Source organism: Pseudomonas pisciculturae (genome assembly GCF_015461805.1).
Lineage (GTDB): Bacteria > Pseudomonadota > Gammaproteobacteria > Pseudomonadales > Pseudomonadaceae > Aquipseudomonas > Aquipseudomonas pisciculturae.
In genome coordinates, this window is the sequence record NZ_JACVZE010000011.1 from 56,813 (window position 1) to 114,483 (window position 57,671).

Below are 57,671 nucleotides of genomic sequence, written 5' to 3' on the forward strand. Positions count from 1 at the left end.
CTGCTTGTCGAGAAATAGCGCGTCGAGTTTGCCTTGGGTTTTCTCTCGTTCTTGCAGGGCGATGGCCAGCGCCAGGTTCGATGGGCCGAAACCAATACCGATAAGGTCGTGAACCGCGGGCGAAGCAATTGCCTGTGTCATTCCAGTGTCCTCTGGATAAGCCCCGTGGCGTTGGGGCGGGAAAACCTTCGAGACCTGAAGGCTGAACAACAGGTCGTGTGTTGATAGGAAACGAGGACAGTGAAATAAAATTTAACTGATCTGCGATCAGTGCGCGTCCCACTCGCGCATCCGCAGCCGGCAATGCTTCATCGCATTGACGATGTGTTTTTCCACCAGGGCGCGGGAAATATTCAGGCGTTCGGCAATTTGCAGGTGGGTCAGCCCCTCCAGCTTGCGCAGCAGGAAGCTGTCGCGGCAAGCCCCTGGCAGCTCGGCCAGTGCGCGTTCGAGCAACTCCAGGCGCTGGCCCTGGTCGTGGCTGGCGTGGGGTGAACTGGGGGAAAAGCGTTCTTCGGCATCGAGTATTTCCAGCGGCTCGGACTGACGCAGAGCGTTGCGTCGGTGGCCGTCGATCACCAGGTTCAGCGCGGTGCGGTACAAAAATGCGCGCGGCTGGTCGATGGGCGTGTCGCTGGAGCGCTCCAGTATCCGGACGTAAGCGTCATGCACCACATCTTCGGCCACCTGACGGTTGCCCAGCTTGGCGTTAAGGAAACACACCAGCTCGCGATAGTAGTTTTCCAACATGACTCCCGACCGCCGGAAAGGGGCGGTATCAATTCCCTGAGTGCTTAAAGATGACAGCCCACACGATGATGGCAGTTTGGGCTAGTGCAATTTATAGTAATTCTCATCTACTTTTAAAGAAGTCTTGCGCCAACGGTCGATTTTTTTACGTAAGCGACCTGTTACACGGTGTGTAACAGCCTAAATCCCCAGTCAATTCTCTCGTTTACCTGTCAGCTCTGCGCAACTGCGCTCCGAACTTTCCTGGCTGGAACCTAAGCATGAAACGCCCTCGACCTGCCCGACGCGCCCTGCTAGTTATTGCGTGCCTGATACCTGTACTCGCCGTCGCCGCCTGGCAGGTGCTGCCACCGGGCCGCGACAGCCTGACCACCGTCACCGTGACTCGCGGCAATATCGAAAGCAGCGTTACCGCGCTGGGCACCCTGCAACCGCGTCGTTATGTGGATGTGGGTGCCCAGGCGTCCGGGCAGATTCAGAAGATCCACGTCGAGGCCGGCGATCAAGTCAAGGCCGGCCAGTTATTGGTGGAAATCGACCCCTCTACGCAAAAAGCCAAGCTGGACGCCAGCCGCTACGCCATCGAAAACCTCAAGGCCCAGTTGCAAGAGCAGAAAGCCCTGCATGCACTGGCACGCCAGAAGTACCAGCGCCAGCAGCGCCTGGCGGCCGGCAATGCAACCCGCGAAGAAGATGTGCAAACCGCCAAGGCCGAGCTGAGCGCTACCCAGGCACGGGTCGACATGTTCCAGGCGCAGATACTTCAAGCCCAGGCCAGCCTGCGCAGCGATGAAGCCGAGCTGGGCTACACGCGTATTTATGCACCGATGGACGGCACCGTGGTGGCGGTGGACGCGCGCGTCGGCCAGACCCTCAACGCCCAACAACAGACACCGTTGATCCTGCGGATCGCCAAACTCTCGCCCATGACCGTGTGGGCCGAAGTCTCGGAGGCCGATATCGGCCACGTCAAACCCGGCATGACGGCCTACTTCACCACGCTGAGCGGCGGCAATCGTCGTTGGGCCAGTACGGTGCGGCAGATTCTGCCAATCCCGCCCAAGCCGTTGAACGAAACACAGGGCAGCGGCAGCCCTTCCAGTTCGAGCAAAAGCGGTACGGGCCGCGTGGTGCTGTACACCGTGCTGCTGGATGTAGAGAACACCGATAACGCGTTGATGGCCGAAATGACCACCCAGGTGTTTTTCGTCGCCAGTCACGTCAAGGATACCCTCACCGCCCCGGTTGCCGCGTTGCTGGGCACCGCAAGCGCCGACCGGCAGACCGCCCGCGTGGTGACCAGCAATGGCCGTATCGAGGAACGCCAGGTGCAGCTGGGTATCAGCGACCGCCTGCGAGTGCAGGTACTCGACGGCCTCAGCGAAGGTGACCACCTGTTGATCGGCCCGGCCGACGGTAACGGGGGTTAAGTTGACCACGCCTCTGATCGAACTCAAGAACATCCGCAAATCCTACGGCGGCGGTGACAGCCCTCAGGTCGATGTGCTGCGTGGTATCGACCTGGCGATCCATGCCGGGGAGTTTGTCGCCATTGTCGGGGCTTCCGGCTCCGGCAAGTCCACCTTGATGAATATCCTCGGCTGCCTCGACCGGCCCAGTGTGGGCGAGTACCTGTTCGCCGGTGAAAACGTTGCCCACCTGGGCAGTGATGAGCTGGCCTGGCTGCGCCGCGAGGCATTTGGTTTCGTGTTCCAGGGCTACCACCTGATCCCCTCGGGCTCGGCCCAGGAAAACGTCGAGATGCCGGCGATCTATGCCGGCATCAGCGCCGCCGAGCGCCATGCCCGCGCCAACGCCCTGCTCACGCGCCTGGGCCTGGCCGAACGCACCGGCAACCGTCCGCACCAGCTTTCCGGTGGCCAGCAGCAAAGGGTGTCGATTGCGCGCGCCTTGATGAACGGCGGCCATATCATCCTTGCCGACGAGCCCACCGGCGCCCTGGACAGTCACAGCGGCAAGGAAGTGATGGCCCTGCTGGACGAGCTTGCCAGCCAGGGCCACGTGGTGATCCTGATCACCCACGACCGCGAAGTGGCCGCGCGGGCCAACCGCATTATTGAAATTCGCGATGGCCTGATCATCAGCGACTCGGCCAATGACAGTGACGTTGCACCCGCGGCCACGACCGGCGCCCTGCAAGCCGTGGACCTGCGTCAACGCCTGATCGACGGCAGCGAGCACAATGGCGCGTGGAAAGCCGAGTTGCTGGACGCGGTACAAGCGGCCTGGCGCGTGATGTGGATCAACCGCTTTCGCACCGCGCTGACCTTGTTGGGGATCATCATCGGCGTAGCGTCGGTGGTGGTGATGCTGGCAGTGGGCGAAGGCAGCAAGCGCCAGGTCATGGCCCAGATGGGCGCGTTCGGCTCCAACATTTTGTACCTGAGCGGCTCGTCGCCCAACCCGCGTACGCCCCGGGGGGTGATCACCCTCAATGACGTCGAGGCGCTGGGGGCGCTGCCCCAGGTTCAGCGCATCATGCCGGTTAACGGCAGCGAGGCCGGGGTGCGGTTTGGCAACGTCGACTACATGGCCTATGTGGGCGGTAACGACACTAACTTCCCGCAGATTTTCAATTGGCCGGTGGTCGAGGGCAGTTATTTCACCCCTGCGGACGAGCGCAGCGGCGCCACGGTCGCGGTGATCGGCCATCGCATCCGCGAGAAGCTGTTCAAGGGCCAGATCAACCCAATCGGCCAGTACATCCTGATCGAAAATGTGCCGTTCCAGGTGATCGGCGTACTGGCGGAAAAAGGCGCTGCGTCCGGTGACAAAGACAGCGACGACCGTATTGCCATCCCCTACACCGCCGCCAGCGTTCGCCTGTTCGGCAGCTACGACCCCGAGTACGTGGTGATTGCCGCTGCGGATGCACGCAAGGTGCACGATGCCGAAGTGGCCATCGACCAGTTGATGCAAAGACTGCACAACGGCAAGCGCGACTACGAGCTGACCAACAACGCCGCGATGATCCAGGCTGAGGCCCGCACGCAGAACACGCTGTCGCTGATGCTTGGCTCGATTGCCGCGATTTCGCTGTTGGTGGGCGGTATCGGGGTGATGAACATCATGTTGATGACGGTGCGCGAACGTACCCGCGAAATCGGGATTCGCATGGCCACCGGCGCACGCCAACGCGACATCCTGCGCCAGTTCCTGACCGAAGCGGTGATGCTTTCGGTGGTCGGCGGGCTATGTGGCATCGCCCTGGCCCTGCTGGTTGGCGGGGTGTTGGTGCTCGCCAAGGTGGCGGTGCAATTTTCCCTGGTGGCGGTGCTGGGTGCATTTGGTTGTGCACTGGTCACCGGCGTCGTATTCGGCTTTATGCCGGCCCGTAAAGCTGCCCGGCTCGATCCGGTTAAGGCGTTAACCAGTGAATAAACGATGCATCCCCCCGCACCTCTGCGCCCTTAGCCTGTGCGCGCTACTGAGCGCCTGCACCGGCACTGCGCCCGTCGTCGACAGCGGTATCGCACCACCGGCGACCTGGCAATTTGCCGAGCGCGAGGCGGCCCAGGCCACTAACCAGCAATGGTGGACGCAGTTTGGCAGCCCGCAACTCAACCGCCTGGTAGAGCAGGCTCGCCGCGACAGTTTCGATGTGGCGGGCGCCATGGCTCGGGTGCGCCAGGCTCAAGCCAGCGCCGTGATTGCTGGCGCGCCGTTGTTGCCCGAAGTGAATTTCAACCTTACGGCCAGCCGCCAGAAATTGTTGCGCGGCAACGGCGGCCCCGACCTTGATGCCACCCAAAGCGATGACGTGGCCGACAGTTTTGGGGCCAATTTCAGCGCCCGCTATGAAGTGGATTTCTGGGGCGGCCGCGCCGCAGCCCGCGACAGTGCGCTACACAGCTTGCGCGCCAGTGAATTCGACCAGGCCACCGTGGAACTGACCCTGCTGAGCAACGTGGCCGACCGCTACGCGCAAACCCTCGCGGCGCGCCAGCGTCAACAGATCGCCGAGTTGAACCTGGCCAACGCGCGCAACGTGCTCGGGTTGGTGCAAACCCGCTATGACGCGGGTTCCGCCACGGCGCTGGAATTGGCCCAACAGAAAAGCCTGGTGGCCAGCCAGCAGCGGCAACTGCCGCTGATCCAGCAAGTCGCGGAAGAAGCCCAGATCACCCTGGCGGCCCTCCTCGGTGAGCCGGTACAGGCGCTGGACCTGGGGACGGAAACGTTCCAGGCCCTGCACTGGCCCACCATTGGCGCCGCAATGCCCAGCCAATTGCTGAGCCGTCGCCCGGATATTGCCAAGGCAGAAGCGCAGTTGGCTGCAGCGCAGGCGGATGTCACCGTGGCCCGCGCCGCGATGCTACCTGCCGTGACCCTGGGCGCCACCCTGGGTTCCGATGCCTACAAAGCCGTGGAAATCCTGCGCAGCCCCTACTACACCCTGACGGCCGGCCTGGTGGGCCCGATATTCAACAACGGTCGTTTAAGCGCCGAGCGCGATAAGGCTCGCGCACGCCAGGATGAGCTGCTGCAAACCTATCGCGGCGCGATCATCAACGGCTTCGCGGAGGTGGAAAAAACCCTCAGCAGCATCACCCGCCTCGATCAGCAGCGCCAGTGGCAAAGTGAGGAGCTGCAACAGGCGCAAACCGCGTTCCAGATCGCCGAAAGCCGTTACCAGGCAGGGGCCGAAGACCTGCTTACCGTGCTGGAAACCCAACGCACGCTCTACACCGCCCAGGACCTGAACGTGCAACTGCGACTGTCGCGCCTGCAAGCCAGTATCGCGCTGTACAAGGCGCTGGGAGGCGGCTGGAAAACGGAGATCTGATAAACAAAAGTCACGTTTCGTACACACCCTGTTTTGTCCTCCTACATTTTTCCCCCCGTAGTCCTTGGTAAAAAAGTCGCTCCGAATAAGAAGCCACAACAGTGGCTTCTTTTTCCCACACGACTGATCAGGACTGCAGATGAAATCCCGCTCAACTGCACGTGCCAGGGCCTTGCGATGCCTGGTGCTGCTGGCTACCCTGACCCCCGCCCTCGGCCATACCGCCACACCGTCGTCGCCGTTCGGCATCGAATGGTTTCTCGACTGCCAGCAACCGACGCTGGCGCGACTGGACCCGGAGGTTGTCGAGCGCACCCAATGCGGCATCGTCACTGCGCCTCTGGACCACGCCAAACCTGAACGCGGCAGCATCAGCTTCGACATCACGCGCGTGGGCGCCAGAAAACCGCTTTCTCGCCAGGGCGCACTGTTCGCCAACCCCGGCGGCCCCGGCCTGGATGCCGGGGGTGCGTTTGCCGTGCACTTGGCCTCCGTATGGAAGCATTACGCCCGGCAACCCCAATGGGGCGACACCTATCGCCTGCTGGCCGACACCTATGACGTGGTCGAAGTTACCCCGCGTGGGCTGGGCAGCGCACCGGGGTCGCGCCTGGAGTGCCGCTCCGACGGCCTAATCGTGCCGCAAGCGGATGCCAGCGAAGACCGCAGCGAAGCCAACCTGGCCGCCGTGCGCGACAATGCCAGACTGATTGCCCAAGCCTGCGCCACCCACCCATTGACGCCCTACATCACCACCGAGCAAACCGCCCGCGACCTGGAATTTGTGCGCAAGCAACTGGGCGAGTTGCAGTTCAATTATCTCGGCAATGCCTATGGCACCTGGCTCGGCGCCTGGTACGGCGGCCTGTTCCCTGCACATGTGGGGCGCATGGTGCTGGACTCCAATATCAACTGGACGTCTACCTTTGAACACGCAAGCTTTATCGTGGCTGGCGAGAAGGAGAAGATTTTTGATCGCTTCGTCGCCCACCCCGCCGCCCTTGACCCTGGCGTGTACCAACTGGGTGACAGCCCCTTCGCCGTGCGCCGTGTCTTCATGGACCTGCTGCCCAGCGTGCGCACGTCGCTGCGCTCCAACAACCGCTACTACAGCGATCCTGCTGGCCTGATGGGAGCCCATCTGCTCAGCCGCTGGCTGCGCGAAACGCCTGACGGCGATGACCTCACGCTTGAAGCGCGTGCCCGGGCTTATCAGTTCAGCCCCGACCCGGCGGTTGAAGAACGGGCCAAACAGATGTTCAGCCTGCTGCTGCAGCGCGTTCGCGAACCTTTGCAGGCCAGCGCCCCCAAACCCGGGCCACTGCGGATGTCGGCGGCTGACTCGGTAAAAACCGCGATTTTGTGCAACGACTCGGTGTACTCCAGCGAAGCGATATGGCAACAGAAAGAGGAAGAGTCCCTTGCCCGCCACCCTGTGGCCGGTAGCGCCCAGGAAGCGCGCCAGTGCACCACGTGGCCACGCAAACATGCCAACCCGTTGCCGCACAAAGCGCTGGCCCAGCTCGACAGTTTGTTGATGGTGCAAGCCGAATTCGATGACCAGGCCCCGTCCTCCGGTGCCGCCTGGGCATTCGAACGCACCTTCCCGGCCAGCCGCGTACAACTTAAGGACACCTATGCCCACGGTGTGTCATTCAGCGGGGTGAGTGCCTGTGTCAACCAGTGGGTCGGCGATTACCTGGTACACGGCACCAAACCACCTCGATCAACAGTATGCAGCGATGCCCAGGCCGTACAGTAACCAGGCACTGCGCCAGGACTGACTCGGTGCTATCCTCGCGACCTCACTGATTCCAGAGCGGTTGCGCAATGCCGAGCAAGCACACGTCGATAGGTCTTTTCCTGGCGCTGGCCAAGCGCGCTGACGCGAAGTAGCAAGCATGGATATCGAACTGGCCCGCACCTTTCTCGAAATCACCCGCTGCGGCAGCCTGGCGGCGGCGGCCGAGAAGCTGCACGTCACCCAGACCGCCATCACCGCCCGGGTCAAAAGCCTCGAAAGCCAATTGGGCAGCACGCTGTTTGTGCGCAACCGCGCCGGTGCACGCCTGACTGCCGATGGCGAGGCGTTCGTGGTGTACGCCAACCAGCTGCTGCAAACCTGGGAAGCGGCAAAACGCGACCTGCCGTTGCCCGACGGCTATCGCAACGTGTTGCATATCGGTGGCGAGGTCAGCTTGTGCAACCCGTTGATGCTTGGCTGGGCCCAGGCCCTGCGCGACCACATCCCCGGCCATGCGCTGCGCACCGAAGTGCGCGAAGGCGACTACCTGCTACGGCAGTTGGAACTGGGGGTATTGGATGCTGCGCTGGTGTTTCAGCCGCAGTACTGGCCGGGCTTGCAGGTGGAGCAGGTGCTGGAAGAAAAGCTGATTCTGGTGCAGCTGGTGAGCAAGCCTGCACCCTACGTGTATATCGACTGGGGCCCAGGCTTTCGCCAGCAACATGACACTGCCCTGCCCGACAAGGCCCGTGCCGCGCTGAGTTTCAACCTCGGGCCACTGGCGTTGCAGTACATCCTTGAGAACGGTGGCTCGGGTTACTTCCGTACCCGCGTGGTACAGAGCTATCTGGACAGTGGCGTGATGCAACGTGTGCCCAAGGCCCCGGAGTTCAACTTCCCCACGTACCTGGTGTATTCCCGGGCACGGGACTCAGCGGTGTTGCAGCAGGCGTTGGAGTTGTTGCGGGGCGTGGTCAAGGCCGAGAGTGATTGGTCGCAACGCTGGGACCCACTGATTTAGCCCTGCCCCGGTCAAAAATGTGGGGCACCCGATGGCGCGTGAGAGTCGAGCCACAAAGGCAGCCAGACTTCGCCATGAGGCCCCACCCGAAAAGATTGCTCAAGTATTGTTCGTGATACTGCTGGCGGTGCGACCCAGCCTCAAGCGTTTTTAGATGGCCAAGGGCTTGGAGACAATGATATCGGTTGGCTTGAGCGCCTTATCACTGTCAATCAACAACAGGAAGTTCGGCTTACCGTTCCCATTCGTATCAATCTCTAACCGGGCTTGCTTGGCATGCTGATCGTAACTGAGCACGGCTTCATTACGTTTTGCACTGAACTGCGACGCCAGTTCCACCGGCCGTTGGAGCTTCTTGCCTTTCGGCTTGCGCCCGGCGGTTTGCGAACCTTGAACTGCTGCTTGTGTACCTGAAGCCTTTTCACTTTTCAGATGCATCTGCGAGACATCGATCTTATCTTTCCCCGATACAAAATCAGTGATTCGGTCAGCCTGGCCTGGCCTCGACTGTTTGGCATTCAAGAACCTGTAAGTATTGTTTCCGCCATTACCGGTCATCGCATTCTGCGCACGGTTGCTGATGAACACATCGTCTCCCGTACCACCGACGGCATTCTCGATCGTGGCGCCCTTGGCGATAAACACATTGCCCTTCATGCCACCGACACTGGAAGCCTTGCCCGGGCTCATATTGATGAGTTGGCTATGATGAAAGCCTGAGAAGTCCATGGTATCAACCCCGGCACTGTCCCATATGGTAAACACCGGAGCATCGCTGGAATGCTTCAAACGGAAGTCTTCACGATCTGCATTGGAGTTGAAACCGTAGGTTGTATCGCCTTTACGGGCATTGGTATTAGCACCATAGATCTTTTGGGCGGCCGCTATGTCATCCACCATGGGGCCCCTGGCGTAGTGTTTACTGCCGTTCTTGGTGAAGTCTTGACCCGTGTAGAGCTCATCCCGGTAACTCATCACGCTATAGCCTAAGGAATCCTCGGCATAAGTCGTCGTGCCATCGTCGTCATGTGGATGGGACAGCCCCAACGCGTGCCCCACCTCATGGACATAGCTTTTAAGACGGCCATTTGTTAGGGATGGGGCAGTGTTGGCCTCGTCATGACCGTCAAAATAAACATCCGATGTGAGCACCGTTCGTGGAATCCGCGGGTTTTGGGCTAGAAAACGCTGCGTTGACTCAGTCGGCAGCCCGGTTGCCTCGGCAATTACAAGCTCACCGTCCTCCTTGGGCGAGAAATTGCCGAAACCAACATTGCCCTCCGCACTGCCTACAGTACTGCCCTGCGTAAAACGTAGGTTTGCGACATCCGCCCAGGAAGCCATCGCGTCCCGAGCCGCAGTCTTTTGCGCGTCGCCAAACTCGCTGAACCCGCCAAACTTGTACAGGGAAAAAAGCGGCCCGGGAGCCGTTTGGAATTGATAGGTGATATCCGTGCGACCATCATTGTTGATGTCATGCCAACGCTTACCGCTGCGTGTTAGCACGCCCGCTGCCTGGTCAGTGGTGTAGGAAGGTTTCCCGTCGAAGATACGTTTACCTCCGCGCCCCTGATGGTCAATCGGAAGCGTTGGGAAGCTGGGGGAGGCCATGGTATTTATACTGGACATATTTTTGCGATTCCTGATCGATGCAAAGATGAAATTGCGCATTCTCTAAAAGGTTTGCGCTCAACCTGCGTATATATGGAACCAGCGCAGGACGATCAGGTTCATCAGACTAATCTACAACACCTGTCACAAGAGCCCAGAAGTAGAGCTGGAAAAACAACCAGCACTTTGTCTGAGTTTTCGTATACACAGGTGTAAGCGGTGAGCACACAGGCCCACTCGCATAAGTCGACTTGGGCGCGCGCCGAAGCTGTTGCGAACCGTGGCCAAGGCTTGATGGGACGGGCCACAGTGTTGTGGCCTACCGCCCGTAAAACTCGCACATTCCCGATCAGCAACTAAGCTCACCAACCAACAAAAAAGCCGAGCACCCGTGGTACGTGGGAACCGGGCCAAAATGATCATCAGGAATCGTCATGAGCACCCGTCCAAAAAAACTCCGTCATATGCTGTTCGTATTGCTGCTGGCAGTGGTCACCTTTTTGCTGTTAATGCCCACCAAGGTGCAACCGGTGAACTGGGCACCGCCCAAGGCGCCGTCGATGAAGGAAGGCCCCTTCGCCGAAAACCTGCGGCTCAAGGGCGTGCAAAAAATCGGCGCCCAGGACATCGCCGGCCCCGAAGCCTTGGTGCTGGATGCCCAGGGCTTTCTGATCAGCGGCCTGCACGACGGGCGCATCATCCGCACCTCGCCCGACAGCCACACCCTGGAGGTGCTGGCCAACACCGGCGGCCGCCCACTGGGCCTGGCGCTGCACCCGGATGGGCGCCTGATCATTGCCGATGGCATCAAGGGCCTGCTGGCGCTTGATGCTAATCGCCAACTCACCACTTTGAGCACCGGCGCCGATGGCGTGCCGTTCGGCTTCACCGACGACGTGACCGTGGACGTGAGCGGGCGCTATGCGTATTTCAGCGATGCGTCGAGCCGCTGGGGGTATGGCCAGGACGGCGAGGCGGTGATCGAACATGGCGGCGATGGCCGGCTGCTGCGCTATGACTTCAGCAACGGCACCACCGAGGTGCTGTTGGGCCAGTTGCAATTCGCCAACGGCGTAGCCCTGGGCCCGGATGAAAACTATGTATTGGTGAATGAGACCGGCGCCTATCGCATCAGCCGCTACTGGCTCAAGGGCGAACGCACTGGCAGCCATGACCTGTTTATCGACAACCTCCCCGGCCTGCCGGACAACCTCAGTTTCAATGGCCAGGACCGTTTCTGGGTAGCCCTGTACTCACCGCGCAACCCACTGCTCGATAGCTTTGCCGGCTACCCACTGCTACGCAAGGTAATGGTGCGGGCCCTGATGGTGGTGCCCAAGCCCATCGAGCGCAAAGCGTTTGTGCTGGGGCTGGATACCGACGGCAACGTCATTGCCAATTTGCAGGATGGCAGCGCGGGCAATTACTCGCCCATTACCACTGCGCGCGAATATGGCGACTGGTTGTACCTGGGCTCGTTGAAGAGCACGAGCATGGCGCGCTTGCCGTTGTCGCTGGCGTTGGCGCGCTGACTCAAAACAGGCCCGTTAATAACCCGTCATTTCCAGATACCCCACACCACCTTCAAACTGCACAGGCCCTTCCCAGTATGGAATGCTCAGGTTCATCCAAGCCTTCGGGTTGATGGCCTGGGGCGTGATATCCAGCTGCTTGCCGGGAATTTTCAGTGACCAACGCGTGGGTAGCTTGCGGCCATCGAGGGTTGTGGTGTTCAGCGGCGTCAGTTGGATATCGGCGTTGTGCAAGGTCTGCGCCTGGCCTTGCGCGTCGATCCAGGTGCCGGTCAGGTAGCCGGTGCCGTCGGTTTGCCGTACGCGAAACAGCATCAATTGTTCGCCCCGGTCCAGGTGCAGGGAGAACCAGTCCCAGCCGGTCTGGCTGGCGGCCAAGGGTTGACTGCTCCACTCGCGGTCAAGCCAGGCCGGGCCGCTGACCTGGTAGGTACGGCCGTCGATACTCACGCTGCCCTTGGCGGTAAAAAACGGCTGGCTGTAGTAGTAGGACGCCTGGCCCTGATCGGATTTTCGGCTGTAGCCGTTGTCGCCTTGCAGCACCAGCGGGCGGCTGGAGGTCAGGTGCAAGTCGTAGGCGAACTGCTTATCGCTGGCCTTGAGTTGCATGTCCGCCAAGGGGCTCTCAGCACCGGGTTGGCTGGCGAAATTCCAATCGTCGATCCAGGCACTGAACGGCATCGCCTGGGCACCGGCCTGGCCAACGCCGCCACGGGCCAAGCGTTCGGCAGCATAGTGGTGGGTCGCCGAGGTAACAGCGGCGTGGCCGAGCCACACAGTGGAGTCGTGCCAGCCGGCTTGGGTGGGCCCGGCCTTCAGGGCATTGCGAAACAGCGTCCATTGCACGCCAAACACATTGCCCTGGGCATCCTTAAGGTTGGCCGTGACGTACCACCACTCAATGCGAAAGCCTGGGTGAGGCCCGTGGTCCTCGGGAAAGCTGAACACCTTGCCGGGCACCACTTGGGCAAAGTCCGCCGCGTCACTGCCCAAACCGGCGAAACTTTGCGGCGGCGCAGGGGCCTGGTCGCAGGCGCTCAACATCAGAAACACCAACCACCACCACGGCTTAATCCTCATGGGCAAACGTCCTCAATAAGTCCGCAGGACGGCTGCGGTACAACTGCCACAGCGGCCAGGCGCAAGCCAACAGCGTGGCCAGCATCGCCAGCCCCAGCAACTGGGCAAGCTGCCACGGAAATACCTGCAACGGCAGGCGCCAGCCAAAAGCCTGCACGTTGATCACCGCGTCCAGGCACCAGGCCAGCAGCAACCCCAATGGCAAGGCCAGGATCAGCGTAAGTACCGCCAACAGCCAGGTTTGCCCCAAGTTGAGCAGCATCAATTGGCGACGCGTCACGCCCAATGCCCACAACGGTGCGAGCTGGCCGAGGCGGCTCTGGCTTTGGGTGAGCAGGCTGATGAACAGCGCGACGCCAGCCACGCCCAGGGTCAGGCTGTTGAGGGCGGCAGTGGCGGCGAAGGTGCGTTCGAACACCTGGCTCGACCAACCCTTGAGTTGCTGTTGATCGACGATGCGGCTGTCGTCCAGGGTAAACGCGTGCTGAAGTTCACGCACCAATGGCGCCACATTCGGCGGCGCGACCCGCAGGTTGAAACGCGCCGGGGACAAGCTCGGCCAATGCGTCAGCAGATGCCTGGAATTAACCAGCAGGTGACCCTTGGGGTTGCCGTAGTCGGCGTAGATTCCTATCACCTTGGGAGCCCACACACCCTGTGGCGTGGGGATGCTGACCGTGCCCCCCAACTTCACCGCGAGCCTGCGGGCCAGTTGTTCGCTAAGCATTACAGTGTCGCCTTGCTGCAATTGGTCCCAGGGTTCGCTCGCCGCGTCCAGCAAGGGCCAGTGCTGGCGATAGGTCGGGTCGTCGACCACGCCAAACAGCTCCGCCGGCCAGCCCTGCAATTGCACAGCAACCTGCCAGGTGGGCAGCACGGTGTGTACCAAGGGTTGCTGCGCCAGCCAAGTGCCGAGCTGCTCGGCCTGGGCTGGGGTTTGTGGGTTGAGGTACAGCTCGGCCGTCAGGCGTTGTTCCAGCCAGTTATTGAAAGTGTGACGAAAACCCGATGTCATCGAGCCCGCGCCGATATTCGCGGCCAAGGCCAGCAGCAATGCCATCAGCGCCAGGCTCAAGGCCGGCAGTTGTTGCCGACAGTCGGCCAGAAACCACTGGCCGAGCACCGAACGGCTGCGGCCCATTACCGTCTTCAACAGCGCATTGAGCAGCACCGGCAACCCCAGTGCGGCACCCAGTAGCAAAGCGGCCATCAACACAAAACCCGCAGCCAGGCTGTCGCCGAGCCAGAGTGCCAACACAGCGATCAGCAGCGCCGCACTCGCGACCCAGCCTTGGCGCCGTAACCAGCGGCCATGGGCCTCGTGCCAGGCCTGAGCATTGGCCAGCGCCAGCAGCGGCAGGCGCGACGCACGCCACAGACTGCTCGCGCCGGCAAGCAACGCGCCAAGCAGGCTGAGGCCCAAGCCCGCGCCCCACCACCATGGGCTCAGATTCAGTTGCCCAGGCACCTCAGCGCCATACAGGCCACGCAGGCTGGCAGCCACATCCGGCAGCAACAGGCTCGCCAACAAATAACCGCTGGCTACGCCGAGCACACCACCCAGCAGTGAAAGCACGCCCAACTCCACACTCAGGCTGAGGATCAACAGGCGCACGCTGACCCCGCAGGCGCGCAACGTGCGCAGCAGCCCACGCCGTTGCTCCAGGGCCAGCCCGATGGCGGCATGCACGATAAACAGCCCCACCACAAAAGATAAAAACCCCAATGCGTCGAGGTTCAGGTGAAAGCTTTCGGTGAGGCGCGAGAGGTTGTTGTCTTCGCCCTGCTTGAGTTGCAGCCCGGCGGGTGGCGTGGGATTACTGGCGGCGTAGGCCTTGTCCAGCAACAGGCGTGACAGACGCTCGGGCATGTCCAACAGCGGTTGGGCGAAGCCGATATCGGTGAGCAACAGGCCAGGCGCCATGTCCCCTTGGGGTTGCAGCGGTGGCAGTGCGTGGCCACTCAAGGTTGTCGGCTGCTGGCCCTCGCGCAACCCCAAGGCCTGCAAGGTTTGGGGTGCTATCCAGGTGCGACCCGGCGGCTCAAAAAACGCCAGCATCTGCGCCTGGTTCAAACGCTGCCCCGCCACCGCACCGCTGCCGGGAAGTGACAAGGGGTCGATGCCCATCAATTGCAGGCGCACGTGCTCATGGCCCTCAAGCTGCACCCGCCCCTGCACCACGGGCGACACTGGCCAGCCAGCGCGGCGCAACTGGGCGAACAACGCTTGCGGGACGCTGGCACCGTCCGGCGCACTGAGGCTGGCCTGGGGTTCGCCGCCGATCAACTGGCTGGCACGCGCATAGCTGTCCCGCGCCTGGCTGTTCAGCGCTTGCACACCGGTCAACAGCGCAGTGGCCAGCCACAACCCGGTCAGCACACTGAAAAACTGCACAGGATGGCGTCGCCAATGGCTCAGCAGCGCGCGCAACGTCCAATAAAACACGTTCACGTTGGCATGACCTGCCCGCGCTGCAACACCACTTGCTGGTCCAGCCGCGCGGCGATGCGCGGGCTGTGGGTGACCATCAACAGGCTGGTGGGGCTGTCGCGCAGCAAATCCAGCAGCAGGTTCAGCACGTCGTCGCTGGTGGCTTCATCCAGGTTGCCGGTGGGTTCATCCGCCAGCAGCAAGCCTGGCCGCGACGCCAATGCACGGCCCACCGCCACCCGTTGCTGCTGGCCGCCAGAGAGCTGCTCGGGATAACGCTTGAGCACGTCGCCCAGGCCAAGGCGCTCCACCAGTTGCGCTTGCCATTGCGGGTCGAAGCGCCCTGCCAGGCGCGCTTGGAACGCCAGGTTGTCATCGACGCGCAAACTGCCGATCAAGTTGAACTGCTGGAACACCAGGCCGATCTCCGTGCGGCGCCAGTGGGCCAGCTGGGATTCGTTGAGTTGGTCGAGACGTTGCTCGCCCACCTGAATGCTGCCGCTGTCCACCCGGTCGAGCCCAGCCACCAGGTGCAATAACGTGCTCTTGCCGCTGCCCGACTCGCCCATCAACGCCAGGCTGGTGCGCGCCGCCAACTGCAAGTCGACACCCGCCAATACTGCCAGCGGGCCCTGGGGCGTGGCATAGCTCTTGAAAACACCTTGCACCTGCAACATGGCAACACTCGTTTGAGAGGGGGCAATCGAGAATAACGGCTGTGTATCAACACCACGCAAATTTTTCACATGGTTTTCACCGGCCGGCTACCCGGCGCACTTTAAATTACCGGCCATCTGTCACGCGCCGGTAACTTTTAAGTGGCCACGTCTGACAACTTTTAACCGCATCAGTGTTCAGCGAAAAGACAGCAGCCCTATGACAGCCTCCAGCTTCAGTACGGGTATCCGCCAACGCGTTGCGACTCATTACTACAACAATGCCGACTGAGCCCAAGGTGAATAAAGTGGTTGATCTTGCCCTGACCAAAGCGCGCTCGCCGCGGGCCTTACTCAAGCGCCTGACCCGGCTTTGGCTGGGGCTTAGCGTCATCGCGTTGTTACTCGCCGGCAGCACCTTGTGGCCCCGGTCGCCACAGAACCTGGGTATCGGCAATCGCCTGCTCACGTCTCAAGTCGTACCGCTGTGGCGCGACGGCGACGTGATCGTGCTGGTGCGCCATGAAGAGCGCTGCGACCGCTCGACAAACCCCTGCCTGGGCCCTGTCGAAGGCCTGACCATCAACGGTAGCCAACAGGCCGAAAACCTCGGCAAGTCCTTTAAATTACTGGGCATGGAAGGCAGCGACGTACTCGCCAGCCCCGCCATCCGCACCGCCCAGACCTTGCGTTTCATGTTCGGCAAAAACGAGCTGACCTCAGGCCAGCAAGCCGTCTGCGGCGCGGCCATGGGCGAAGAATTGCTCAGTCACAAAACCCCAGGACGCAACCTGGTTTTTGTCACTCACAGCGGCTGCATCGCAGACTTCGAAAAGACCCTGGGCTTCCCCCACGCCGCCTTCCCCGAGTACGGCAGTGCCTTGTTCGTGCAGGTTTTACCCCATGGCAAGTTCAAGACCCTGGGCCTCTTGAACAATCAAGATTGGCCGCTCGCACTCAAACAACTCTAGAACTTACTCACCGCCCGACAGGGCCCCTATTCAGCAAAACGACAGCCCTGTTCTGGCATGTTTAGTTGTGCCTGTTAGTTAAGGACGTCATGACTACTCTCACCGACTTAGTGAAAACCTTGTTGTTCTACGCTATGACTTCACTGCACCCACGCCGTGCCACGAAACGTCAAGGAGCGACGTTGTGATGACCCGTTTAAAACCCCTGCCACTCTTATTACTGGCCTTCGCCGCGTTTTATTTATTGCCGCTTGGCCTGCACGGTTTGTGGATCCCGGATGAAACCCGCTACGCCCAGGTCAGCCAGGAGATGCTGCTGAGCGGCAACTGGGTGGCACCGCACTTCATGGGCATCCGCTATTTCGAAAAACCCGCCGCCGGCTATTGGCTGATCGCCTTGGGCCAGGGGGTGTTTGGCCAGAACCTGTTTGGTGTGCGCATCGCTTCGGCCCTCACCAGCGGCCTGAGCGTACTGCTCGCCTACCTGATCGCCCGCCGCCTGTGGAATGACCCGCGCAAAAGCTTCGCCTGCGCCCTGCTCTATTTGAGTTTTGGATTGGTCGCCGGGCAAGCGGGGTATTCCAACCTCGATCCGCAATTCACCTTGTGGGTCAATTTGAGCCTGGTTGCCCTATGGTTCGCGCTCGACAGTCGCACCACCGCTGGCCGCCTTGGCGCCTGGGCACTGTTGGGCCTGGCGTGCGCCATGGGGTTCATGACCAAGGGCTTTCTCGCCTGGGTGCTGCCGGTGCTGATCGCCGTGCCCTATATGCTCTGGCAACGCCGCAGCGGTGAATTACTGCGTTACGGCCCGCTGGCGGTGGGCGTGGCAGTGTTGGTGTGCATGCCATGGGTACTGGCGATTCACCTTAAGGAACCGGACTTCTGGCGGTTCTTCTTCTGGAACGAACATATCCGCCGCTTCAGCGCCGACAACGCGCAACACGTGCGCCCTTGGTGGTTCTTTTTGCCGATCATCGCCGTGTCCTGCCTGCCCTGGATGGGCCTGCTGCCCAAAACCTTACACCAGGCCTGGCAGCAAAAACGCCAACCGGCCATTACCTTCCTGGCCCTATGGCTGCTGCTGCCGCTGGGTTTGTTCAGCTTGAGCAACGGCAAACTGCCCACCTACATCATGCCGTGCCTGCTGCCCTTGGCGTTGCTGATGGGGCATACCCTGGTCGAGCTTATCAACTCGGGCCGCACCCGAATTATCCGCATCAATGGTCTGCTCAACATCGTGATCGGCGTGGCGGCGATGATCGGCCTGATTTACCTGCAAGTCGCACAACCCCTGTACGGCAACACCCCTACCGAGCGATTTGCCCTGTGCCTGGCGCTGATCGTATTGCTGGTGTGGACGCTTGCCAACCTGCTGCAAACCTGGCGCCCGCTGACGCTGTGGGCGATGCCGGCCTTGGGCATTGGTTTGCTGGTAGCCCTACTGCCGGTGGGCATGCCGGCGCAGGTGAGCGATAACGAAATGCCCGATCAATTTGTGCTGGAGCATCTGCAAGAATTGCAGCAAACCCACGCCCTGTTGAGCAACGAACTGGGCAGCGCCAGCGCCCTGGCCTGGCGCCTGCAACGGCCAGACATAGCCTTGTATGACACCGAGGGTGAACTGCGTTACGGCTTGCAGTACGCCGATTCAATGCAGCGCAAGGTTGAATTGGATCAGGTACAGGCCTGGCTCCATGAGGCGCGCCAACACGGCTCGGTGGGGGTGTTGATGCGGGTCAACAGCGCGAGTGAGCGGCGGGAGGCCGAGCGACTGCCGTTGGGGGGAACGCGTTATAGCAAGGGGTATCTGGAGTTGATCGTTTATCCGCAGTTACCGTGAAGGGGCAGGTTGGTGGGTATTATTTATCTAAAAACTCAAAAACATCATTTGCATAAAACCCATTCTCGACAAGAATTTTATCCACTTGCGACTTGGTCATAGCTTCAGACATCTGCAGCTGCCTTAACGCTTTTAACAACGACTGTGAGTTCAATTTCGAGCCACCGTTTCTGGGGCCTACTAAACTCTCATTTTGGAAATTCAGGATTTCGTAGTTAGGGACCGTTATGTTCATTCGCCAACCCCCTACAGAGGTTTCCGATAACTGACTTCACGCACATCGAGCGACACTGAAAAACTATACCCTCGCGAAAAAAACCTACAACTTACACGCCCATCACCTGTAGGAAATTAACTACCAGCAACTAGGAATTTTCTTGCAGGGAGATCAGATATTCAGTTATTGCTCTAAATACGGATCTGAAATCCGATTATGAATAAGCAGAATACGGCCCGTAAAAATAATGGCTTACGTTGCGACGCCCTATATAAACAAGCGCCGCTAAATAAAATACAAGTCTGAATACCTAAATTTTTTATTGAAAAAAACAGCAAGCACCCGACAAGCGGTATGTATTCACATCACTTAAATAATAGAACTAGCGATCAGGTGTGATCTTATTTTTACCCCGTTCATGTGGAATGTCGGCTTCGAACCTTAACCCCACCACCTGTTCCCGCACCGCCTTCCCCTCCGCCCGATTGCGAATAAACCCGGCCCTGGTAAACCGCTCCAGAAACGGTACAGCCTGGGTTTTATCCGGCGTCGCCAATGGTTGCTCGGCCACATCGCCAAACAGCGTATAGGCCGCCGTCGTCAGGTGGCGTGTGTTGAGGTCGCCAGTGAGCCGACCGTTCTGGAGCACGATGGCGCGATTGGTCACTCGTTGCAGATCAGACAAGCGTTGGGAGATATAGAGAATAGCTACGCCCCGTGCGCGCTGACTGTCGATGAGGCCGAGCAGCCGCTCGGCGTCGGGCTCCGACAGGGCGGCGGTGGGTTCGTCGAGGATCAGCAACTTGGGTTGCAGCGCGAAGGCTCGGGCCAGTACCAGCAGTTGGCGGTCTGCTTGGCCGAGGCGCTCGACCGGTTGCAGCAGTGGCAGGTCCAGGCCCAGCGCGGCGGCGATGGCTTCGGCGCGTTGCAGCAGGCTTTTGCGGTTGAGTAGAAAGTCTGCGTCGGGCTGGCCCAGTTCATCGAGCAGCAGGTTCTCGGCCACGCTCAGGCCGGGGGCGATGGCGTCATCCGGGTTTTGATGCACCGCCACAATGCCCACACGCCGCGCCGATAGTTGCGAGACAAATCGCTGGCGCTGGCCATTGACCCACAGCTCACCGCTATCCGGCGCCAAAGTGCCGCTGAGGATCTTCACCAGGGTCGACTTGCCCGCGCCTACGGCCCCCAGCATCGCCACCCCTTCACCGGGATAAATATCCAGGCTGATTTGATCCAGCGCCCGCTGGGCACCGAAGGTTTTGCATAGATCACGCAGGCGGATCAGGGGCTCGGGGTTGCTCATGGCGAGTCTCTAGGACCGAACGATGACTCACTACAACGCTAAATCGCGTTGATTTATTCCAGACAACAATGAGTTAGGTGCCGAATTAAAGGCATTACCTGATGAACAATCCAATAGCTGAATGGCATAGCGGGACACTTTTTAGCTATAAGCCCACGATGGTAGTTTGTTGAATGCTTTCAGCAGCTTATCGGGAATCTGCTGCATCCGTTGGTGACCGGGCGAATTTCCGAAGGCTGGTCGCACACGATGGGCAGGTCTTAAAATTGGGTACTCGTTAACACCCCATTCCTCATTGTAGAAAGTAGGTCAGTGTGGGAGCTGGCTTGCCTGCGATGGCATCAACTGGCTGTGCCTGATGTGCCGAGTTGCCTGCATCGCAGGCAAGCCAGCTCCCACACTAGAGCGGTATACATCCAACAAAACTCAACCGCATGACAACCCCGCTCCCACACGGCTCTACCCCACCGTGATTTATTGATAGGGAATCAAGCGATCCCGATCCAGATCACGCATCAGTTCACTCAACATTTCACTTTCACTGCGCGGTTCGGTCATGGGTATGTACCAGGTGGTAGCCGTCCAACCGCCGCGCTTATAGGCGTAGGCCTTGACCAATTGCCCATCCTTGTACAACGAGCCATGCAATTGGCGCTCGTAGGTGTACGGAATGGGCACCGTCAGCAACGTCAACGCGCCGAGTACAGCAGGAAGCACGCCGGCGCCTTTGCCGCCGCTCTGGTCCACCAACAGGCTGTAGCCGGTCTTGCTGAAACCCCCATCCAGAAAACTGAACGCCCCGGTTTCACGCAGACGCTCAATGACTTCGCGTTGCTTCTGCTGGTCGAAACGCGTTGCCGGCGGCGGCAGGGTCACGCTCATCGGCACGTAGGCGCGTTCGGCCTTGTAATCCAGGGGCTTGAGCGCCGTGCTGCAACCGCTGAGCAGCAGTACAGCGGCCAGTAATGTCGTCCGGATCATTGCGCTTGCTCCTTGGGCAGCAGGCCATCGCGTTGCACATCCTGGGCGAAGGCGCGGGTGATACGGCCGACGTTCTCTTGCTGCATGCCGCCGCTGCCATCGAGCAACCAGGTGTATTTTTGCGTGACGTTGCGGTAGCTGTACTGCTTCAACGGCTTGCCGTCGTGTTGCAGGGAAAACTCGGTGGTGGTGTCGATGCTCTGGGACAACGGCAACAGAAACAGGGTGGCCGTGCTCAGCAAAATCACCGGGAACGGCGGCAGGTCGCGCTGGCTGTTGTAGCGGATCAACACCGTATAGTCCCCCGGCTTGCCCATACCGGTCTCGACGCTGCGAAACACCCCGGTTTCGCGCAGGTGGTTGCGGATTTGCGCAGCGGTGAGCGGGTCATCGACCATCACGTGGATCGGCTGGAGGTAGTCCTGGCCGTCGGGCAATGTGCGTTCGGGCAAGGTGTTGGTGGTCGCGCAGCCCGTCAGCAGGGCCACGGCGCCCAGGGCGATAAAGCGGTTCATGGGCGTTTCTCCTGGGGGCTCTGACCCGCACCACCGGGCAGCGGCACGACGATGTAGGGGGCGGCACTGCGGTAATCCAGCGGCATCAGCTCCAGCGACGGCAAGCCAGGCACAGATTGGCGCGCGATGGCCTCATCGCGCGCCTGCTGGTCACGCCAACGGAACGCGCACGAGCCACCCAGGCACAACGAGCGAAACTCGCCCAGGTAATACGCCTTGCCCGCTTGCAGCCGCAGTGGCAGGTTGAATTTCTCCCGCGCCTGCACCGAGGTATAGGTGGTGCCCAACGTGGGTGAATAGTTGCTGGAGAAGAACTGGAAATCATAAAACTCATAATCCCCAGGCTTGAGTGGCAGCACGAACACACTGGCGGCGCCGTCCATTTCCTTCACGTCCTGGGGCGTTTCACGGCCCATGCCGATCCATATGCCGGCCGCACCGTACTCGGAGCCGCGTTTGCGAAACAACAGGCGTTGGTTGGGCGCGGGAGATGCCAACAGGCTTTGCGGGCCGATAGACCCCACCAGGTAGGCCACCGGTTCATTAGGGCCGGGTAGCAGCGGCGCGCTGACCATCGACGCGGGTTGAGTGCCACAGCCGGTCAAGGCGGCGGCCATTAAAAACAAGGCCAAGGGCCTGGAAAAGCAAGACATGTTCGATCCTGAGCACGGGCATAAGGGAAGCAGCAGACGGCCCAGGACAAGCATGCATTGGCCCTCCTGGCGCTGCGCCTCGCGTCGCTGCGAGGGGCCCGCATGGTACGGGAGCGACGGGGGCGTTGACCAGCGATGCAGAGGCTCGACGCACTGCTATCATCTAGACACTATTCATGACACGGAGGTCTCTATGCGCCTGACAATGGCTCCAGCCCTACTGCTGACCGCCCTCGCCCTCACCGGCTGCAGCATCAAACAAACCGTCACCCCTGTAACGTTCACCAGCGCCCCGGCCCCGCAGATCTGCATGATCCCCGCCGAAGGCCTGCGTGCCGGGTTCAACACGACCTACACCGCACAGCTGCGAAGCAAGGGCTTCCAGACCCGGGAGTTGCCGCCAGGTACTCCGCCGGCCAGTTGTGCACTGGCGACCACTTACATCGGCCAATGGAGTTGGGACATGGCCCTGTACATGAGCTATGCCGACATCCAAGTGTTTGAGAATGGCCGACGCATCGGCCAAGCGTTGTATGACTCAACTTCGGGTGGCGCGCGGATGGGCAAGTTTATCGATGCCCAAAGCAAGATCATCGAAATGACCGATCAGTTATTCCCGAATGCCTCCTACGGCACACCGCAGGTTAGCCAATTCCCATAGCCAGGCTGAAGGGCGAAAACTCCATAAACCGCCACTTCAACGCCAGCGCCGCCGGGCGTCGCACCACCTGTTCCACGCTCACCGTCCACAACCGCTGCGCCCCTTCGAACTCGGCCACTCGCGGCCCACTGAGGATCAAGGCGGTGCGCCCGGTAACCTGCAATACGTCTCCCGATTCGAAGTCGATAAACAACAGCCCCGCCACCGGGTTGGCGTGCAGGTTACCGAGGGTGTTGAAGAACTGGTTGCCGGCAAAGTCGGGGATGGTCAACAGGTTGCCGTCAACACGCACAAACCCGCTATTGCCACCGCGATGGGAGACGTCTACCGAGCGTTCGCCCTCTGCGTCGATGTAGCTGGCAACAAAGAAGGTGTCGGCGTTGCGGATCATCGCTTGCGCGGTGTCATCCAACACCGTGGCGCGCTCGGCGAGGTTACCGGGTTTGCGGGCGACGGCCTCTACCGGCCGCAGTTGGATGTACTTGGGGCAGTTGCCGTAGGTGTGCACCACGTCAACCGAGAAACCCTCGTAGTCCAGGGCACCGATGCGGCCGTTCATGCGGTTGCGTCGGCGGGTATTGAGGTCGATGCCCAGCAGGCCCACTGCGCCACCCTGGCGCAAGGCCGAGCGTGCCGGGTCGCTCATCGATGGAAGGCTATCGACCTGCAAGGTGTGCGGGTGCGGTGAATGGGCAAAGCCTGGGGCGCCTTCCACCATCGTCGCCCAGGGGATGCCTTGGTCGTCAACGACAGCAAGCAACAGGTACGGCAGCAAGGGGTAGAAGTCCCGGTGTTGTTCGGGCAGGTGATCGCGGATCACCTTGGGCCCGATCATCGCCATGCGTTCGGCCACGCCAACCGCTTCTTGCAGGTGCCGTTCGCCAGCATGCCAGGGGGACTGTTCAATCGGATTCATGGTCATCACCTTCCTCGGGCACAGCCAGGAGCCTCTTAGGATAGTCGGCCAGCCGCACATTGCCTTACCGCGCAAGGCGCTACGCCCATCACCGCTCTTGCAGCCGCTCGCGTAAAAAACGATGCCCCACCGAAAACAATCGTCGATACGTCAACAACACCGCGCCCACGGTGCCCAACGCTGACGACGCCGCAATCAAGAACATGATCACGATCTGGTACCGCACCGCGTCCACCGGGCTTTCCCCCGCCAGTACCTGGCCGGTCATCATGCCGGGCAGGCTGACGATGCCGACCACGGTCATCTGGTTGAGCGTGGGGATCATCCCCGCCCGCACGGCCTGGCGGATCGGCTCCTGGGCGGCTTCCCAGCGTGAGCCGCCGAGGGCCAGGATCATCTCGATGGTGTTGCGCCCCGAGGTCAGCTCCTGGGTCATGCGCTCGATGCCCAAGGACACACCGGTAAGCGTGTTGCCCAGGATCATGCCCAAAATCGGGATCGCATACTGCGGCTCGTACCAAGGGTGGATGCGGATCACCGCAAACAACCCCACCGCCGTCACCAGCCACGAACTGCCCCACACCGACAAAATGCTGTCGACCCGCTGCCCCTTGTACGTTCGGCGCCCGCGCCCGGCCGCCGAGAGGCCGGCAATCAGGGTCATGGCGCACATCAGCGGCAGCACCACATACCAATAGGCAAACTCGAACACCCACCCCAGCAGGTAACCGATGGCCAGCAGTTGCACCACGGTGCGCACGGCCGCCCACAGCAATTGGCGGCCCAGGCCCAGGCGCAGCAACAATGACAGCGCGCCGTTGATGAGAATCAGCGAGGCGGCGATGCTCATGTCCAGGGCGGTGAGGTTTTGATAGTTCATGGTTGGGCCGCCCCGCTCAACACGCCGGCACTCATGTGCAGGTGCAGCGTGCTCATGCGCCGCGCCTGTTCCAGGTCATGGGACACCCAGATACATGCGCGGGTGTTATCGCCGGCAAACCAGGCGTCGATCAACGCTTCCACTTCGCGGGATGAGGTGGGGTCGAGGGCAGCGGTAGGTTCGTCCAGCAACAGCACCTCCGGGTTCAGTTGCAGCGTGCGGATCAGCGAGACCACCTGAGACTCGCCACCCGACAAATCGGCCGCGTTTTTTGCCAGGAAGTCGGGCGCCTTGCCAGCATGCCCCAATAACGTGGTGACCGTGGCCAGGTCGAAGCTGCGCTTGTGTGAAGTCTTGAGGCTGAACGGAAAGCGCAGGTTGTCTTCCACCGTGCCTTCGATCAGCGCCGGGCGCTGGGACAGGTAGCTGATATGGCAGCGGTAATGGGGAATCTGTGCGTTGCTGATCGCTTGGCCATTCCACAGGATCTGCCCTGAAGTCGGCGCATCCAGCAGGGCCAAGGCGCGCAGGAACACACTTTTGCCGGAGCCGGAAGAACCGGTGATGGACACACGATCGGCGGCATTCAAAGTGAAATCAGTGGGTTGAAGCAAGGCCACATGGCGGCGCTCGTCAAAGCGCGTAAGGGCGCGGGTTTCAATCAATGGGGTGTCAGTCATGAACTCACTACTCGGGGAACAACTTGCAATAAAATACCTCACTGCCTATATTCCCCGCCTGGCGTTTTCTACGCCACCTTCCGCGGAAAGGGCTGCGCCCAAGACACTGCAACACCCTCATTTTTTACGACTCCCAACCTTAAAGCGGACAAGGTTCATACAAGGAGCTCGTATGTCTCAACACTTCAACACCGACGGCCGTCTCAACCTTGAGCAGCAGCGCAAGCGCGCCAAGGAACTGTTGCCGCGCCTCAAGGCCCAGGACCCCAGCGCCACACTGTCCCAAGCCCAATGGGAGATCGCCAAGCAACTGGGGTTCCGCAGTTGGCCCAAGCTCAAGGCCCATGTCGATGCCATCGACTTTGCCGCACGCCATCCCGATTTTGCCGCCAGCGATGAGGCCCGTACCACCCACTGGCGCTGCGGTAATGACATCGCCCACAGCCTGCAACTGGCCGGGTTCAAGGGCCAGTTTCAGATGCTCAGCGACCCGTTGTGCATGGGGCCGGTGCGTGATTTGCCCACCGCGGACTATCAAGCGCTGCGCAGCACCTTCATCAGCCAGGCATTTGCCATGGATAAGGACGACGCGGCACGCAGGCTGGCCGACGAATACATCCAACTCGAAGCCCTGGCCAATGCCGAACACAGCGTGCTGTGGTGCGAAGCCGATGCCTATGACCAACTGTTCCTGATCCGCGCATTAGCGGGCTTGGAGCGGGCACCGTGCAAGCTGGAGCTGATCGAGGTCGACCGCATCCCTGGCGTGCAACGCTTTATCGGCATCGGCCAACTGGCCCCGGACCTGCTCGCCTGGCTATGGCCGCAGCGGCGTTTGATCGAGGATGACGCGGTGCACTTGGCCAAACAGGCGTGGGCAGCCTATTGCGACAGCACGCCGCTCAAGTGGGCCGAATTGGCCCATGGCAACCACCCCGCCCTGCCCTTTATGGCGCCCGCCTTGTTGCGCCAATTGCAGGAACTGCCCGGTGCGCGTGACGGATTATCGCTGACCGAACGCCTGACCCTGGCCTACCTCGCCGAAGCAGGCCCCAAACCGGCTGGCCGGGTGTTCGCCGAATTGATGGCCAAGCGCGAACCACTGCCGTTTCTGGGGGACATGATGTTCTTTGCGTTGTTGCGGCCGTTGATCGATGGTGCGGCGCCGCTGTTGACGGAGACAGAGGCAGGTTTGGTGCTGACGCAATTGGGTCAGGCCGTGCTCGATGGGCAGGCGTATTGGTTGGAGCACGCCAGTCATGAGCGATGGGTGGGTGGTGTTTGTCTGCGGCCTGGAGGAGCGCATTGGATGCTTGATGAGCAGCTCCAGCCCGTGCTGAATAGTCACTAGCACCACGGGCTCCCTGTGGGAGGGGGCTTGCTCCCGATGGCGGTGTGTCAGTCAGCACATCTGTTACTGTTACACCGCTATCGGGAGCAAGCCCTCTCCCACATTTATAACTGTGTTAAGGCTGGCTGAGGTGTTCCAGGGTGTAGCGCAGCGACGCCGGCAACATCGGGCCGTGGCTCAGGCCAGGAAAGGCCTGGTACTGCACCGTCAACCCCTGCACCCGCTGCAAATCCCCCAACAGTTTCTTCGCCGCCCCATCCCCTTTCGGCCCATGTTGCATCGACGGGCTCGCCGGTTCCTCATCCCCGCGCATCATCAGCAAGGTCGGGTGTTTGCCCCTGAACCGCTGCGTCAACCCCTCGGTATGAATCACCCCACCGTTCCACCACAACGACGGGCTCGCCGCCGCGTATTCATCGAACGCATCCGGCCGGGTCATCAGCGTGTACAGCACCAACAACCCACCGTAGGAATGCCCCCACAGCAACTGCCGCTTGGGCTTTTCTTCCAGTCGCTGGTTGATCAATGGGCGGATCTGCTGGGTCAGCAGATCCAGGAACGGCTCCGCCCCGCCACTCGGCACATCGGTCAATGGGTCCCGTTGCACGCCCTCGCCCACCTGCGGCGTGTAGTCGAAGGTGCGCGCCGTGCGTTCGATACGCAGCGGCGTGGCGTACCCCACTGCCACCAGCACCGGCGGCGTGGGGCTGTGGGACAGGCGGTTGAGCAACGCCGTATCCAACGCCGCCATCGCCGCGTTGCCGTCCAGCAGGTAGGCCACCGGGTTGGCCGCGCTGACCTTGAGCGGGCGGCCCAGCCAGATGCGGTAGTGGCGGGCGCCGTCGGCGGAGTCCAGTTCCAGGGTGCTGAAGCTGTAGTCGCTGGCCTCGCGCAATACCTTGGCGTCCATCAACTGGTCCGGTGCGGGTTTGGCAAGCGCACATTGGGCAACGAGCAGCGCCAGGAAGATCCCACAGCGCATCAGAACGACGCCGTCAGGCTAGTGAACAGCGTTCGGCCAGACTGGTTGTAAGTGGCCGCACCCGCGCCGTCGATGTTGTTCACGCCTTGGGCATTGCCCTCGCGCCACAAGCGTTTGTCGAACACGTTGTCCACACCGGCGGTGAGGCTCAGGTTTTTGGTGATCGCATAGGTGCCGCTCACCCCGGCGATGGCATACGGCGACAGCTGGTTGTTCGACGTGCCCGTCACGCGGTAGCCGTGGTAGTCGTATTTTTTTGGGGTTTGCTTGCCGTACCAGGCCACGTTCGCTTGCACAGACAGGTCCTGGGTCACTTGCCAGTCGAGCATGGAGTTAAGGGTGAATTTTGGCGTTACCGACAGCACATCGCCGGTCTGTTTGTTTTTCGATTGCAGCATGTAGGTGAAGTTGTTGGACCAGGTCAGCGATTCGGCCAACGGCAAGGTGAGGTTGCCTTCGAGCCCTTCGACCAGTGCCTTGGGCACGTTTTCCCACTGGAACACGTTGGCACCGGCGGTGGTACCGGTACCACCCGTGGCGGTACCGACCGGGGTCAGGCCGGATTCGATCTTGTTCTTGTAGTCGTTGCGAAAGTACGTCAACCCAGCGACCACGCCGTCGTTGCGGTACTCGATACCCAGCTCTTTGTTGACGCTGGTTTCTGCCTCAAGGTCGGCGTTACCTTGCAGGTAGCAACTCTTGGTGGAGCCGTAGCAACCCTGGCCGTTGCTGTACAGCAAGTAGTTGGGGTTGAGCTGATACAGGTTCGGCGCCTTGTAGGAACGCGCGATGCCGGCCTTCAAGGTCAGGGTGTCGGTGAGCACCTGGGACAGGTTCAACGACGGGCTCCAGTTGTCGCCGACGATATCGTGGTGGTCCAGGCGCAGGCCGGGGGTCAGCCGCGTGCCGGGGCGCAGTTCGATGTTATCTTCGGCAAACACCGAGAAGATCCGCGACGACGACGTGCTGCTGCGGTTGGTGCTGGTCAGCCCGGCCACGCTGCCGCCTGCGGTGGTGGTCTGGGTGTTGGCGCTCGGGTCGTCGAGCTTGGACTCGACCCACTCGGTGCCCAGGGTCAGCACCTGTTCGAAACCCAAGTGCAGCGGCAGGCTGACTTCGCCGTGGGCGGTCAGGTCACGCAGTGTGGTGGTGTAGAAATCGGTGTTGGCGAAGATGCCTTCGGTGCCGCCCGCGAGGCCTTCGTTGATACGGCTGTTGCGGGTCTTTTCGTATTGCAGGTAGGCCAGGCTGCTGCCCAAATCCCATTCGCCACGGTGGGTCAGCGCGTAGTGTTCGCGGTAGAGGATGTTGGTCTCATGGCCGAGCATGCTTTTCACGCTGGCATTGCTGTTGGTGTTCTGGGTATCGCCGGTATAGATGTTGCCCTGGCGGCTGAAGCCGGCCTCCAGGTCGAGTGTTTGCTCAGGGGTCATTTTCCAGCTGAGCAGGCCGTTGACGTCCTTGTTGCGCACGCCTTCGCGCCCCGCCGGCAGCGTGCCGATCTGGGTGCCGTAGCGGGTGGATTCGTGGCCGCTGTTGATGTCGGCATCGTCGGCGTTGGTCTTGGCGATATTGCCGTACACGCGGTAGCTGAGGTTATCGGTGATCGGGCCGTTGAGGCCAAAGTTCATGCGCTCGGTCTCGCCTTCTTCTTTGTGCTGGGCGAAGTTGTGATAAATCGTGGCCGAGCCGTGGGTCTCGGTGCCCGGTTGCTTGGTGATGATATTCACCACGCCACCCGCTGCGCCGTTGCCGTAACGGGCGGCGGCTGGGCCACGGATGACTTCGATGCGTTCTACTTGGTCGGCCGGCACCCAGTTGGTGTCGCCACGGCTGTCACGCTCGCCACGCCAGCCGTAGCGCACAGAGTTGCGGCTGCTGACCGGTTTGCCGTCCACCAGAATCAAGGTGTTTTCCGGGCCCATGCCACGGATGTCGATCTGGCGGTTGTTGCCGCGCTGGCCGCTGCTGGAGTTACCGGTGAGGTTCACCCCCGGCATGGTGCGGATGATCTCCGACAGGTCGTTGGCTGGAGGGCGCTTCTTGATGTCTTCAGCGGTGATGATCGACACGCCAGGCATCTGCTTGATCTCTTCCTGAGCGGTGCCCAATACGGTCTGGGTCGGCAGCTCCATCTGCGCGGGGGCTTCGGCCTCGGCGGCAAAGCCGGCAACGGGCAAGAAGCTGCAAATACTCACGGCAAGCAGGGACAAGCGGAACATGGGGCGATCTCCAAACGTCTACCCGACCGATAGCGGCGGGCCATCAAAGATCGCAGATGATAATCAGATGCAATAACGAGTAAAGAAACTTAACTTTCTAAACATTTGCCGCTGGCAAGCGCAGGTTCATGCGCAAACCCTGGGCGCCACGGGTGGCCCACAACTCGCCGCCCTGCAGTTCGATGGCACGTCGGGCAATGCTCAAACCCAGGCCAAAACCGGTGCCCACAGTGCCGTCCAGGCGCAGGTAGGCTTCGAAGATGCGTTCAAGGTCATCCTTGGCAACCCCAGGCCCCTGGTCTTCGATCACCAACCACCAACAGTCGCCTTCACGCCAGCCGCTCAGGCGGATCACCCCCTGTTCGGGCGAATGGCGGATGGCATTGCGCAGGATATTTTCCAGGGCCTGGGCAAAGCTGTTGAGGTGCACATGCAATTGGCAGCGGCTGTCCAACTCACAGACCAAACGGTCCAGCGGCCAGCCGGTTTCGAAGTGTGCGTCCTGCGCCAAAGCTTCCCAGACCGAGGCCACCACGACATCTTCGGCTTCGAGGCGCGGTTGTTCGGTGTCGAGCCAGGCCAGGTTGAGGGAGTCGTCCACCAGCCGGCGCATCTCTTCCACCTCCCGCGACAAGCGTTGCTGCAACTGCTCGCGGGGCAGGCCACTTTCACTGGCGATGGTCAAGCGGGCCAAAGGCGTGCGGATTTCATGGGACAAGGTGCGCAGCAATTGCCGCTGTTGATGCAGGTTCTGGCGTAGGCGCTCGGCCATGTGTTCGTAGGCACGGGCCAACTCACCCAGCTCATCCGAACGCCACGTCACGGTGCTGCTGGCCAGCGGCGCCAAGTCGCCGGCACTCAGCGCATTGGCGCGCTCGCGCAGTTCATTCAACGGTTGCACCAAATGCCGATACAGCAGCAACCCCAACCCCAGCGCCAACAACACCGGCACCACGCCGTGGGTCAATACGTGGGTCCACGGCGTCAGCCCTGGCGGCAACAGGCGCTCGGGCAATTGCATCACCAAGCGGCCGCGCTCCGGGTGATGGGGGAAGGCGATGCTCACATACGGCAGCTCATCCTCCAGCCGCTTGCTCATCGGCCAACTGAGTTTGCGCATGAAGGTCAGGTGGCCGACCTGCTCGGCACTCAGCGGCGTGGTGCCCAGGCTTTGCAGGTAGTCATCGAGCACCGCGACCCAGGTGTGCTCGCGCTGCTCCAGCGCCAGGCGCCAGCGCTCCACTGCCTGCGCATCGCCACTGGCCGCGACCTGTTCGGCCTCAGCGGCATAGGCGGCCAGGGCGATGCGGTCCGGTTGCTCCAGAAAGTAGGTGTTGCGCTCAACCTGCAAGCCCCAGCTCCACACCAGCCACACCAGCAGTAGGCAAAAGCCCACTTGCAGCATCGCCATCTTCCACAGCAGTGGGTGCCGACGCTGCATCAAGCGCCTTCGCACATCAGTACGTAGCCTTGGTGGCGCACCGCGTCGATGCGCATGCCCTGAACGTCGATGGCCGCCAGCTTGCGCCGCAGGTTGCACACGTGTACATCCAGGCCACGGTCCAGGCGGGTGTAGGGCCGATGCAGCACATGCTGGTAAAGGAAGGGCTTGGTCAGCGCTTCACCGGCGTGTTCGTGGAGCGTGCACAACAGGCGAAATTCCGAGGTGGTGAGCCCGGCGGCAATGCCGTTCAAGCGCACGTCCCGCGCATAGGTGTCGAACTGCAACGCCGAAGGTCGAGCAAACGACTGCGGCGCTTGGGTACCGCAATCAATCGCCACGCGGCGCAGCAAGGCGTCGATGCGCACATCCAGTTCGGCCAGGCTGAAGGGCTTGGGCAGGTAATCGTCGGCGCCCTGGCTGAAGCCAGTGATGCGGTCCTGCTCGGCGCCAAGGGCCGACATCAAGATCACCGGCGTGCCCCGCTCATGGCGCAGGCGCGAGAGAATCGTCAGCCCGCTTTCATGGGGCAGCATGATGTCCAGCAGGATCAGTTCCACCGGCGAGTGCAGGGCCATGGCCAGGCCCTGGTCACCGCGATGGCTGCTACTGAGGCTGAAACCACGAGCGCTCAGGTGATTGCACAAGTGCGTGCACAGCTCGACGTCATCCTCGATGACAAGAATGCGCGGGGTGGGCATTGGGGGTGACGCCAGATGATAAGTATTCACAGTTACGTCAGTTTCGCATTCGACGAAACATTTCGCAACGTGGTCAATTTTCCTGGGATTGGCTAAGGTGCCGCCCACGCACCCTTTAACTGCGAGACTTTTGCATGCGTAACTTGATCATCGCCAGCCTCTGCCTGCTCGCAGGTTGCCAACAAACCCCACCGGCCAACGACCAACTTGACGCCGTGCTCTGGACCCAAACCTCCATCGAGCACGAGTTGATCTACCGCCAGCTCTTCGCCAACGCCACCCGCCAACTCGACGTGGCCCTGGCCGACCCAACCTGGGACGCCCTGCCCTTCGCCCCACGCAACCTGAACGGCCTGCCGCCGGCGGTGGTGGTGGATATCGACGAGACCGTGCTGGACAACGTGCCGCTCAACGCCCGCGATGTGCTCAACAATCAAATCTATTCCTATGACCGCTGGAACACCTGGGTCGACCAGGCCAAGGCCCAGGCCTTGCCCGGCGCGGTGGCCTTTTTGCAAGCGGCCGAACACAAAGGCATCAAGGTTTACTACGTGACCAATCGCGAGCACAGCCAGGTTGCGGCGACGTTGCGGAACTTGCGCCTGCGGGGCTTTCCGATCCAGAGCGAAGCGCAGATCCTGGCCGCCAGCACCCCCACCGGCCACTGCGAAAGCGCCGGCTACGGCAAGACCTGCCGCCGCCAATGGATCGCCAGCCATGCACGGGTGCTGTTGATGGCCGGGGATTCGCTTGGGGACTTTGTGCAGGCCGAGCACAACACCCTCGCCGATCAGCGCAAGGCGGTGGAGCCTTATGTGAACTGGCTGGGGCAGCGCTGGTTCCTGCTGCCCAACCCGACTTATGGCAACTGGTACAGCGCGCCGTATGGCGATGACGATAAATTGCCGTTCGAGCGCAAGCGCCAGCTTAAGCAGCAGGCGTTGCAGTTGGAGCAGTAGGCTGCGGTACTGGGCGGGCTCACCACAATAATCCCACTCCCCCCACAACAGGCCCACTCACCACAACAAGCCCGCTCATTACAGCTGGCGTTAGAACAAGCGCCCGCCCAAGGGGTATTCCACCGCCAGGCGAATCTGGTTGGCATCCAGCTCCGCCTGCGCCGCGTTGCCCCGATGCACGGCATGGCGCAGGGTGAACGCAAGGTTCTTCGCCACGCCGGACTGCACCACGTAGCGTGCCTGCACGTCCCGCTCCCAATGCTTGCCACCCTCGCCATACCCGAGCCAGGCGTAGCCGCCGTTGGGGTCCATGTGGCTGCCGTCGATGCCGCTGCCACGCACATACAAGGCCGCCAACGTCAGGCCGGGCACGCCGTAGCCCGCCAGGTCCAGGTCATACCGGGCCTGCCAGGATGCCTCACGCGGCGCATTGAAATCCGACAGCGCCACCGCGTTACTCAGGTAAATCGCCCCGCGTGTCACGTAGTCAAACGGCGTATCGCCGCTGACTTTCTGATAGCCGACACCGACGCTGTGGGCACCGAGTTTGTAGGTCGACATCAGGCTCCAGGTGGTGTTGTCGATGCGCCCCGATAACGCCTTGCCGGTGTCTGTGGTTCGGTAGAAGTTCAGGTCAAACACCAACGACTGACCGGGCACCAGTGACCGGGTGTAGACCGCGCCCAGGTAGTGCTGGCGCCAGGTATCCTCATAATGGGCACTGAACAGGCTGGCGCTCAGCCCCTTGATCGCCGTGTTACGCACGCCCACCAAATCAAAACGATTGCCCTGCTTGCCGTTGGAGTAGTTGACGACAAAACCCTGGTCATGACTGCTGGCGTTGCGGTCGGTGCTCTCGTTGAAGTGACCGGCGAACAGGGTGGTGGCAGGCAACTCGCGGCTGGTCAATAACCAGCCGGTGGCGGTTTCTGGCAGCAGGCGGCTGTCGGACGAGGCAAACACCGGGGTTTTAACCCGTTGCTCGCCGTAGCGCAGTTCGGTCGAAGAAAAACGCAGCTTGGCCACCGCGCCACCGCGGCTGGATTGGCCCTTGGGGTGGCCATCATTATCGACGCCCAACAGCCGCGCCTTGCCGGCACGCCCGCCACCGCTGTCCAGCGCCCAGGCGGAATAAACGTGGGCGTCCAAGCCAAAACCGACGGTGCCGGTGGTAAAGCCCGAGGTGTAGTCGGCCATCAGGCCATAGGCCCACTCTTCGGCCAGGTCACTGCGTTCGGCTCTGGGTTTGTAGGCATTGCGCGCGCCATTGCTGACGGCGCCGTGTTGATAGTCGCGGCGGTCGTAGACGCTGCGGTTGAGCAGGTTCCATTGGCTGGCGTCGATAAAACCGGTGGCGCTGTCTTGTTCGGCGGCAAAGGCGAGCAGGCTCTGCCCGCCCAATGCCAATAGCAGGGTGCGGCTCGAGAAAGTCTTCACGGTGTCGCTCCAGTCAAAGGTGTTGCGCAAGGTGCGCAACACCGTGGGTGACGTCAGAGGTATTTGAGGATCGCGATATCGCGACGGCGCTGCTTGAGGTTGGCGAACCAACGCGTGGGGAAGAACAACAATACGCCGAGGATCACACTCCACAACCACACCGCCGGCAGGTCGTCAAAGCCGTAATAAGTGCCCTGGTTGGCGCCCCAGATCGCCAGCGCCACCAGGTACATGGCCTTGAGCACGTACAGGTGCAGCAGGTAGAAAAACATCGGCGCACCGCCATAGATCGCCAGGGTCGCGGTGCTCCAGCGGTCCTGGGCCTTCTCGAAAAACGCCAGCAGCAGCAACGACAGCGCCAGGGTTGGCATGAGGAACATCAGCGACGGCGGGTACTTCTTCGCACTCATAAAGCTCATGAACGTGCGCAGCGCATCACCGGTCTGCACCCAGGGTTTTTCGCCGTAGACGTTGAGGTAGCGGATAAACACAAACGCCACCAACAGGCCCACGCCCAACTTGATCAACCGCGAGATACGCACGGCCGAGGGCGTGTCTTTGCCAAACCACGGGCCAATGCCCCAGCCCAGCAGAATCACGCCGATCCATGGCAATATCGGGTAGGTCGTACGCGCCCGTGTGAACTCGGTGATGTCGATAAATACCCGCTGATGCAGGATCGACCACGGCACATAGAACGGCGACTCCGGCCCCACCGTCACGCCATCGAGCAGGTTATGCCCGGCGACAATCGCCACCCCCAGCACGATCAGCCAGGAGCGTTTGAAATGCAGCAACCCGGCGAGCACGATCATGCACAGGCCGATGCACCAGATCACTTGCAACCACAGGGTCTTGGGCGGGAACTCGGCGTTCCAGGCAAAGCACACAAAGGTGATTTCCAGGAACACCAGAAACAGGCCGCGCTTGAGCAGAAATACCGAGGTCTCGCGCGCACTGTGTTTCTGGCTGTAGAGCCACGCCGACAAGCCCGTGAGGAAGATAAACGCCGGGGCGCAGATCTCGCTGAGCATGCGGGTGAAGTACAGGTCCGGGGTGACGCTCAACGCGTCAATCGGGTCGGTGACCTGGCGGTGCAGCAAGAAGGTTTCGCGCACGTGGTCGATCAACATCAACAGCATCACAAAACCGCGCAACGCATCGATCGCCAGCATGCGCGTGGCGGCTGTCGCTTTACTGAGGGCACGCGCAGGGGCAGCAGTGCCCGCTTGACCGGCCAATCCTGAAGAAAGGGTCATATCAATCACTCATGTAAGAGGGGGTGAATCAGGCGGTTTTTTTCAGCCTGGCAACTTCCGAAGCGGGCAACTGCGACGGTGCCCGAGGCAACGGCGCCTGGCCTTGCTCGCGCTGGAACGACAGCGTCGAACTGAAGCGCTGCACATCGAACGCTTCGGCCTTGCCCTCAGGGTTGATGCGCTCGCCAGGGCTGTTGACCTGATGCTCGACAGCCACCACGTAAGTGCCCTGCCACGGCAGCTGGAAGCTGACTTTGCCGGTGGCGTCGCTGTGCTGTTTGAACACTTCACCGGAGGCGGTTTCCAGCACCACCTCCTGATCCGCCAGGGGCTTGCCGGCGTAGAACACCTGGAACTGTGCACTGCCGGCATCGGCAATGCCGGTGGGCACGATGTCCAGGGTCAATTGCGGAGTGCGGGCGCGCAGGTCGCCGACCCAACGGGTGGCGGGTGTCCAGTGGGCCTTGCCCTCCTTCACCTCGAACAGCGGATAGTGCAGGTCCTGGGCCAGCAGCGAATCCTCCCGCTGTGGTTGAGTCGTTAATGCAAACGCCTGTCGCTGTAGGCTCAGGCCGAACGGTGCGGCCATTGACCAGGCTTTAAGCTGCTTGAACCGGTCCAATCCCCCCGGCGTTACCTCCAACACATTTTTGTCGTACTCCCCGTAGTACAAAGCCAGTGGCTGGCCGGGAAGTTGCTCGTACCAAATCTGGTGTGCCTCGCTGGTCGTTGCCAGCATTAGCGCACCCAAACCCAACAGTGCTTTTGCGTTGCTCATACGCATTTTTATCGCTCCGATTGGTGGTGTTCAACGAAGGGTTGATGCGGCTGAAAACCACCGCACAACCTCGCGCTCCCTCACTCTGGCTGCATTACAACGCAGGGACTTTTGCGGTTTGCGCCGAATTGCGGGCTTGGATCGGCGAAGATCACTGTTTAAGGGCTGGAAAAAGTATTTTGTGCGGGGTGCTTCGGGATGAGGCGTTTAGTAACGCTTGGGGGGTGGGTGTGGTTGATTGAGGTGCAGGAGGGTGTGGGGTGTGGGGGTGTGTATATCCGTTATTTGGGTAACGGCGGCTATTGGTTCCGCCCTTACGGCGGGTCACTTTTGGAAAGAGCCCAAAAGTAACCAAAAGGCTCTTGCCCCACCACTCGGCACCTCGCCTAGGCTCGGTGTGCCCTCACTCCGGCTTGAATCCGTGGGCCGCCGTCATGGGCCATCCTTGGCCCAGGACGGCTAACCCGGCGTCCTGCCGGGTTACCCACGGATTCAAGCCTGCGTTCGGCCAGCGTGGTTAACGGGGCGCTTCAGATCAAGATCAAAAGCCAAATCAAAAGCCAGAGCCAGAGCCAGAGCCAGAGCCAGAGCCAGAGCCAGAGCCAGAGCCAGAGCCAGAGCCAGAGCCAGAGCCAGAGCAAACCACTTTCCATCTGATACATAGAGATCAAAACTGTGGGAGGGGGCTTGCCCCCGATGGCGGTGGATCAGCCAATGAATGAGTTGACTGAAACACTGCCATCGGGGGCAAGCCCCCTCCCACATTTGAACTGTGAACGGCATGAAATACCGGTCGGCTCTAAGGCCGCCGCGCTCTTGCTTTTGATCTGGGGTCGCCCCGTCAAACACGCTGGCCGAAGTGAGGGCATGCCGAGCCTAGGCGAGGTGCCGAGTGTTGGGGCGTGTACGGGACAACCACATGGTTTACAAAAAAGTGCATTCACATAGGTGGCCGTTACCGCAGGAATGGATATGTACCCCGAAAAACCGCCATCGCAGGCAAGCCCCCTCCCACATTTTGATCCGGTTTACACCCAAGGCCCTCAGTGCCGTAGCAGCTTGCGCAACGGCACCCCATCCTTAAGCACCGGCGACTTGATCACGATATAACTGAAGTACTTCGATATCCCAATATTCTTATCCAGCAAACTCTCAACCACTTCCTGATAATGCTGAATGCTGCGCGTCATGAACCGCACCAAATAGTCATACCCCCCACTGATCAAGTGGCATTCGAGTACCTCATCCACCAACCGAATGTTGGACTCGAACTTGGCAAAGTCTTCACGCTTGTGGTCGCTGAGGGTGATCTCGGTAAACACCGTGACCGAATCGGTGATCTTGGCCAGGTTCAAGTGCGCCTTGTAGCTGGAAATATACCCCGCCGACTCCAGCCGCTTGACCCGTTGCAGACACGGGCTGGCCGACAGGCCCACGGCGTCGGCGAGGCTGACGTTGGTCATGCGGCCGTCCTTTTGCAATTCAACCAAAATGCTGATGTCGATCCGGTCCAGCTTGACGAGCCCTTCCATTGCGTACCTCTTGACTGCCGTTTGTAAGACAATCTTCTAGCAAAATCAGCGCCGTAAAGACAGCTGATGCTGCGCCACCAGATCCGCCATGCTGTTGATGCAGTAATCCGCCGCGCACGGAGAAGGCTGCCGCGCCCGGTGGCGGCCGATCAAACAGCGGTCCAGCGCCACTTGCGCACCGTCCGATTGCCGCGTGATATGCAGGATCGGCTCGACTTCGGCGCCCTGGCGGTTGAGCCATTGTGGGTCTTCGGCCAGGGAAATGAAGTCTTCCGGTGCAATCCCCAAGCGTTCGCACAGTGCACCCCGATCTTCCGCATCACGGTCGCCGCGCACCAACAGGCGGTAGAACTTGCGCAAATACAGCATCGCCCCCGGCGCATCTTCAAACAGCGACCAGTTGCCCGCCGACCGGGCAAAGCTCATGCCCTCCTCCCAACTGGCGTGCAGCCCCCACGTCTCGGCGAGCTGACGATGGGCGAAACACAACACGCCACTAAAGCCTAGCTCAGCGAAGCGCGGGTAGAGGCCTGCCACCACCGCGCTGAACTCCGCCAACACCTGCTCCTTGGACGGCTGCCCACCACGGGTGTCGAGCAGCGGTTGCAACGCTGCCCACACCCCAGAGTCGCGGTCCACCAGTACTTCATCGCAGTCAATCAGCAACGCTCGATAATCTGTCAGCCCCATGGTGGGTCAAGCCTCCTTGATGCGTTTCACCCGTAGCGGGCACAGCCTCAGTTCAAGACCCGTGCCAAGGCCGCGTCGAGAATCTGCAGGGCTTCGTCGATCTGTGCTTCGGTGGCCACCAGTGGCGCAAGGAAGCGCAGTACGTTGCGGTGCACGCCGCACTTGATCACCAGCAAACCACCGGCGCGGGCGGCGTCGATCACTTGTTGATTGAGGTCGGCATCCGGGGTGCGGGCCGCGTCGGTCTTGATCAGCTCGATGGCCAGCATGAAACCGGTGCCGCGCACGTCGCCGATGTTCGGGTAGCGCGCCTGCAAGCCGAGCAGGCCTTTACGCAGGCGTTCGCCCAGCACTTGGCTGCGGGCGAGCAATTGCTCTTGCTCAAACGCGTCGATCACCGCCAACGCCGCCGCGCAGGCCAGGGCGTTGCCGCCATAAGTGCCACCCAAGCCGCCGGGCAGAGGTGCGTCCATGATCTGCGCCTTGCCCACCACGCCAGACAACGGCAAGCCACCGGCCAGGCTCTTGGCCACGGTGACCAGATCGGGCTGGATGCCGGCGTGCTGGAAACCGAACCAGGTGCCCGTGCGCCCGAAACCGGTCTGGATTTCATCGAGGATCAGCACAATGCCGTGCTTGTCGGCCAACGCACGCAGGGCCTTGAGGAACTCCGGCGGCGCGGTCAGGAAACCGCCATCGCCTTGCACCGGCTCGATAATGATCGCCGCGACCCGTTCTGGCGCCACTTGGGTGGCGAGCAATTCATCCAGCGCATTGAGCGCCACTTCGCTGGTCACGCCGCGATAAGCATTCGGATACGGCGTATGGAACACCTCCGGCGCAAACGGCCCGAAGTTCTGTTTGTAGGGTTGGCTCATGCCGGTCAGCGTGGTGCCCAGCAAAGTACGGCCATGGAAACCGCCGCGAAACGCGATCACTGCCGAGCGATTGGTGTGGGCGCGAGCGATCTTCACCGCATTTTCCACTGCCTCGGCGCCGGAGGTGAAAAACGCCGCTTTATAGGCCTCCTTGCCACCGACCATCTCGCACAGGCGCTGGGCCAGGTCGAGGTAAGGCTGGTAAGCCACCACCTGGAAACACGCATGGGAGACCTTCTGCAACTGCGCCTGCACGGCGGCGACCACCTTGGGGTGGTTGTGGCCGATATTGAGCACGCCGATGCCGCCGACGAAGTCCAGGTAACGCTTGCCATCCACGTCCCACAACTCGGCGCCCTGGGCGCGGTCGATCACCAGCGGGTGCGCGGTGACCAGCCCACGGGGCACGAACTGCTCGCGCTGACGGAGCAAATGAGGGGTTTCGTCGACTTTGCTATTCATGGCATTTCCCATCGTGAGTCCGGCAACCGGGAAGTGGTTGCGATGCTGTTCAGATTACGGGGTACGGGCAACGCACTACGCCGAACTTGGCCTGTGAGAAATTCGGATCCACTGTTTTGCCCCTGCCTTTCAACAGATCCTGCGCCGGGGTTTGGGCGATGATGAATGCTCCCTTTATCCAGCAGGAAATGCCCATGGCCTTGCTCTACAAAGCCGACCCGGTGCGCGGCCAACACTGGCTGGCACTGTTTGCCGAACATGCACCGGATATCGAATGGCGCGCCTGGCCCGACATCGGCAATCCCGAAGAGATCGAGTACCTGGCGGCCTGGACAGCGCCGGATGATGTGGCGCAGTTGCTGCCCAACCTCAAAGTGCTGTTTGCCCTGTCGGCGGGCGTGGATCAACTGGACCTGTCGCGCCTACCGCCCGAACTGCCGGTGGTGCGCCTGCTTGACCCAGGCATCACCCGTGGCATGTGCGAATACGCCAGTTGGGCCGTGCTTAGCCTGCACCGGGACATGCTGCGCTACCGCCAGCAGCAGGTTGCGCGGTGCTGGCAGGCGCATCTGCTACAACCAGCGGCCAATCGGCGGGTTGGCGTGATGGGGTTGGGCACACAGGCCCAGCAGATCCTGGCGACACTGGCGCCGTTGGGGTTCGCCCTGTCGGGGTGGGCGCGCAGTGTTCGGCATTTGCCTGGGGTAGCGTGTTATGCGGGGGAAGAACAACTGCCCGCCTTCTTGGGCCAGTGCGATATTTTGCTGTGTGTGCTGCCATTGACTGAGCAGACCCAAGGCATTCTGGATCGACAACTGTTTGCCCAACTGCCAAAAGGCGCGGCGCTGATCAATATGGGCCGAGGTGGGCATCTGGTTGAACAGGATTTACTGGAAGCGCTGGCGAGCGGGCAACTGAGTGGCGCGGTGCTGGATGTCTTGCAGGAAGAACCGGCCCCGCCGGGTCACCCGTTCTGGACGCATCCGCAGATTGTAATCACGCCACATATTGCCGCGATGACCCAGCCACAAAGCGCGTTCGGCGTGTTGCTGGAAAACATCCGACGCTTCGAGCGCGGTGAGCCCATGGTAGGCGAGATCAATCGAACACTCGGCTACTGATGTATGAAGATCAAAATGTGGGAGTAGGCTTGCCCACGATAGCGGTGGGTCAGCCGACAGATGCACCGCCTGACACTCAGCCTTCGCGGGCAAGCCCGCTCCCACAGGGGATCGGCGGTGTGCTCAATTCCCAGGCCCGGCACAGATTCTAATGTGGGAGGGGGCTTGCCCCCGATGAGGGAGTGTCAGTTAGCACATTTATAACTGACACACCGCCATCGGGAGCAAGTCGAATCGTCGCATCGCCCCTCCCACCTTTTTCGACCGTGTTACAACCTTTCTGCAATCGCCATTCCCACGTCTTGGGTCGAGCCCTTCCCGCCCAAATCCGGCGTAATCGGCCCTTCGGCAATCACCGCTTCAATCGCGCGCAAAATCCCGTCATGGGCCGCCCGATAGCGCTCGTCCCCATTGCCCAAAAAGTCCAGCATCAACGCTCCCGACCAGATCATCGCAATCGGGTTGGCGATGTTCTGCCCATAGATATCCGGCGCCGAGCCGTGCACCGGTTCGAACAGCGAGGGAAACCGCCGCTCCGGGTCAAGGTTGGCCGAGGGTGCAATGCCGATGGTGCCCGCACACGCCGGGCCCAGGTCGGAGAGGATGTCGCCAAACAGGTTCGACGCCACCACCACGTCAAACCGATCCGGCTGCAAAACAAACCGCGCACACAGGATGTCGATGTGCTGCTTGTCCCACGTCACCTCGGGGTAGTTGGCCGCCATCAGTGCCGTGCGTTCATCCCAGTACGGCATGCTGATGGAGATGCCATTGGACTTGGTCGCCGCCGTGAGCCGCTTGCGCGGGCGGGTCTGGGCCAGGTCGAAGGCGAATTTGAGAATGCGGTCCACACCACGCCGGGTGAATACCGACTCCTGCAACACGAACTCATGCTCGGTGCCTTCGAACATCTTGCCGCCCACCGAGGAGTACTCGCCCTCGGTGTTCTCGCGGATCACTACAAAGTCGATATCCCCAGGCTCGCGCCCGGCCAGCGGGCACGGCACGCCGGGGAAGAGCCGCACCGGGCGGATGTTCACATACTGGTCGAAGTCGCGCCGGAACTTGAGCAACGAACCCCACAGAGAGATATGGTCCGGCACTTTGTCGGGCCAGCCCACGGCGCCAAAGTAGATGGCGTCATACCCCTTGAGTTGCTCGAACCAGTCGTCGGGCATCATCTGCCCGTGTTCCAGGTAGTAGTCGCAGTGGGCCCAGTCGAGCACTTCGATGCTCAGGTTCAGGTCCCAGGTTTTTGCCGCCTGCGCTAACACCCGCAGCCCTTCGGGCAGCACTTCCTTGCCAATGCCATCGCCAGCAATCGCGGCGATTCTGAATGCCTTGCTCATTGCTCACTCCCCATTAACTGTCAGTTCAAGCCGCCAATGTGGAAGGCTTTGACTTCAAGGTATTCGTCCAGGCCGTACTTGCTGCCTTCACGGCCTAACCCAGATTGTTTAATACCGCCAAACGGCGCGACTTCCATCGAGATAATCCCGGTATTGAGCCCAACCATGCCGAACTCCAGCGCCTCGCCGAAACGCCATGAGCGCTGAAAGTTTTGGGTGAAATAGTAGGCGCCCAGGCCATACGGCGTGGCATTCGCCAGAGCCAGCGCTTCGGCCTCAGTGCTAAAGCGCATCAACGGCGCCACCGGGCCGAAGGTTTCTTCGTTGGCCAGCAACATGCCCGCGTGAGCATCGCCCAGCACCGTGGGTTGCACGAACTGGCTGTCGCCGCCGGGGATCGCGCCGCACAGCAGTTTGGCGCCCTGGCTCAACGCATCGTCGATATGCCGCGCCACCTTGTTCACTGCTGCCGGGTTGATCAGTGGGCCGATGGTCACGCCGTCTTCCAGGCCGTTGCCGACCTTGAGCTTGCCCACTTCTTCCACCAACCGTGCAGCGAAGCGCTCGTAGATACCGTCCTGCACCAGGATGCGGTTGGCGCACACACAGGTCTGCCCGGCATTGCGGAATTTGCTGATCATCACCCCGGCCACCGCCTGTTCCAGGTCAGCGTCATCGAACACCACGAACGGCGCATTGCCCCCCAGCTCCAGGCTCAGGCGCTTGATGTGCTCGGCGCTCTGGCGCATCAGCAGGCGGCCAACGGCGGTGGAGCCGGTAAAGGAAATCTTACGCACCGCAGAGTTGCCGGTCAGTTCTTCACCGATGCCCGCAGGCAGCCCAGTGATCACGTTGAACACGCCAGCAGGAATGCCGACGCGCTCGGCCAATACCGCCAACGCCAAGGCCGACAGCGGCGTAAGGTCCGAGGGTTTGACGATGATCGGGCACCCAGCCGCCAACGCTGGCGCGCACTTGCGGGTGATCATCGCGTTAGGGAAATTCCACGGGGTAATCGCGGCGCACACGCCCACTGGCTGCTTCAACGTCAGCAGGCGCCGATCACCACTGGGCGCGGGCATGGTTTCGCCGTACACCCGACGCGCTTCCTCGGCGAACCATTTGACGAAACCGGCGCCGTAGCGCACTTCGCCCTTGGCTTCGTTGAGGGGCTTGCCCTGTTCGCTGGTCATGATCAGCGCCAGGTCGTCGAGGTTGTCGATCATCGCCTGATACCAGCGCTCCAACAGCGCCGCACGCTCGGCCGCCGGGCGCGCACGCCAGGCGGGCCAGGCGCGTTCGGCGGCTTCGATGGCGCGACGGGTGTCGACGGCGTCCATCGCCGGTACCTTGGCGAGCAACTCGCCAGTGGCAGGGTCGTGGATGGCCAAGGTGGCGCCGCTGTCGGCAGCGATCCACTGGCCGTCTACATAAGCCAATTCAGCCAGCAGGCTGGGGTCTTGCAAGCGAGTGTTGAGCATGGTCGAGTCCTGATCCGAGACAGCTTCCAGTCTAGGGAGCCACCACGGATAAGGATGCCGAAAGCGCGGTGTCAGCAGCGTGCCGTGCTGAATTCAAGCCCAGGACGGCAGGCTCTGCTACGCCTTCAACGAGCCCAGCAGGCCTTGCAGAAAGTGCGCGCCGGCGTCCATCTGGCTGATCTCGATAAACTCATCCGGCTTGTGGGCCTGCTCGATGGACCCCGGCCCGCAGACCACCACCGGCACGTCGAGCCGCTGCTTGAACAGGCCGCCTTCGGTGCCGAACGAAACCTTGGACGTGCCGACATCCGGCGCGGCAAATTGCTTGAGAAAACTCACCGCCTCGACCGTCGGATGAGTCTCCAGGCCGGGGTAGACGTTGATCGTTTCGATCTCGATGGCCGCCACGCTGGAGAGTTTCTGCGCCTCGCGCACAATCACTTCGGCGCGCTCGCGCATCTGATCGAGGAACTGGTCCAGGTCGTCCGCCGGCAGGTTGCGCACCTCGAAATCCAGGGTGCACAGGTTGGGCACGATATTGAGCGCCTTGCCGCCAACAATCTGCCCCACATGCACGGTGCTGTAGGGCACGTCGTAGTCATGGTCTTGGGCGCCATGTTGCTCCAGTTGCCGCTGGCTATCGCGCAGCGCGGCGATAAAGTCGCAGGCCACGTGAATGGCGTTGACCGAACGCGGCGCCAGCGATGAATGCGCTTCCAACCCGCGACAGTAGGTGCGGTACGAGCCCTTGCCCTTGTGGCCGAGCACGAATTGCATATTGGTCGGCTCGCCGATCAGGCACAAAAACGGCCGCACCGGCGCCAGGTGCAGCACGTCCAGCAGGCGGCGTACGCCGACGCAGCCGATCTCTTCGTCATGGGACAGCGCCAGTTGCAACGGGCGGGTCAGGTGGTGGTCGGCGGCGTCAAGCATGGCGTCGATGGCCAGGGCGATAAAGCCCTTCATGTCGCAGCTGCCACGCCCGTAGATGCGCCCGTCCTGCACGGTGGCGGCAAATGCAGGAAAGGTCCACGCCTGCCCCGCCGCCGGCACCACATCGGTGTGGCCAGAGAGCAACACGCCGGGCTGGTTTTTCGGGCCGGTGCTGGCAAACAGGTTTGCCTTTTTGCCGCTTTCGTCCTTGACGATCAGCGACTCGATGCCCTTGGTCAGCAACAGGTCGCGCACGTAGTGGATCAGGGCCAGGTTGGATTCCGACGACACCGTGTCGAAGGCCATCAGCTGTTTGAGAATCTCTAAAACGCGGGGGGTCATGAGGCCTGGCTCCGTTGTGCATCAGGTAAGGCAAAGCGCGTGATGGAAAACGGCGCGATGGGCGTGCTGGTGGCGCCGGTGCTGAGCAGTTCAGCCATCACATCACCCACGCCGGGGCCGAGCTGGAAGCCATGGCCGCAAAAGCCAAAGGCGTAGAACAGCCCGTCGACGGTGCCGCTGGGGCCCATGATCGGCAACGAGTCCGGGAGGTAGCCTTCGATGCCGCTCCACACGCGGATGATGTTCAGGTTGCCCACGCCCGGCAACAGGCGGCGCATCTGGCTGATCTGGTTGAGGATGCTGCGCGGCTCCACGTAGGCGCGGCGGTTGAGCATGTCCGGCTTGCTGCGGTAGCCGCCACCGATGACGATATTGCCCCGAGGAATCTGGCGGAAGTAGATAACCTCTTCAGGGATCTTGGTGTACACGCCAATCACCGTGGGCAACGCGTAGGGCACCGGCTCGGTCACCGCCATTTGCGGGCCGTGGGTGTCCAGCGGCACCGGTTCGCCGAACTGGGCCGAGAGTTTCTGGCCCCAGGCGCCGGCGGTGATCAACAGTTGGGCGGCGTGGAATTGGCGGCCATCGGTGGTGGTGATGTGGAAATCACCCCCGACTTTCTGCACTTCGGCCACCTCGGTGCGCTCTTCAATCTGCGCGCCCAGCCGGATCGCTGCACGGGCAAAGGCCGGGGCGGCCAGGCGCGGGTTGGCGTGGCCGTCGTGGGGTGCGTACGAGCCGCCCTTCACATCCGGGCCAAGAAAGCCGAAGCGCTTGTGCAACTCGGCACCGCGATAGATTTTCAAGTCCAGTTGCGCCGCTTCCGGCGCGGCGGCGTAGGCCTCAAGCTCAGCGATTTCATCTTCGCGATAACACACGCGCATATGCCCGCTGGGGATAAATTCCAGGTCATCGTCGATCAGCTCCGGCAGGCGTTTCCACAGCGCCCACGAACGGTTGGCCAGAGCCAACTGGCCGAGGAAGCGCCCTTGCCTGCGCACATTGCCGAAGTTGACGCCGCTGGCGTACTGGCCGATCTGGTCGCGCTCCAGCAGGATCACCGACTGCCCACGCCTGCGCAGAAAAAACGCCGTGGCTGCGCCCATCAAGCCACCGCCCACAATCACCACATCTGCTTTTTGCACACTCATGGCGCGACCTCTTCGGTGAGCATCGACAAGGGTTTGACCGGCGCCTGACCGCGCTGGCGGCCGACTTCCTGCACCTGTACGCCGGCACACGCGGCGATCACTTCGGCACCGGCCTGGGAGCAATAACGCCCCTGGCAGCGGCCCATGCCCACACGGCTAAAGGCCTTGGCACGGTTGACTTCGCAGGCGCCCTTTTCGTTCACGGTGCGGCGCAGCTCGCCGGCGCTGATCATTTCGCAGCGGCACACGATGGCGCTGTCGGGCAGCGTCTTGGCCTGTTCGCTGGGCCAGGGGAAGGCTTGCGCCAGGCCGAGGCGGAATTGGTCCATGACGGCCAAGGCTTGCTGCTGCTCGTCACACAGGCCGGCGTTCACCGGCAGTTTCAAATCTTCCAGCAAGGCCAACGCCACCAGGCGCCCGGCGTGCTCGGCGGCATCGGCACCGCGAATTTTCGACCCGTCACCGGCCGCGTAAACGCCTTTGACTGAAGTGCGCCCCAGCCCATCGGTATCCAACCACCATTGGCCGGACGCCTGATCGAAGGCCATGGCGCAACCGGCCAAGTCCCCGAGTTGGGTCTCTGGTCGCAGGTGATAACCCAGCGCAACGGCGTCGGCCTGAACGGTTTGAACCTGCCCGCTGCCGGTGGTGAAGCGCACCCCCATTACACCATTGGCGGCATCCCCCAGAACCTGCAAAGGCTTGACACCCAGATGCACGGCGATCTTGGCGCGGTACAGCTGAGCCAAGAGTTTAAGCCCGGTAAACAGCACCCCAGGCCGCGCCAACAATTTCGGCAAGGCCTTGATGCGCAGGCTCATGGGCGACGTATCCAGCACGGCCGCGACGACAGCCCCGGCCTTCACATATTGGCTGGCCACCAGGTACAGCAACGGCCCGCTGCCCATGAACACCACGCGATGACCGATGGAGACCGCCTGGTTTTTCAAGGCGATCTGCGCCCCGCCCAGGCTATAGGTGCCCGCCAGCTGCCAACCTTCGATGGGCATCAAGCGGTCGGTGGCGCCGGTGCACAGGATCAGCGCGTCGTAATCCACCGTGCTGTGACGGCCCTGACTCACGCAGCACAACTGCCCCGGCGTGAGGTTCCACACCAGGGTGTCGGGGCGGTAGTCGATAGCGCCACGCAGGCGGTCGAAGCTCTGGTGCAGGTCTTGCGCCTTGGCCGCTTCGCTGCCGTACAAGGTGCTGTAGTCGCGGGTAAAACCTTCGGGCTGGCGACGGTAGATCTGCCCACCGTCGCGGCGGTTTTCATCGATCAGGATCGGCGTGATGCCAGCCGCCACCAAGGTTTCGGCGCAACGCACACCGGCCGGCCCAGCGCCGATGATGACTACCCGTGCAGTGGCCATATTGCCTCCGGTTGTGTGGTGACAATGTCCAGCCCTTCGCGCACTTCATTGGAGCAGGCGCGCAGGCGTTCGCCGCTGCGGGTCCAGACCCAGCAGTCCTGGCACGCGCCCATCAGGCAGAAACCGGCGCGGCGGCCGCTGTCGAATTCGGATTGGCGCAGCGCGTTGCCCTGGGTCAGCAGCGCGACCATCAGCGTGTCACCCTGCAGGGCCTCGATGGCTGTGCCATCCACGGTCAGGCTGACCGTCGGCCGCCCCTGTTCGGCCAACCTTACAAAACGCCCGCTCATGCGTAGGCTCCCAAGCTGAGTGTGGTGACGTCCTGCTGTGTCTTGAGCAGTTGAGCGCCGTCGTGATGGCAAAGGATTTCACCACCGTTGTCCAGGGTGCGGCGGTTCGGCGCGGTGCGGTTGCACAGGCCATCCACACGCACCGGGCAGCGATTGAGAAAGGTGCACAGCTCCGGCACGTTGGCGCGCTCGCCAATCGGCGGCAGCGCGCCGCAGGTGGTGCCGCAGTTTTCCAGCCAGCCCTGGCGCAGCTCCGGCACCGAGTGGATCAGCAGGTCGGTATACGGATGGAACGGCGCTTCGCTGAACGACTGACGGCTACCGGCCTGCACCTTGTGGCCGCTGTACATCACCACAATGTCATCGCACAGGGCGCGCACAGTGGAGATGTCGTGGCTGATAAACAGGTACGACACGCCGAGTTGCTGGCGCAGGTCGCGCAACAGTTCGAGGATGGCTGCGCCGACTACGGTGTCGAGGGCCGAGGTGACTTCATCGCACAGGATCAAGTCAGGCTTGGCCGCCAGGGCACGGGCCAGGTTGACCCGTTGCTTTTGCCCACCGGAAAGCTCGCTCGGGCGGCGTTCGGCCATGTCTCGCGGCAGGCGCACCAGGTCGAGCAACTCGCCGATGCGTGCCTGCAACGCCGCGCCCTTGAGGCCGAAGTACATCTTGAGCGGACGACTGAGGATGGTCGCCACGCTGTGCATGGGGTTCAGCGCGGTGTCGGCGTTCTGGAACACCATTTGGATGCGGCGGAACTGCTCCGGGGTGCGTTCTGACAGGCTCGCGCCCAAGGGTTGGCCGTCAAACGTCAGGCCACCCAACGCAGGCGTCAACAAACCCGCCACCACGCGCGCCAGGGTGGACTTGCCCGAACCCGACTCGCCGATCACCCCAATGGCCTGGCCACGGCGCACAGTGAGGTCGATGTCTTCGAGCACACGAATCGACGGCATGCCTTGCAGGTTCTTGTTGCCGTAGCCGGCGGTGAGGCCGCTGATGGTCAGCAGCGGCGCGTCTTCGGCAATGCCGCAGGGCGGGCGAATGGTGGTGTCGGGGCGCGCAGCGGCCAGCAGGCTACGGGTGTATTCGTGGGCCGGGCCTTTGAGCAGCGGCGCGGTGGCGCTCTGTTCAAGAATTTGCCCGCCGTTGAGCACCACGATCTGGTCGGCCATTTGCGCCACCACCGCCAAGTCGTGAGACACGTACACCGCCGTGGCGCCGCGCTCGCGTACCACGCGTTTGAAGGCGCGCAGTACGTCGATCTGAGTGGTCACGTCCAATGCGGTCGTCGGCTCATCCAGCACCACCAGCAACGGGTCACTGATCAGCGCCATCGCCGCCATCACCCGTTGCAGTTGCCCGCCGGATACCTGATGCGGGTAGCGTTGGCCGATGCGTTCCGGATCCGGCAGAGCCAAATCGCGAAACAGGCCGATGGCCTTGGCTTGCAGCTCGGCGCGGCTACCAAGGCCGTGGATCAGGGCGCCCTCCACCACTTGGTCGATCAGCTTCTTGGCGGGGTTGAACGCCGCTGCGGCACTTTGCGCGATATAAGACACGCGGTTACCGCGCAGGCCTTGCAGTTGTTTTTCGCTGAGGGCGAGCATGTCGTGTTCCCCCACCTGCACCACGCCGCCAGACAAGCGACAACCGCGCCGGGCATAACCGAGCAAGGCCAGGGCAATGGTGGTTTTGCCGGAGCCGGACTCGCCGATCAGCGCCAATACTTCGCCCTTTTCCAGGCTAAAGCTCACACCCTTGACGATCTCCACCTCGCCGCGCTCGCCACAGGCGACTACGCGCAGGTCTTGCACACGAATCAATTCGGTCATTTCAATGGCCTCCCGTGCGGCGACTGCGTCGGGATGACAGTCTGTCGATAAACAAGTTGACCCCAATGGTCAGGGTGCCGATGGCCAGCGCCGGCAGCACGATAGCCGGTGCGCCCTGGCCGAGGCCGCCGATGTTTTCCCGTACCAGCGAACCGAGGTCCGCATCCGGCGGTTGTACGCCAAGGCCAAGGAAGCTCATGCCGCTAAGCAGCAACACGATAAAACCAAAGCGCAGCCCCAGGTCGGTAAGTACCGGGTTGAGCATGTTCGGCAAAATCTCTACGCAGGCAATGTACAAGCGGCGTTCGCCACGGGTGCGGGCCACCTGCACGTATTCCAGGGCTTCGATATTCACCGCCATGCTGCGGGCAATGCGGAACGCGCCGGGGCTGAAACTCAGCACCGCGGTGCAGATCAATAGGGTCACCGATGAGCCGAATGCCGAAACCATGATCAGCGCCAGCATCTTGCTCGGGATCGAGATAAACGCGTCCATCAGGCGACTGATGATTTCATCCAACCATTTGGGCGACACCACCGACAGCAACGCGCAACCAGTGCCCAGGCCGCTGGCCAGAATCGCTGCCACCAGCGCCAGGCCAACAGTGAAGCGTGCACCCACCAACACCCGGCTGAGCATGTCGCGCCCCAGGTAATCGGTGCCAAACGGGTAGGCAGCGCTGAGGCCCTCAAAGATATTGTCAGAGACCACTTCCCCCACCGGGTGCGGCGCCAGCCATGGGCCGAACAGCGCCACCAGCAGCCAGATCACGCACACGCCAGCGCCCACCAGCCCCAGCCACGAAGGCCCGCTGGAGACCTTGCCCGCCGACAAGTCGGGGGTGGCAGGCGTAGATTTCACAATGAGATTGTTCATTGGTTTCTCAGCCTCGGGTTGGACAGGATCGCGCACAGGTCGGCCAGCAGCACCAGGCCCAGGTAAGCCGCGCAGAACAACATGGTGCAGGCTTGTACCAGCGCCATGTCACGGTTGGTCACCGCATCGACCATCAGGCTGGCGATGCCGGGGTAGTTGAAAATCGTCTCGACAATCACCACCCCGCCCAGCAGGTACGACAGGCTCAGCGCGATGGCATTGGCAATCGGCCCGATGGCGTTAGGCAGTGCGTGTTGCAGCACGATGCGCACCGGGCCGACGCCTTTGAGGCGAGCCATTTCCACGTAGGCGCTGTCAAGTTGGTCGATCACCGCAGCGCGGGTCATGCGTGCCATTTGCGCGACGATCACGCAGCACAGGGTCATCACCGGCAAAGCGTAGGTGCGCAAAAATTGCAGCGGCGAGGTGATGTCGCTGGCATAGGACAACGCCGACAGCCAGCCCAGGTTCACTGCAAAGATCAGCACCGCCAGGGTCGCCACCAAAAACTCCGGCACCGCGACCATGGCCAGGGTGACAAAGCTCAAAAAACTGTCGATGCGCCCGCCCCGGCCCATGGCCGAGCCAATGCCCAGCACCAGCGCCACCGGCACCGACACCAGCGCCGTGGTGGCCGCCAGCATCAGGGTATTGGGCACGCGCCCGGCCATCAGCTCACCCACCGGCATGGCGTTGGACACCGACACGCCCATGTCGCCACTGAGCAGGCTCATCAGCCAGTGCAGGTAACGCAGCACACCGGGTTGGTCCAACCCCAGTTTCAGGCGCAGTGCCGCCACCTGTTCCGGGGTGGCGAACTGGCCCAGGGATTGTTGCGCCGCGTCCCCCGGCAGTACGGCCGTGATCGCAAACACGACCATGGACACGATCAACAAGGTCACGACCCCGGCACCCAGGCGCCGGCCGATCAACCACAGCGTATTGCTATTCATCGCCCTGCCCTCACTGTGTTCACGCGTCCAGCCACACCTGCTCGGCGAACATGTAGCCCATGAAACCGCCCAGCGGGTTGGAGTCGTAGCCCTTGATGCGTTGGTCGACGCCGTCGATGTTGCTGATAAACACCGGCACGCCGATGCCGCTGTGGTCATGCACCAGGGTTTGCATGTCTGCGTACATCTTGGCGCGCTTGGCGTCGTCGGTTTCGCCACGGGCCAGCATCAGCAGTTGGTCGAACTGGTCGTTCTGCCAGCCGGACTCGTTCCACGGCGCCTTGGACTGGAAGAACTGCGAGAACATCACGTCGGCATTCGGCCTTGGGTTGATGTTGCCGAAGCTCAGCGGGTGCTTCATCCAGTGGTTGGACCAGTAGCCGTCACTGGGCAGGCGGTTCACGTCGAGCTTGAGCCCGGCCTGCTTGGCCGATTGCTGCAACAGCACGGCGATGTCTACCGAGCCGGTGGCGGCAGGCGATGCCATGACGGGCATGGTGATACTTTCCATCCCGGCCTTTTTCAGCAGGAACCTGGCTTTTTCCGGGTCGTAGACGGTCTGCGGCAGGTCGGCATTGAAGTAGCGCGAGCCCGGCGCAATCGGGTGGTCGTTGCCCACCACGGCAAAGCCTCGGAACACGGCGGACTTGACCTGTTCACGGTCCAGCAGCAGCTTCATGGCCTGGGTGAAGTCGGCGTTTTTGCCGGGCAACTGGTCCTGGCGAATGATCAAGTCAGTGTAGTTGCCCGAAGGCGCATCGACCACGCGGTGCTTGGCGCTGGCGGCAATGCGCGTGGTGGAACGCGGGTTGACCTCGTTGATCATGTGCACGTCGCCCGACAGCAGCGCGTTGACCCGCGACGGCTCGTCGGAGATGGCGATGAACTCGATCTCGTCGAGGTACGGCAGGCCCGGTTTCCAGTAGTTCTTGTTGCGCACGGCTATCGACCGCACGCCAGGCTTGAACTCGCCCACGGTGAACGGCCCGGTGCCGATGCCTTTGTTGAAGTCGGTGGTGCCTTCGGGAACGATCAACAGGTGCGACACGGCGAGGATCGACGGCAACTCGGCGTTGGGCGCGCTGAGGCGGATCTGCACTTCGTTGGGGCCGCTGGCCTTGATCTCGGTGATCTGTTCCATCAACGGCATGACTTTGGAGCCGGTGAGTGGGTCTTTGTGGCGGCTTAAGGAGAACACCACGTCGGCGGCGGTGAGGCTCTTGCCGTTGTGGAAGGTTACGTCCTTGCGCAGGGTGATGGTCCATAGGGTGGCGTCTGTGTTGTCGATGCGTTCGGCCAGCTCCAGTTGCGGCACCAGGTGCTTATCGAAACGGGTCAGGCCGTTGTAGAACATGAAGTGGCGCACGTAGTCGGTAGACAACGCGCCCTTGGCCGGGTCGAGGGTGTCGGCGGTGGAGCTGGACATGCCGGCCACGCGGATCTTGCCGCCGGGCTTGCCCTTGCCGGCGGTAGCGGCTTCATCGGCGAACAATTTGCCAGCGGCGCCGAACAGGCTGCCTGCACCGGCGGCGGCTACACCGGCCACGCCGAGCATCTGCAAGGCGTTGCGGCGCGACATGCCGCGATTGAGGCTTTCGAAGACCCGCAGGCTGTCCTGACCGGAGATAAGCTCGGGGGTGTTTTTGTTGTCAGTCATATCAAGGCTACCTGTCGATAATCGGAAGAATCGAGTGCTGCGGATGTCCGCAGCGTCCTGGAAACGCAAACGACGGTGACGCAAGAACTCAGTGCAGATAATCCTGAAAGCGGTAGTAAGCGCCCACAAATGGCAGGAACCAGGGCTTGCCGAAATGACCCGGAATCGCCGGCCAGTCCAATTCACCCCACGGGTTGGCCGCCGCGTTGCCGGCCATGACCTCGGCCATTACCTGACCCATGTGCACCGACATCTGCACGCCGTGGCCGCTGTAGCCCATGGAGTGGAACACGCCGCCATGCTGGCCGGCGCGAGGCAGGCGGTCAGAGGTCATGTCCACCAGGCCGCCCCAGCAATAGTCGATCTTCACGTGCGCCAACTGCGGGAACATGTTCAGCATCGCGGCTTGCAGCACCTTGCCGCTCTTGGCGTCAGAGACGCTGTCAGACATGGCAAACCGCGCACGCCCGCCAAACAGCAGGCGGTTGTCCGGGGTGAGGCGAAAGTAGTTGCCGATCATGCGGCTGGTGACATACGCCCGGTGCTGGGGCAGTAACTGATCGATCAGGGTTTGCGGCAAGACTTCGGTGGCGATCACAAAACTGCCCACCGGCACGATGCGTCGGCGATACCAACCCAAATCGCCGTGCTGGCAGGCGCCGGTGGCCAGCAACACTTGCCCGGCGTGCAGCGAACCCTTGGCGGTGTTGACCTGGTAACCGTTGGCCTGGGGTTTCCAGTCCTTGACCGGGGTGTGTTCGTAAACCATCGCACCGTTACGCGCCGCCGCTTCGGCAAGGCCCACGCCAAAACGCCCGACATGCATCTGCACCCCGTTGCGTTGCAGCAAACCGCCGTGGAACTGCGCCGAATTGACTTCGGCACGGGTTTGATCGGCGCTGAGCAACTCGACCTCAGCATCCACTTCCTTGCGGATCAGCTCGCAGGTGCGGGCCAGTCCTTCGTAATGCATCGGCTTGGCCGCCAGCTTGAGCTTGCCGTTGCGTACCAAATCGCAGGCGATGCCTTCTTGCTCCACCACTGAAACCACGGTTTGCACCGCACTTTCATAAGCCTGGTAATACGCCCGCGCCTTGTCAGCACCGAGGCTGGCGTGCAGACCGGCGTAGTCCTGGGCCACCCCGGTGTTGCACTGCCCACCGTTACGCCCGGAGGCTTCGCCGATCACGCGCCCGGCATCGAGCACCACGACGCTGGCGCCCTTGAGCGCCAACGCCCGTGCCGCTGCCAGGCCGGTGAACCCACCGCCCACCACCGCCACATCGACCTGCCGGGGCAAGCCGCCCAACTGGGCACCGGTGAAGGCCGGTGCGGTGTCGAGCCAATAGGATTCACTGCCCATGTCTTACCCCTTGGAGTGCGATTACAAGCCGACCAGCCCAGCCAACCCACCGATATCAGTGATCTGCCGGTATTCGTAGAAGGCGTTGGCCGGCACTTCATGACCACGCGCTACAAACGCCTTGTTCTTGATCTTCATGTCATGGGCCGGCATCAGGTCATAACGGAAGCTGGAAGACACATGCAAGATGTCTTCCGGACCGCACCCCAGGTTGTCGAGCATGAATTCAAACGCGGCCAGGCGCGGCTTGTAGGCCTGGGCCTGTTCGGCGGTGAACACCTTGTGGAACGGCGCGCCGAGCTTGTCGACGTTGGACATGATCTGGCTGTCGCTGGCGTTGGAGAAGATCACCAAGGGGATCTTGTCGGCGATTTTCGACAGGCCCGCGGGCACGTCCGCATGGGGGCCCCAGGTCGGCACGGCGTCGTAATACAGCTGGCCTTCTTCGCGGTAGTCGATACCCCAGCGCTTGCAGGTACGGGCCAGGGCGGTCTTGAGGATTTCGTCATACGGGCGCCAGTCGCCCATGACCTGGTCGAGGCGGTAGGCGGAGAAGTCCTTGACGAACTGGTCCATCTGCTCAGGTTTAATGCGGTCGGCGAAGATCTCCCGGGTCATGGTGCCCATATGGAAGTTGGTCAGCGTACCGTAGCAGTCGAACGTAATGAATTTGGGACGAAGAAAGCTCATTGAGTGCGGTCCTGAAGTCAGTTGAGTGTGGCAAGCGTTCGCTGCCCTGGCGGCGCGTCGGCCTCGTTGCAGCACAGGTTCATTACACCACTGTGAAATAAGCATATGCCGTCTAAAACGCCCCCCGCTCAATATAAACCACCGTTTTGGGGGCAGGCCTCAGCAGAGTTTGCGGTGCGCGCCAGGCTTGGGCAGGGCCTGTGTTTATGCGCTTTTAGGGGGCTTTGGCGGGTGGGAGGCTTGAGAATGGGGGGTTGGCGCGCCAAAACCTCAGCTGGACGCAGTGTTTTATGCGGCGGCGGGCGTAGCAGGGTATTTCAGGGGTATGCAGATCAAAATGTGGGAGGGGGCTTGCCCCCGATAGCAGTGTGTCAGTCACTTGATTTGTAGCTGACACACCGCCATCGGGAGCAAGTCGAATCGTCGCACCGCCCCTCCCACATTTGAACCGTGGTTTGAGCAGAAATTTAGAGTGATTCGATATCGATCAGCACGCTTTTAAAGCGCAGGTTGGCTTCAAACGCTTCCCGGCCCAAATCCTTGCCGATCCCGGAGCGCTTGTACCCACCGGTGGGCAAAATATAGTCATTGCTGCGGCCATAACGATTGACCCACACGGTGCCCACTTCCAGGCCCCGCACTAACCGCAACGCACGATTGATATCTGCCGTATGCACACCGGCCGCCAAGCCGTAGGTGGCGTGAGCCGCAAGGTTCAATGCCTCTTCTTCAGTATCAAATGCCTGGATCGTCAACACCGGCCCAAAGATCTCTTCACACACCGCCGGGTTCGTATCATCCACCCCTGCCAGCAATGTGGGCCGGTAATACGCGCCGCCCAGCCTGTCGAACAACCCGCCGCCACTCAACACTTCGGCGCCGGCAGCTACTGAGCGCTGCACAATCGCGTCAATACGACTGGCCTGCAACCGCGAGATGATCGGCGACAAGGTGCTGTCCGGTGCCCAGGTCGGCCCCGGCTTCAAACCCTCGAAATACCCCTGCAAATGCTCGATGAACGGCGCCATCACCGACCGTTCGATCAGCAACCGCGAGCCGGACACGCATACCTGCCCGGCATTGCCGGTAATCGCCAGCGCCACGGTGCGCGCGGTCTTGGCCAGGTCCGGTACATCGGCAAACACCAGTTGCGGGCTTTTGCCGCCCAGTTCCAAGGTCACCGGTTTCGGGCCGACCAACGCGCAGGTGGACATGATGCTCGACCCGGTCGCGGTGGAGCCGGTAAACGTTACCTTGCCGATGCGTGGGTGCCGACACAGCGCATCACCGGTGGTACGGCCATCGCCCTGCACAACGTTGAAAATTCCGGCAGGAATCCCGGCCTGCAACGCCAACTCGGCAAAGCGCAGGCTGCTGAACGGCGTCAGCTCCGAAGGCTTGAGCACCACCGCATTACCTGCCGCCAACGCCGGGGCGACTTTCCACGAGGCCATGCTCAGGGGAAAATTCCACGGGGCAATTGCGGCGATCACGCCATAGGGCTCGGCGATCTGCATCCCCAGACGATCGGTCTGGGTGGCGGCCACGCTGCCGCCGTGCTTGTCCGCCAGTTCGGCGAAGAAGCGAATGCCTTCGGCCACGTAGGGAATGTCCCAGGCAATCACATCTTTATGCGGCCGGGTCGACCCCACGGCTTCCAAGGGTGCCAATACGGCCGCGTCAGCCTCGATCAAGTCGGCCCAGCGCCGCATCACCCGTGCCCGTTCACGGGGTGGGCGCCTGGCCCAATCGCTGGTGGTGAAGGCGTGCCAGGCATTGTTGACGGCTTCGTCCACCAGGGCTGCATCGGCCACCGGCAACTCAGCGTAAGCCACGCCGTCCGAGGGCCGCACCACTTCAAGGCCAGAGGCGGCGTCACGGTATTGGCCACCGATAAAGTGGGCGCTGCGCACAGCAATAAGGCGAGGGTCGAAGCTGTCCATGGGGTACTCCAAAAGGGTCACGGTGCGTGAAAAACGCAGGCCTCCATCGTAGAAAAAAAACCCTGGCATTTGCTGCTGACCTCAGGGGGCAATTAAGTAGTAACTGTGGTCTTGTGGTGTACGGCCCATGGAATCTACCGAATGTTACCGGCCCTCTTGCCAGGGTTTCGATCAGGTGGGATACAGGCATTCTCGTGCTGCATACACAACGTTTTCTGGAGGCTCGCCATGCCACACCCCGCTTATGTCTACCGCCCGATGACGGCGGCCGACCTGCCCGCCGCCCATGCGCTGTCGGTGCAACTCAAATGGCCCCATCGCCTGGAAGACTGGGCGATGCTGCAACGGGTCAGTGACGGCTTTGTG

49 protein-coding genes (2 of these 49 running past the window's edge) are annotated in these 57,671 nt (G+C 61.7%); 13 read left to right on the top strand and 36 right to left on the bottom strand.

The window, feature by feature from the left end:
• Together ICY20_RS25415 and ICY20_RS25420 are read right to left on the bottom strand one after the other, a co-directional pair.
• Positions 1-141 carry the 5' end (the start) of a lysine N(6)-hydroxylase/L-ornithine N(5)-oxygenase family protein gene (locus ICY20_RS25415; protein WP_194938921.1) on the bottom strand. 1,197 nt of this gene lie to the left of the window's left edge, so 141 of the gene's 1,338 nt are visible here — the first part of the coding sequence; the start codon lies at positions 139-141; the stop codon falls past the left edge of the window.
• Between the two features lie 126 nt (positions 142-267).
• Positions 268-750, bottom strand: a complete 483-nt coding sequence (locus ICY20_RS25420; RefSeq protein WP_159962225.1) for a sigma-70 family RNA polymerase sigma factor — start codon at positions 748-750, stop codon at positions 268-270.
• A gap of 260 nt (positions 751-1,010) precedes the next feature.
• Here ICY20_RS25420 and ICY20_RS25425 point away from each other — a divergent pair, with 260 nt between their 5' ends.
• The 5 genes from ICY20_RS25425 (at position 1,011) to ICY20_RS25445 (ending at position 8,322) form a co-directional block, all read left to right on the top strand.
• Positions 1,011-2,180, top strand: a complete 1,170-nt coding sequence (locus tag ICY20_RS25425) for an efflux RND transporter periplasmic adaptor subunit (RefSeq protein ID WP_159962226.1) — start codon at positions 1,011-1,013, stop codon at positions 2,178-2,180.
• A 1-nt stretch (position 2,181) separates the two neighbouring features.
• Positions 2,182-4,152 (top strand): MacB family efflux pump subunit, encoded by a 1,971-nt coding sequence (locus tag ICY20_RS25430; protein ID WP_194938922.1) that lies wholly within the window; start codon positions 2,182-2,184, stop codon positions 4,150-4,152.
• Positions 4,145-5,557 (top strand): efflux transporter outer membrane subunit, encoded by a 1,413-nt coding sequence (locus ICY20_RS25435; RefSeq protein ID WP_194938923.1) that lies wholly within the window; start codon positions 4,145-4,147, stop codon positions 5,555-5,557. Before ICY20_RS25430 ends, ICY20_RS25435 begins: the two co-directional genes overlap by 8 nt.
• A gap of 139 nt (positions 5,558-5,696) precedes the next feature.
• A complete protein-coding gene (locus tag ICY20_RS25440; RefSeq protein ID WP_194938924.1) occupies positions 5,697-7,319 on the top strand; it encodes an alpha/beta fold hydrolase in 1,623 nt (540 codons plus the stop codon).
• Between the two features lie 139 nt (positions 7,320-7,458).
• Positions 7,459-8,322 carry a LysR family transcriptional regulator gene (locus tag ICY20_RS25445; RefSeq protein ID WP_194938925.1) on the top strand — a complete coding sequence of 288 codons (864 nt, stop codon included), beginning with the start codon at positions 7,459-7,461 and terminating at the stop codon, positions 8,320-8,322.
• 150 nt (positions 8,323-8,472) lie between these two features.
• Here the strand turns inward: ICY20_RS25445 and ICY20_RS25450 are convergent, their stop codons facing one another.
• Positions 8,473-9,951, bottom strand: a complete 1,479-nt coding sequence (locus tag ICY20_RS25450; RefSeq protein ID WP_194938926.1) for a M10 family metallopeptidase — start codon at positions 9,949-9,951, stop codon at positions 8,473-8,475.
• Between the two features lie 416 nt (positions 9,952-10,367).
• On the opposite strand from ICY20_RS25450, the gene ICY20_RS25455 reads away from it, so the two are divergent.
• Complete coding sequence (locus ICY20_RS25455) at positions 10,368-11,465, top strand: SMP-30/gluconolactonase/LRE family protein (RefSeq protein ID WP_194938927.1); 1,098 nt, start codon at positions 10,368-10,370, stop codon at positions 11,463-11,465.
• Between the two features lie 15 nt (positions 11,466-11,480).
• On the opposite strand, the gene ICY20_RS25460 is transcribed toward ICY20_RS25455, so the two are convergent.
• From ICY20_RS25460 to ICY20_RS25470, 3 genes are read right to left on the bottom strand one after another with little or no spacing between them, the layout of a single operon-like run.
• Positions 11,481-12,545 (bottom strand): lipocalin-like domain-containing protein, encoded by a 1,065-nt coding sequence (locus tag ICY20_RS25460; RefSeq protein ID WP_194938928.1) that lies wholly within the window; start codon positions 12,543-12,545, stop codon positions 11,481-11,483.
• Entirely contained in the window at positions 12,535-14,997 is a 2,463-nt protein-coding gene (locus ICY20_RS25465) for an ABC transporter permease (RefSeq protein ID WP_194938929.1), read from the bottom strand. The genes ICY20_RS25460 and ICY20_RS25465 overlap by 11 nt, the downstream gene beginning before the upstream one ends.
• The gene (locus ICY20_RS25470) at positions 14,994-15,653 is read right to left on the bottom strand and encodes an ABC transporter ATP-binding protein (protein WP_194938930.1); all 660 of its coding nucleotides are present in this window, start codon (positions 15,651-15,653) and stop codon (positions 14,994-14,996) included. Before ICY20_RS25470 ends, ICY20_RS25465 begins: the two co-directional genes overlap by 4 nt.
• 260 nt (positions 15,654-15,913) lie before the next feature.
• Here ICY20_RS25470 and pmrG point away from each other — a divergent pair, with 260 nt between their 5' ends.
• Positions 15,914-16,603 carry a lipopolysaccharide core heptose(II)-phosphate phosphatase PmrG gene (gene pmrG, locus ICY20_RS25475; protein ID WP_159962236.1) on the top strand — a complete coding sequence of 230 codons (690 nt, stop codon included), beginning with the start codon at positions 15,914-15,916 and terminating at the stop codon, positions 16,601-16,603.
• A gap of 187 nt (positions 16,604-16,790) precedes the next feature.
• Positions 16,791-18,446: a lipid IV(A) 4-amino-4-deoxy-L-arabinosyltransferase gene (arnT, locus tag ICY20_RS25480; protein ID WP_194938931.1), complete on the top strand. Its 1,656-nt coding sequence runs from the start codon at positions 16,791-16,793 to the stop codon at positions 18,444-18,446.
• 599 nt (positions 18,447-19,045) lie between these two features.
• Here arnT and ICY20_RS25485 read toward each other — a convergent pair.
• The 4 genes from ICY20_RS25485 to ICY20_RS25500 form a co-directional block, all read right to left on the bottom strand.
• Positions 19,046-19,966, bottom strand: a complete 921-nt coding sequence (locus tag ICY20_RS25485) for an ATP-binding cassette domain-containing protein (RefSeq protein ID WP_194938932.1) — start codon at positions 19,964-19,966, stop codon at positions 19,046-19,048.
• Between the two features lie 474 nt (positions 19,967-20,440).
• Positions 20,441-20,947 carry a hypothetical protein gene (locus tag ICY20_RS25490; protein WP_159962239.1) on the bottom strand — a complete coding sequence of 169 codons (507 nt, stop codon included), beginning with the start codon at positions 20,945-20,947 and terminating at the stop codon, positions 20,441-20,443.
• Positions 20,944-21,462, bottom strand: a complete 519-nt coding sequence (locus ICY20_RS25495; RefSeq protein WP_159962240.1) for a hypothetical protein — start codon at positions 21,460-21,462, stop codon at positions 20,944-20,946. The genes ICY20_RS25490 and ICY20_RS25495 overlap by 4 nt, the downstream gene beginning before the upstream one ends.
• Positions 21,459-22,115, bottom strand: coding sequence for a hypothetical protein (locus ICY20_RS25500; protein ID WP_194938933.1), 657 nt, complete (start codon positions 22,113-22,115; stop codon positions 21,459-21,461). The genes ICY20_RS25495 and ICY20_RS25500 overlap by 4 nt, the downstream gene beginning before the upstream one ends.
• A gap of 193 nt (positions 22,116-22,308) precedes the next feature.
• Between ICY20_RS25500 and ICY20_RS25505 the strand changes: the two genes are divergently transcribed.
• Positions 22,309-22,776: an Sbal_3080 family lipoprotein gene (locus ICY20_RS25505; RefSeq protein WP_194938934.1), complete on the top strand. Its 468-nt coding sequence runs from the start codon at positions 22,309-22,311 to the stop codon at positions 22,774-22,776.
• Here ICY20_RS25505 and ICY20_RS25510 read toward each other — a convergent pair.
• The 3 genes from ICY20_RS25510 to ICY20_RS25520 form a co-directional block, all read right to left on the bottom strand.
• On the bottom strand, positions 22,760-23,692 hold the full coding sequence (locus ICY20_RS25510) for a pyridoxamine 5'-phosphate oxidase family protein (protein WP_194938935.1): 933 nt from the start codon (positions 23,690-23,692) through the stop codon (positions 22,760-22,762). The two genes, ICY20_RS25505 and ICY20_RS25510, sit on opposite strands and share 17 nt — an antisense overlap.
• Before the next feature lie 88 nt (positions 23,693-23,780).
• Positions 23,781-24,572 (bottom strand): ABC transporter permease, encoded by a 792-nt coding sequence (locus tag ICY20_RS25515; protein ID WP_159962244.1) that lies wholly within the window; start codon positions 24,570-24,572, stop codon positions 23,781-23,783.
• Entirely contained in the window at positions 24,569-25,252 is a 684-nt protein-coding gene (locus ICY20_RS25520) for an ABC transporter ATP-binding protein (protein WP_159962245.1), read from the bottom strand. The genes ICY20_RS25515 and ICY20_RS25520 overlap by 4 nt, the downstream gene beginning before the upstream one ends.
• 172 nt (positions 25,253-25,424) lie before the next feature.
• Here ICY20_RS25520 and ICY20_RS25525 point away from each other — a divergent pair, with 172 nt between their 5' ends.
• Positions 25,425-26,603, top strand: coding sequence for a DUF1835 domain-containing protein (locus tag ICY20_RS25525; protein WP_194938936.1), 1,179 nt, complete (start codon positions 25,425-25,427; stop codon positions 26,601-26,603).
• Positions 26,604-26,718: 115 nt separating this feature from the next.
• Here ICY20_RS25525 and ICY20_RS25530 read toward each other — a convergent pair whose 3' ends face one another.
• The 4 genes from ICY20_RS25530 to ICY20_RS25545 form a co-directional block, all read right to left on the bottom strand.
• Entirely contained in the window at positions 26,719-27,585 is an 867-nt protein-coding gene (locus ICY20_RS25530; protein WP_194938937.1) for an alpha/beta hydrolase, read from the bottom strand.
• Entirely contained in the window at positions 27,585-29,807 is a 2,223-nt protein-coding gene (locus ICY20_RS25535; RefSeq protein WP_159962248.1) for a TonB-dependent siderophore receptor, read from the bottom strand. The genes ICY20_RS25530 and ICY20_RS25535 overlap by 1 nt, the downstream gene beginning before the upstream one ends.
• A gap of 97 nt (positions 29,808-29,904) precedes the next feature.
• Complete coding sequence (locus ICY20_RS25540) at positions 29,905-31,248, bottom strand: HAMP domain-containing sensor histidine kinase (RefSeq protein ID WP_159962249.1); 1,344 nt, start codon at positions 31,246-31,248, stop codon at positions 29,905-29,907.
• Positions 31,248-31,949 carry a response regulator transcription factor gene (locus ICY20_RS25545; protein WP_194938938.1) on the bottom strand — a complete coding sequence of 234 codons (702 nt, stop codon included), beginning with the start codon at positions 31,947-31,949 and terminating at the stop codon, positions 31,248-31,250. Before ICY20_RS25545 ends, ICY20_RS25540 begins: the two co-directional genes overlap by 1 nt.
• A gap of 134 nt (positions 31,950-32,083) precedes the next feature.
• Between ICY20_RS25545 and ICY20_RS25550 the strand changes: the two genes are divergently transcribed.
• Positions 32,084-32,908, top strand: coding sequence for a 5'-nucleotidase, lipoprotein e(P4) family (locus ICY20_RS25550; protein WP_194938939.1), 825 nt, complete (start codon positions 32,084-32,086; stop codon positions 32,906-32,908).
• 90 nt (positions 32,909-32,998) lie between these two features.
• Here the strand turns inward: ICY20_RS25550 and ICY20_RS25555 are convergent, their stop codons facing one another.
• The 6 genes from ICY20_RS25555 to gabT form a co-directional block, all read right to left on the bottom strand.
• On the bottom strand, positions 32,999-34,345 hold the full coding sequence (locus ICY20_RS25555) for an OprD family porin (protein WP_194938940.1): 1,347 nt from the start codon (positions 34,343-34,345) through the stop codon (positions 32,999-33,001).
• 53 nt (positions 34,346-34,398) lie between these two features.
• Entirely contained in the window at positions 34,399-35,604 is a 1,206-nt protein-coding gene (locus ICY20_RS25560; protein ID WP_159962253.1) for a DUF1624 domain-containing protein, read from the bottom strand.
• 28 nt (positions 35,605-35,632) lie between these two features.
• Positions 35,633-36,388, bottom strand: coding sequence for a DUF4198 domain-containing protein (locus tag ICY20_RS25565; protein WP_159962254.1), 756 nt, complete (start codon positions 36,386-36,388; stop codon positions 35,633-35,635).
• A 1,037-nt stretch (positions 36,389-37,425) separates the two neighbouring features.
• On the bottom strand, positions 37,426-37,914 hold the full coding sequence (locus tag ICY20_RS25570; protein ID WP_003174918.1) for an Lrp/AsnC family transcriptional regulator: 489 nt from the start codon (positions 37,912-37,914) through the stop codon (positions 37,426-37,428).
• 45 nt (positions 37,915-37,959) lie between these two features.
• The gene (locus ICY20_RS25575) at positions 37,960-38,604 is read right to left on the bottom strand and encodes an HAD family hydrolase (RefSeq protein WP_159958567.1); all 645 of its coding nucleotides are present in this window, start codon (positions 38,602-38,604) and stop codon (positions 37,960-37,962) included.
• Positions 38,605-38,651: 47 nt separating this feature from the next.
• The gene (gene gabT / locus ICY20_RS25580; protein ID WP_194938941.1) at positions 38,652-39,944 is read right to left on the bottom strand and encodes a 4-aminobutyrate--2-oxoglutarate transaminase; all 1,293 of its coding nucleotides are present in this window, start codon (positions 39,942-39,944) and stop codon (positions 38,652-38,654) included.
• A 194-nt stretch (positions 39,945-40,138) separates the two neighbouring features.
• On the opposite strand from gabT, the gene ICY20_RS25585 reads away from it, so the two are divergent.
• Entirely contained in the window at positions 40,139-41,065 is a 927-nt protein-coding gene (locus ICY20_RS25585) for a 2-hydroxyacid dehydrogenase (RefSeq protein ID WP_194938979.1), read from the top strand.
• A gap of 269 nt (positions 41,066-41,334) precedes the next feature.
• Here ICY20_RS25585 and ICY20_RS25590 read toward each other — a convergent pair whose 3' ends face one another.
• From ICY20_RS25590 to ICY20_RS25650, 13 genes are all read right to left on the bottom strand, one after another.
• Positions 41,335-42,414 (bottom strand): tartrate dehydrogenase, encoded by a 1,080-nt coding sequence (locus ICY20_RS25590; protein WP_194938942.1) that lies wholly within the window; start codon positions 42,412-42,414, stop codon positions 41,335-41,337.
• A gap of 20 nt (positions 42,415-42,434) precedes the next feature.
• Entirely contained in the window at positions 42,435-43,895 is a 1,461-nt protein-coding gene (locus ICY20_RS25595) for an NAD-dependent succinate-semialdehyde dehydrogenase (protein WP_194938943.1), read from the bottom strand.
• 117 nt (positions 43,896-44,012) lie between these two features.
• Positions 44,013-45,170 (bottom strand): acetylornithine deacetylase, encoded by a 1,158-nt coding sequence (argE, locus tag ICY20_RS25600; protein ID WP_194938944.1) that lies wholly within the window; start codon positions 45,168-45,170, stop codon positions 44,013-44,015.
• A complete protein-coding gene (locus tag ICY20_RS25605) occupies positions 45,167-46,321 on the bottom strand; it encodes an NAD(P)/FAD-dependent oxidoreductase (protein WP_194938945.1) in 1,155 nt (384 codons plus the stop codon). The genes argE and ICY20_RS25605 overlap by 4 nt, the downstream gene beginning before the upstream one ends.
• On the bottom strand, positions 46,318-47,694 hold the full coding sequence (locus tag ICY20_RS25610; protein ID WP_194938946.1) for an FAD/NAD(P)-dependent oxidoreductase: 1,377 nt from the start codon (positions 47,692-47,694) through the stop codon (positions 46,318-46,320). Before ICY20_RS25610 ends, ICY20_RS25605 begins: the two co-directional genes overlap by 4 nt.
• Positions 47,676-47,984 carry a (2Fe-2S)-binding protein gene (locus ICY20_RS25615; protein WP_159958581.1) on the bottom strand — a complete coding sequence of 103 codons (309 nt, stop codon included), beginning with the start codon at positions 47,982-47,984 and terminating at the stop codon, positions 47,676-47,678. The genes ICY20_RS25610 and ICY20_RS25615 overlap by 19 nt, the downstream gene beginning before the upstream one ends.
• On the bottom strand, positions 47,981-49,822 hold the full coding sequence (locus tag ICY20_RS25620) for an ABC transporter ATP-binding protein (RefSeq protein WP_194938947.1): 1,842 nt from the start codon (positions 49,820-49,822) through the stop codon (positions 47,981-47,983). The genes ICY20_RS25615 and ICY20_RS25620 overlap by 4 nt, the downstream gene beginning before the upstream one ends.
• 1 nt (position 49,823) lies before the next feature.
• Positions 49,824-50,699 carry an ABC transporter permease gene (locus ICY20_RS25625; RefSeq protein ID WP_159958585.1) on the bottom strand — a complete coding sequence of 292 codons (876 nt, stop codon included), beginning with the start codon at positions 50,697-50,699 and terminating at the stop codon, positions 49,824-49,826.
• The gene (locus tag ICY20_RS25630) at positions 50,696-51,652 is read right to left on the bottom strand and encodes an ABC transporter permease (RefSeq protein ID WP_159958587.1); all 957 of its coding nucleotides are present in this window, start codon (positions 51,650-51,652) and stop codon (positions 50,696-50,698) included. The genes ICY20_RS25625 and ICY20_RS25630 overlap by 4 nt, the downstream gene beginning before the upstream one ends.
• A gap of 19 nt (positions 51,653-51,671) precedes the next feature.
• Positions 51,672-53,309 carry an ABC transporter substrate-binding protein gene (locus tag ICY20_RS25635; RefSeq protein ID WP_159958589.1) on the bottom strand — a complete coding sequence of 546 codons (1,638 nt, stop codon included), beginning with the start codon at positions 53,307-53,309 and terminating at the stop codon, positions 51,672-51,674.
• 88 nt (positions 53,310-53,397) lie between these two features.
• Positions 53,398-54,672 (bottom strand): NAD(P)/FAD-dependent oxidoreductase, encoded by a 1,275-nt coding sequence (locus tag ICY20_RS25640; protein WP_159958591.1) that lies wholly within the window; start codon positions 54,670-54,672, stop codon positions 53,398-53,400.
• 21 nt (positions 54,673-54,693) lie between these two features.
• Positions 54,694-55,362: a haloacid dehalogenase type II gene (locus ICY20_RS25645; protein ID WP_135292261.1), complete on the bottom strand. Its 669-nt coding sequence runs from the start codon at positions 55,360-55,362 to the stop codon at positions 54,694-54,696.
• A 467-nt stretch (positions 55,363-55,829) separates the two neighbouring features.
• A complete protein-coding gene (locus tag ICY20_RS25650; protein WP_194938948.1) occupies positions 55,830-57,305 on the bottom strand; it encodes an aldehyde dehydrogenase family protein in 1,476 nt (491 codons plus the stop codon).
• Between the two features lie 228 nt (positions 57,306-57,533).
• On the opposite strand from ICY20_RS25650, the gene ICY20_RS25655 reads away from it, so the two are divergent.
• Positions 57,534-57,671 carry the start of a GNAT family N-acetyltransferase gene (locus ICY20_RS25655; RefSeq protein ID WP_159958595.1) on the top strand. Its footprint extends 705 nt past the window's final position, so only the first 138 of its 843 coding nucleotides appear in the window; it begins with the start codon at positions 57,534-57,536; its stop codon lies off the right edge, out of view.

Excerpts from the sequence above, each read along its gene's own strand:
- ICY20_RS25420 (WP_159962225.1), bottom strand. The coding sequence starts at position 750 with ATGTTGGAAAACTACTATCGCGAGCTGGTGTGTTTCCTTAACGCCAAG.
- ICY20_RS25425 (WP_159962226.1), top strand. The coding sequence starts at position 1,011 with ATGAAACGCCCTCGACCTGCCCGACGCGCCCTGCTAGTTATTGCGTGC.
- ICY20_RS25440 (WP_194938924.1), top strand. The coding sequence starts at position 5,697 with ATGAAATCCCGCTCAACTGCACGTGCCAGGGCCTTGCGATGCCTGGTG.
- ICY20_RS25445 (WP_194938925.1), top strand. The coding sequence starts at position 7,459 with ATGGATATCGAACTGGCCCGCACCTTTCTCGAAATCACCCGCTGCGGC.
- ICY20_RS25450 (WP_194938926.1), bottom strand. The coding sequence starts at position 9,951 with ATGTCCAGTATAAATACCATGGCCTCCCCCAGCTTCCCAACGCTTCCG.
- ICY20_RS25455 (WP_194938927.1), top strand. The coding sequence starts at position 10,368 with ATGAGCACCCGTCCAAAAAAACTCCGTCATATGCTGTTCGTATTGCTG.
- ICY20_RS25460 (WP_194938928.1), bottom strand. The coding sequence starts at position 12,545 with ATGAGGATTAAGCCGTGGTGGTGGTTGGTGTTTCTGATGTTGAGCGCC.
- ICY20_RS25470 (WP_194938930.1), bottom strand. The coding sequence starts at position 15,653 with ATGTTGCAGGTGCAAGGTGTTTTCAAGAGCTATGCCACGCCCCAGGGC.
- pmrG (WP_159962236.1), top strand. The coding sequence starts at position 15,914 with ATGCCGACTGAGCCCAAGGTGAATAAAGTGGTTGATCTTGCCCTGACC.
- arnT (WP_194938931.1), top strand. The coding sequence starts at position 16,791 with ATGACCCGTTTAAAACCCCTGCCACTCTTATTACTGGCCTTCGCCGCG.
- ICY20_RS25485 (WP_194938932.1), bottom strand. The coding sequence starts at position 19,966 with ATGAGCAACCCCGAGCCCCTGATCCGCCTGCGTGATCTATGCAAAACC.
- ICY20_RS25490 (WP_159962239.1), bottom strand. The coding sequence starts at position 20,947 with ATGATCCGGACGACATTACTGGCCGCTGTACTGCTGCTCAGCGGTTGC.
- ICY20_RS25495 (WP_159962240.1), bottom strand. The coding sequence starts at position 21,462 with ATGAACCGCTTTATCGCCCTGGGCGCCGTGGCCCTGCTGACGGGCTGC.
- ICY20_RS25500 (WP_194938933.1), bottom strand. The coding sequence starts at position 22,115 with ATGTCTTGCTTTTCCAGGCCCTTGGCCTTGTTTTTAATGGCCGCCGCC.
- ICY20_RS25505 (WP_194938934.1), top strand. The coding sequence starts at position 22,309 with ATGCGCCTGACAATGGCTCCAGCCCTACTGCTGACCGCCCTCGCCCTC.
- ICY20_RS25510 (WP_194938935.1), bottom strand. The coding sequence starts at position 23,692 with ATGAATCCGATTGAACAGTCCCCCTGGCATGCTGGCGAACGGCACCTG.
- ICY20_RS25515 (WP_159962244.1), bottom strand. The coding sequence starts at position 24,572 with ATGAACTATCAAAACCTCACCGCCCTGGACATGAGCATCGCCGCCTCG.
- ICY20_RS25520 (WP_159962245.1), bottom strand. The coding sequence starts at position 25,252 with ATGACTGACACCCCATTGATTGAAACCCGCGCCCTTACGCGCTTTGAC.
- ICY20_RS25525 (WP_194938936.1), top strand. The coding sequence starts at position 25,425 with ATGTCTCAACACTTCAACACCGACGGCCGTCTCAACCTTGAGCAGCAG.
- ICY20_RS25530 (WP_194938937.1), bottom strand. The coding sequence starts at position 27,585 with ATGCGCTGTGGGATCTTCCTGGCGCTGCTCGTTGCCCAATGTGCGCTT.
- ICY20_RS25535 (WP_159962248.1), bottom strand. The coding sequence starts at position 29,807 with ATGTTCCGCTTGTCCCTGCTTGCCGTGAGTATTTGCAGCTTCTTGCCC.
- ICY20_RS25540 (WP_159962249.1), bottom strand. The coding sequence starts at position 31,248 with ATGCAGCGTCGGCACCCACTGCTGTGGAAGATGGCGATGCTGCAAGTG.
- ICY20_RS25545 (WP_194938938.1), bottom strand. The coding sequence starts at position 31,949 with ATGCCCACCCCGCGCATTCTTGTCATCGAGGATGACGTCGAGCTGTGC.
- ICY20_RS25550 (WP_194938939.1), top strand. The coding sequence starts at position 32,084 with ATGCGTAACTTGATCATCGCCAGCCTCTGCCTGCTCGCAGGTTGCCAA.
- ICY20_RS25560 (WP_159962253.1), bottom strand. The coding sequence starts at position 35,604 with ATGACCCTTTCTTCAGGATTGGCCGGTCAAGCGGGCACTGCTGCCCCT.
- ICY20_RS25565 (WP_159962254.1), bottom strand. The coding sequence starts at position 36,388 with ATGCGTATGAGCAACGCAAAAGCACTGTTGGGTTTGGGTGCGCTAATG.
- ICY20_RS25570 (WP_003174918.1), bottom strand. The coding sequence starts at position 37,914 with ATGGAAGGGCTCGTCAAGCTGGACCGGATCGACATCAGCATTTTGGTT.
- ICY20_RS25575 (WP_159958567.1), bottom strand. The coding sequence starts at position 38,604 with ATGGGGCTGACAGATTATCGAGCGTTGCTGATTGACTGCGATGAAGTA.
- gabT (WP_194938941.1), bottom strand. The coding sequence starts at position 39,944 with ATGAATAGCAAAGTCGACGAAACCCCTCATTTGCTCCGTCAGCGCGAG.
- ICY20_RS25585 (WP_194938979.1), top strand. The coding sequence starts at position 40,139 with ATGGCCTTGCTCTACAAAGCCGACCCGGTGCGCGGCCAACACTGGCTG.
- ICY20_RS25590 (WP_194938942.1), bottom strand. The coding sequence starts at position 42,414 with ATGAGCAAGGCATTCAGAATCGCCGCGATTGCTGGCGATGGCATTGGC.
- ICY20_RS25595 (WP_194938943.1), bottom strand. The coding sequence starts at position 43,895 with ATGCTCAACACTCGCTTGCAAGACCCCAGCCTGCTGGCTGAATTGGCT.
- argE (WP_194938944.1), bottom strand. The coding sequence starts at position 45,170 with ATGACCCCCCGCGTTTTAGAGATTCTCAAACAGCTGATGGCCTTCGAC.
- ICY20_RS25605 (WP_194938945.1), bottom strand. The coding sequence starts at position 46,321 with ATGAGTGTGCAAAAAGCAGATGTGGTGATTGTGGGCGGTGGCTTGATG.
- ICY20_RS25610 (WP_194938946.1), bottom strand. The coding sequence starts at position 47,694 with ATGGCCACTGCACGGGTAGTCATCATCGGCGCTGGGCCGGCCGGTGTG.
- ICY20_RS25615 (WP_159958581.1), bottom strand. The coding sequence starts at position 47,984 with ATGAGCGGGCGTTTTGTAAGGTTGGCCGAACAGGGGCGGCCGACGGTC.
- ICY20_RS25620 (WP_194938947.1), bottom strand. The coding sequence starts at position 49,822 with ATGACCGAATTGATTCGTGTGCAAGACCTGCGCGTAGTCGCCTGTGGC.
- ICY20_RS25625 (WP_159958585.1), bottom strand. The coding sequence starts at position 50,699 with ATGAACAATCTCATTGTGAAATCTACGCCTGCCACCCCCGACTTGTCG.
- ICY20_RS25630 (WP_159958587.1), bottom strand. The coding sequence starts at position 51,652 with ATGAATAGCAATACGCTGTGGTTGATCGGCCGGCGCCTGGGTGCCGGG.
- ICY20_RS25635 (WP_159958589.1), bottom strand. The coding sequence starts at position 53,309 with ATGACTGACAACAAAAACACCCCCGAGCTTATCTCCGGTCAGGACAGC.
- ICY20_RS25640 (WP_159958591.1), bottom strand. The coding sequence starts at position 54,672 with ATGGGCAGTGAATCCTATTGGCTCGACACCGCACCGGCCTTCACCGGT.
- ICY20_RS25645 (WP_135292261.1), bottom strand. The coding sequence starts at position 55,362 with ATGAGCTTTCTTCGTCCCAAATTCATTACGTTCGACTGCTACGGTACG.
- ICY20_RS25650 (WP_194938948.1), bottom strand. The coding sequence starts at position 57,305 with ATGGACAGCTTCGACCCTCGCCTTATTGCTGTGCGCAGCGCCCACTTT.